Genomic DNA, 44297 nt, shown 5'->3' on the forward strand with positions numbered 1-44297 from the left:
GGGGACCCTGTGGGAGAGTAGGACGCCGCCGAACAATCATTGTGGGAAAGCCCCGCACCAAGCCCTTCGGGGTTGGTGCGGGGCTTTTCTGCGTTCCGGGGACGGACGGGGTCTCCTGTAGGGTCAGGGGGCATCGTTCTATTTTTTCTACAGTCACAGTGGAGGCCCCCGGGTGGAGGTCCAGGAGACTCGGGTTCAGACTGACCGAATTTTCACCATTCCGAACGTCCTGAGCATGGCTCGCCTGGTCGGCGTGCCCGTGTTCCTGTGGCTGATCCTGGCGAAGCACGACGGGTGGGCCCTGGCCGTCCTCATGCTCAGCGGGATCAGTGACTACCTCGACGGGAAACTCGCACGCCGCTGGAATCAGATCAGCAGCCTCGGCCGGCTGCTGGATCCGGCCGCGGACCGCTTGTACATCCTGTCGACGCTCTTCGGGCTGACCTATCGCGAGATTCTGCCCCTGTGGCTCACCGGAGCGCTGATCGCGCGCGAACTGATGCTGCTGGTCATGGTGTGGATCCTGCGCCGACACGGCTATCCGCCGCCGCAGGTCAACTTCCTCGGCAAGGCCGCCACCTTCAACCTGATGTACGCGTTCCCCTTGCTGCTGCTCAGTGACGGCACGGGTTGGTTGGCCTGGACGGGCGCAGTTTTCGGATGGGCGTTCGCGGGATGGGGTACAACCCTCTACTGGTGGGCAGGAATCCTTTACGTGGTCCAAGTCCGTCGTCTGGTGAAGGCGGACGCCACGGCCGATTGAGCTCGCCAGGCGCCGGATGACGCGGAAGGCTTGCGGAGTCACCGCCCGAGACGTGGGTGAGGTCGGTCCGACCGTCGTCTCTCAAGGAGGACTCTTCCGACATGAAGGCCGTCGTGATGGCCGGTGGCGAAGGCACACGCCTTCGCCCCATGACCTCGAGCATGCCCAAGCCGCTCCTGCCGGTGGTGAACCGGCCGATCATGGAGCACGTGCTCAGGCTGCTCAAGCGGCATGGGCTCAGCGAGACCGTGGTCACCGTGCAGTTCCTGGCGTCACTCGTCAAGAACTACTTCGGGGATGGCGAAGAGCTCGGAATGGAGCTCACCTATGCCAACGAGGAGAAGCCACTCGGCACCGCCGGCAGCGTGAAGAATGCCGAGGAGGCCTTGAAGGACGACACGTTCCTTGTCATCTCCGGCGATGCGCTCACCGACTTCGACCTCACCGATCTGATCCGCTTCCACAAGGAGAAGGGCGGCCTCGTCACCGTCTGCCTGACCCGGGTGCCGAATCCGCTGGAATTCGGCATCACCATCGTGGACGAGGAAGGAAAGGTCGAGCGCTTCCTTGAGAAGCCGACCTGGGGGCAGGTCTTCTCGGACACCATCAACACCGGCATCTACGTGATGGAGCCGGAGATCTTCGACTACGTCGACGCGGACGTCTCGGTGGACTGGTCCGGAGACGTCTTCCCGCAGCTGATGAAGGAAGGCCGGCCGATCTACGGCTACGTCGCCGAGGGCTACTGGGAGGACGTCGGCACGCACGAGAGCTACGTCAAGGCGCAGGCCGACGTGCTCGAGGGCAAGGTCCAGGTCGAGATGGACGGCTTCGAGATCTCCCCCGGGGTATGGATCGCCGAAGGAGCCGAGGTCAGCCCCGACGCGGTGCTGCGCGGGCCGCTGTACATCGGGGACTACGCCAAGGTCGAGGCCGGGGTGGAGATCCGCGAGCACACCGTCATCGGGTCGAACGTGGTCGTCAAGAGCGGGGCCTTCCTGCACCGGGCCGTCGTCCACGACAACGTGTACATCGGTCCCCACAGCAATCTCCGCGGCTGCGTCATCGGCAAGAACACCGACATCATGCGGGCCGCCCGGATCGAGGACGGCGCCGTCATCGGTGACGAGTGCCTCGTCGGTGAGGAATCGATCGTCCAGGGGAACGTGCGGGTCTACCCCTTCAAGACCATCGAGGCCGGCGCCTTCGTCAACACTTCGGTGATCTGGGAGTCCCGCGGACAGGCACACCTGTTCGGGGCCCGCGGGGTCTCCGGCATCCTCAACGTGGAGATCACCCCCGAGCTGGTGGTCCGGCTCGCCGGCGCCTATGCGACGACCCTGAAGAAGGGGGCGATCGTCACCACGGCCCGCGACCACTCCCGAGGCGCCAGAGCGCTCAAGCGGGCCGTGATCTCCGCGCTCCAGGCCAGCGCCATCGACGTACGGGACCTGGAGAACGTACCGCTGCCCGTGGCGCGGCAACAGACGGCGCGGGGCAGTGCCGGCGGCATCATGCTGCGGACCTCGCCCGGAGTGCCGGACTCCGTGGACATCATGTTCCTGGACGAGCGGGGCGCCGACCTCTCGCAGGCGGGGCAGCGCAAGCTGGACCGCGTGTACGCGCGCCAGGAATACCGGCGGGCGTTCCCCGGCGAAATCGGCGACCTGCAGTTCCCCTCCAGCGTCTTCGACTCCTACACGGGCTCGCTGCTGCGGAGGGTGGACATCACCGGGATCGGCGACGCCGGGCTCAAGGTGGTCGTGGACGCCTCCAACGGCAGCGCGGGTCTTGTACTGCCCAGCCTGCTGGGCCGGCTCGGCGTGGACGCGCTGACGATCAATCCCGGGCTCGACGAGTCCCGGCCGACGGAGACCACCGAGTCCCGGCGGGCCGGGCTGGTGCGGCTCGGGGAGATCGTGGCCTCGGCCCGGGCCGCCTTCGGCGTGCGCTTCGACCCGGTGGGGGAGCGGATCTCCCTGGTCGACGAGCGCGGGCGGATCATCGAGGACGACCGGGCGCTGCTGGTGATGCTCGACCTGGTGGCCGCGGAGAAGCGGAGCGGCAAGGTCGCGCTGCCGGTCACCACGACGCGGGTCGCCGAGCAGGTGGCGGCGTACCACGGCACGCAGGTGGAGTGGACGACGACCTCGCCCGACGATCTGACGCGGGTGGGCCGGGCGGAGAACACCATCTTCGGTGGAGACGGCCGGGGCGGGTTCATCGTTCCCGAGTTCAGCAGCGTCTTCGACGGGTCGGCGGCCTTCGTGCAGCTGCTCGGGCTGGTGGCGCGGACGCAGCTCACGCTGAGCCAGATCGACGCCCGGATTCCGCGGGCGCACGTGCTCAAGCGGGACGTGCCGACGCCGTGGGCGGTGAAGGGGCTCGTGATGCGCCGGGTCGTGGAGGCGGCCGGCGACCGGACGGTGGACACCACCGACGGGGTGCGGGTCGTGGAGGCCGACGGGCGGTGGGCGCTGGTCCTGCCCGATCCGGCGGAAGCGGTCACCCACCTGTGGGCCGAAGGTCCCGACGACGCCTCGGCGCAGGCCCTCCTCGACGAGTGGGCGGGCGTGGTGGACGGCGCCGGGCACTGAGTGCCGGGCACTGATCCACGCAGGACCCAAGTCCCGGTGGGCCGGGCGCGGGGCGGTCCCCCGCCCGGCCCGCCGGACGGGTGCATTCGGTGTGTACGGCGCCGACATGCGACGATGTGCGGCATGTCGCAGCCGCCCCACAACCGGAGTTCGGCGTCTCCTGCGCCCGCGCGCCCGGACGCCTCCATGTCGCTGTTGACGCACGTGATGGACCACAGTCTCGACGAGGGCTACGCGGAGGCCGCGGCCCGGCGCGAGGCGGAGGGCACGGCGGGACTGCCGCGCACCCTCAAGGCCAAACTGGGGCTCGCCGCCGGGCTCGTGCTCGCCGCGATGGTCGTCACGCTCGGCGCCGCCGAGGCGCGGATAGCCGCTCCGGTGCTGGCCAAGGAGCGTCAGGAGCTGATCGACCGGGTGGAGCGGGCCGACGAGCACGCGGACGGTCTGGAACGGGACATCGAGCGTCTGCGGACGGACGTCGCCGACCGCCAGCGGGCCGCGCTCAAGCAGCCGGGCGGGGGCCAGGGTGATCTCGTGGCGTTGCTGGCCGGTGCCACGGAGGTCCGGGGGCCCGGGATCAAGCTGGTGGTGGACGACGCGAAGGGCGCTTCGGACGGCGGCGGTGGTGGTCCGCGCGAGAGCGCGGGTTTCTCGGACACCGGCCGGCTCCGCGACCGCGACATGCAGAAGATCGTCAACGGGCTGTGGCAGTCCGGGGCGGAGGCCATCTCGATCAACGGGCAGCGGCTGACGGCGCTGTCGGCGATCCGGGCCGCGGGTGACGCGATACTGGTCGACAACAGGCCGCTGGTGCCGCCGTACGAGGTGCTGGCGGTGGGGGACAAGAAGCGGCTCGGCACGGCCTTCCAGGACTCGGCGGACGGCCAGTACCTGCACGTTCTGCAGGAGAGCTACGGGATCCGCTACACCCTGTCCGCCGCGGACGAGGTGCGGCTGCCGGCCGCGCCGAGTCTGACCGTACGTACAGCTACAGCAGCAGAGCAGCAGAAGGGTGCATCGTGATCGCGGTACTGGGCCTCGTGGCCGGAGTGGTGGTCGGACTTCTGGTCCGGCCCGAAGTGCCGGCCGTGGTGGAGCCTTATCTGCCGATCGCCGTGGTGGCGGCGCTGGACGCGGTGTTCGGGGGCTTGCGCGCGATGCTGGACGGCATCTTCGTGGACAAGGTCTTCGTGGTGTCGTTCCTGTCGAACGTGGTCGTGGCCGCGCTGATCGTCTTCCTCGGCGACAAGCTGGGCGTGGGCTCGCAGCTGTCCACGGGCGTGGTCGTGGTCCTCGGCATCCGTATCTTCTCCAACGCCGCGGCCATCCGCCGGCACGTGTTCCGGGCGTGAGGCCGATGAGTACGAGCGATACCCCGCCCGAGCGTCCCGAGCGTTCCGAGGGGCCGGAAGGCTCCGGGGCGGCCGTTCCCCCGGTTCCGCCCGGTCCCGCGGTGCCCGCCGAGCCGCCGGCCGAGGTGCCGGCCGCGCCCGAGCAGACGGGCCGGCAGCGGCTCGCGGCCGGGCTGTGGCCGCCGCGGGTGAGCCGGGCCCAATTGATCGTCGCGGTGCTGCTGTTCGTCCTGGGCTTGGGTCTGGCCATCCAGGTCCGGTCGAACAGCGATTCCAGCGCGCTGCGCGGGGCCCGTCAGGAGGACCTCGTACGGATCCTCGACGAGCTCGACGGGCGGACCAAGCGCCTGGAGGACGAGAAGCAGCGGCTGGAGGATCAGCGCAAGGAGCTGGAGAGCAGCTCCAACCAGGCCGAGGAGGCCCGCAAGCAGACCGTGGAGAAGGAGCGCCAACTCGGCATCCTGGCCGGTACGGTGGCAGCGCAGGGCCCGGGCATCACGCTGAAGATCACCGATCCCAAGGGCCAGGTGCGGTCCGACCAGCTGCTGGACACGCTTCAGGAGCTGCGGGCGGCCGGGGCCGAGGCGATCCAGATCAACGGCGTGCGCATCGTGGCGGGCTCGTACTTCTCTGACGAGAGCGGCGGGGTCGGGATCGACGGTAAGAAGATCACACAGCCTTACGAGTTCAGGGTGATCGGCAAGGCCCAGGACCTGGAGCCTGCGCTCAACATCCCCGGCGGTGTCGTCCAGACGTTGGAGAAGGAACAGGCCAACGTCGTCGTCACACGGTCGGCGAAGATCGTTGTGGATGCCTTGCGGGCTGCGAAGCAGCCTGACTACGCTCGGTCGTCATCGTGAGGAAGCGGAGCGGAGAGTGGAGCGGCTCACGCGGGCGGATGCCTGCGGGGGGTCGGCGCACAGAAGTCGCGGTGCGTGGTGGAAACTGTCTGGTGGTTACGGACGTTGTGAGAATGTCCGGGTCGGCAGGTGTGTGCATTCGGAGTTCGTCCTGCCCCACGGGCGGGTCTGTTTCGGTCAAGGGGAATCGCCCGTGAAGTTGTTTGAGAAGTTGTTCGGCAAGAAGAACCGTGAGGAGAGCGGTGCGGCACGTCACCGCGCCGGGCACGGTGACGTGGAAGGGCAGGGCGACCGGCCGCTCTTCCGGGACGAGGTCGCGGGCGCGGGCGACAATTCGGGCGCGTACGGCGCGTCGTCTGTTGACCCTGCTGGTACCGGACGCATAGGTTTCGGTGAACCATCAACCTCAAGTACGGGTGGAGGGTTTGCCCCCGACCCGTATGCCACCAATGCCTCCGCGGGGCAGCCGCGGCGCGAGGAGCCGTCCATGTCGGCCGAGCAGATTTGCAGCAGGTGCGGACACCGCAGCGATGCGGCCAGCCGGTTCTGCTCCAACTGCGGAGCGCCGCTGCGGGCGGGTCTGACGCCGGAGCGTGCCTCGGAGACCACGTCCACCATCTCGATCTCGGGCCTCGAGGCCTACGAGGCCGAGGTGTCGGGACAACAGCACGTGTCGTCCTCGCTGTCCCCCGAGGCCCAGGCCGCGGTGGAGGCTCTGCCCCCGGGTTCCGCTCTGCTCATCGTGCGGCGCGGCCCCAACTCCGGCAGCCGCTTCCTGCTGGACGGCGAGCTGACCACGGCGGGCCGGCACCCGCAGAGCGACATCTTCCTGGACGACGTCACCGTCTCCCGGCGCCATGTCGAGTTCCGCAGGAGCCAGGACGGCGGCTTCACCGTCTCCGACGTCGGCAGCCTCAACGGCACGTATGTGAACCGTGAACCGATCGACTCCGTCGCCCTGCACAACGGCGACGAGGTGCAGATCGGCAAGTACCGGCTGGTCTTCTACGCGAGCCTGCGGGGCGTCTGACCCTCCCCCCGGACACCGTCCGGGGGGACCCCAGAGGGAAGGTCCCATGCTGCGCACCCCTACCGGCGGTGTCCCCCCAAGAGGCGCCGCCGGCTCGGCCGGGCGGCTGGTGAGCATCGGCACGGTGCTCACCACGCTGCGTGACGAGTTCCCCGAAGTCACGATCTCGAAGATCCGTTTCCTGGAGGCGGAGGGGCTCGTCGAGCCCAGGCGCACCCCTTCCGGATACCGCAAGTTCAGCACCGAGGACGTGGAGCGGCTGGCCCGCATCCTGCGTCTGCAGCGCGATCACTACCTCCCTCTGAAGGTCATCCGCGAGCAGCTCGACGCGCTCGCCCGCGGTGAGCAGATCCGTATCCCGGCGCCCACCGCGCACGGGGATGCCGTGGATCCCGCGAGCCCCGCGGCCGTCTACGGCGAGGTGGGCCGGGAGCGGCCCACCGTGGCCCGGGTGGGCCGTGCCGAGCTGCTCGCGGCCGCCGAGGTGGACGAGGTCCAGCTGGTCGAGTGGGAGTCGTACGGGCTGCTCGCCGAGGCGCCCGGCGGCGGATTCGACGCCGAGGCCGTCACCGTGGCCCGGCTGGTGGCCGATCTGGGGCGGTTCGGGCTGGAACCGCGGCACCTGCGCGCGATGAAGGCCGCCGCGGACCGGGAGGCGGGCCTGGTGGAGCAGGTCTTGGCACCGCTGCGCCGGCACCGCAACCCGCAGACCAGGGCACATGCCGAGGCGACCATGAAAGAGCTCGCAGGGCTCTCCGTACGGCTCCACGAGGCGTTCGTGCAGACGGCCCTCGGGGTGCGCCTACCGTGATGGAAGGGGCCCCGACTACCCAAACCGGCCGGTCAGGTCCTAGGGTTACTGTGTGAATGAGCTCGACGTTGTGGGTGTCCGGGTGGAAATGCCCTCCAACCAACCGATCGTGCTCCTGCGTGAAGTGGGAGGCGACCGGTACCTCCCCATCTGGATCGGTCCAGGGGAGGCGACCGCCATTGCCTTCGCGCAGCAGGGAATGGCCCCTGCCCGGCCGCTGACGCACGACCTGTTCAAGGACGTGCTGGAGGCGGTCGGCGAGGAGCTCACCGAGGTCCGGATCACGGATCTGCGGGAGGGCGTCTTCTACGCGGAGCTCGTCTTCGCCAGCGGGGTCGAGGTGAGCGCGCGGCCTTCCGATGCCATAGCGCTGGCCCTGCGGACGGGGACGCCGATCTACGGCAGTGACGGCGTGCTCGACGACGCCGGGATTGCCATTCCCGACGAGCAGGAGGACGAAGTGGAGAAGTTCCGCGAGTTCCTCGACCAGATCTCGCCCGAGGACTTCGGCACCGGCCCGCAGCAGTGAGCTGTCGGCCGCGTCGTCCACGGGGAACTTTCAGCCCATTCGAGTAGCCTTTCCCCGCAATCGGATACGGGAAACCACTCTCAGGGTGATTATCACTCGGCGTGCCGAGTGTGGCGATCGTTGACGCACCCCTGGTGACTGCCTACCTTCAAGGTGGCAGGTCAAGGACGGAGGGTCGGCGTGAGGATCACGGGCGACGGTACGACCGGGGGCATCCCCGTACGGAGTGACGGTGGACCGTACCCGCTGCACGGCAGCGCGGTCGGTTCCGCGCGCCGTCAGCCGGAGTCGACGCCGGTCGGACCGGTGGGCGGCGACCCGGCGCCCGAGCAGATCGGCTACCGCGGGCCGACGGCGTGTGCCGCGGCCGGCATCACCTACCGGCAGCTCGACTACTGGGCGCGGACGGGGTTGGTGGAGCCGAGCGTGCGCCCCGCCTACGGTTCGGGCACGCAGCGGCTCTACAGCTTCCGCGACGTCGTGGTCCTCAAGATCGTCAAGCGCTTCCTGGACACCGGGGTGGCGCTCCAGAACATCCGTACGGCCGTCCAGCACCTGCGGGACCGCGGGTTCTCGGACCTGGAGCGGATGACGCTGATGAGCGACGGCGCCACCGTGTACGAGTGCACCTCGCCGGACCAGGTCGTCAGCCTGCTCCAGGGCGGGCAGGGCGTCTTCGGCATCGCCGTGGGCGTGGTCTGGCGCGATGTCGAGAGCGCGCTGTCGCAGCTGCACGGGGAGCGCGTGGACACCGGCGAGACCCTGGTCGGGCACAACCCGGCCGACGAGCTCGCCGCCCGCCGGAACCGGGCCGTCTGACCCGAAGGCCGAAGATCACCCCGTTGTCAGTGGCGTAGGGCAGCATCGGGGTGTGAGAGCCGCGCCGACCATCCTGCATCTGGACATGGACGCCTTCTACGCCTCCGTCGAGCAGGCGTCGAAGCCGAGCCTGCTCGGCAAGGCCGTCATCGTCGGCGGGCTCGGGCCCCGGGGGGTTGTCGCCACCGCCTCGTACGAGGCCAGGCGCTTCGGGGTGCATTCGGCGATGCCGATGGCGCAGGCGCGGCGGCTCTGCCCGAACGGGGCGTGCCTGATTCCGCGCTTCAGCCTCTACCGCGACGTCAGCGACATCGTGATGGCCCTGCTGCGGGAGCTGTCGCCGCTGGTGGAGCCGCTCAGCCTGGACGAGGCCTTCGTGGACCTGGAGGCGGGCGGGACCGCCTTCGACTCGGAGGCGGCCCGGGCGACCGGGGAGCGGCTGCGTGCGGACATCAGGGCCGCCACGGGGCTCAGCGGCTCCGTGGGGCTGGCCGGGTCGAAGATGCTGGCCAAGGTGGCCTCCGAGGAGGCCAAGCCGGCCGGTCTGCTGCTGATCGAGCCGGGCACCGAGCGGGAGCTGCTCGCGCCCATGTCGGTGCGGACCCTGCCCGGGGTGGGGCCGGCCACCGGCGAGCACCTGCGCCGTGCCGGGATCACCACGGTGGGGGAGCTGGCGGAGGCCGGCGAGGACGAGCTGGTGCGGATGCTGGGGCGCTCGCACGGCGTGGGGCTGTACCGGATGGCGCTGGGGCTGGACGACCGGCCGGTGGTCGCGGAGCGGGACGCGAAGTCGGTGTCGGTGGAGGACACCTTCGACGTGGACCTGCACGACCGGGTGCGGATCCGGGGCGAGGTGCAGCGGCTGGCCGACCGGTGCGTCCAGCGGTTGCGGGGGTCCGGGCATTCGGGGCGCACGATCGTGCTGAAGGTGCGGCGGTACGACTTCTCCACCCTGACGCGGTCGGAAACCCTGCGGGGGCCGACGGACGACCCGGCGGTGGTGCGGGAGGCGGCCGCGCGGCTGCTGGAGGGTGTGGACACCACGGGCGGGGTGCGGCTGCTGGGGGTCGGGGTGACCGGGCTGGCGGACTACACGCAGGAGGATCTGTTCGCCCAGTCGCTGGCCGCCGGGACGCTCGCCGCCGAGGCGGACGGGGAGGGCGGGGACGGCGGAGGGCACGGCTCGGAGGGTGCGGAGCCGGGCGGTCCGCCGGGGGAGGGCGGCGCCGCCGCGGTGGGCGTGCAGGCTCCGACGGCTCCGGACCAGGCGCCCGGGCCGGAAGGCCAGCCCGGGGCGCCCGGCGGAGCGGAGCCCGCGCCCGAGCGGCGGTGGCCGCCGGGGAGCGACGTACGGCATGCGCTGTACGGGCCCGGGTGGGTGCAGGGCAGCGGGGTCGGGAGGGTGACCGTACGGTTCGAGCAGCCCGGATCGCCGCCCGGCCGGGTGCGGACCTTCCGGGTGGACGACCCCGATCTGGAGCCGTCCGATCCGCTGCCGTTGGTGGGGGACGCGGAGCCGGACGGGCAGACGGCTTAGGTGCTGTCGTCGCCCGCGAGGTGGCCGAAGTCGCGCTGGAAGTCCGTTGGGAGGGTCACGTCCAGGCCGTAGTGGTGGTAGAGCTGCAGCTCCTGTTCGGGGGAGAGGTGGCGCCCGACGCCGAAGTCGGGGGCGTCCCTGATCAGGGAGCGGTCGAAGGGCACCCGAAGGGTGTCGTCCACCAGCTCGCTGGGCTCCAGCGGCACGAAGGCGTCCCGGCTGAACAGGCCCGTGCGGACGGCGGCCCATTCGGGGACGCCCGTGGCATCGTCGAGGTAGACCTCGTCGACGGTGCCGATCTTGGTGCCGTTGCGGTCGAACGCCTTGCGGCCGATCAGGCTGCGCGGATCGATGTCGGTCTGCACGGTCCCTCCAAATGGTCGCAACTCCTCCGTAAGCACTACAGAAGTGCATATCGGGAAAGCAGGCCACTCGGGGGAGTGCCCAGATCCTCGCTGGTAGGCTGGGTGACGGCTGTCGACCCTGTGCGGGAGAGTCCTCCGAGTGAGCGTGACGGAGGCGCCGAAGGAGCAAATCCTCCCCGGAATCTCTCAGGCATACGTACCGCACGGACGAGGCCACTCTGGAAAGCAGGGGCGGGTACCGGGCGCACAGTGCCGGTTCCCCTCCTCACCGACGGTGAAAGCCGGATCTCGCGGGCGACCCCCTGTGAGGCCCGGTGAAACTCTCAGGTTGAGATGACAGAGGGGGAGGCCGTCCGGGTGCCCGCGCCGTGGTGCCCCTCGCAGGTCATACGACCAGGAGGCCTCCGTCATGACCGCCAACCGCATTCCGCTCTCCCAGCTGGAGCGAGGCATCCCCTTCGAGCAGCGCCACATCGGCCCGGATGCCGAGGCGCAGGCGAAGATGCTCGCCCAGGTGGGCTACGGCTCCCTGGACGAACTCACCGCCGCCGCGGTGCCGGATGTCATCAAGACCGCCGAAGCGCTGAACCTGCCCGAGGCGCGGACCGAGGCCGAGGTGCTCGCCGAGCTGCGCTCGCTCGCCGACCGCAACCAGGTCCTCTCCTCGATGATCGGCCTCGGCTACTACGGGACCTTCACCCCGCCGGTGATCCTCCGCAACGTCATGGAGAACCCGGCCTGGTACACGGCGTACACGCCGTACCAGCCGGAGATCTCGCAGGGCCGCCTCGAGGCGCTGCTGAACTTCCAGACCGTCGTCGCGGACCTCACCGGGCTGCCGACCTCCGGTGCCTCGCTGCTCGACGAGGGCACGGCGGCCGCCGAGGCCATGTCGCTCGCCCGCCGCGTGGGCAAGGTCAAGGGCGGCGTCTTCCTGATCGACGCCGACGCGCTGCCGCAGACCATCGCCGTGATCGAGACCCGCGCCGAGCCGACCGGTGTCGAGGTCGTCGTCGCCGATCTGAGCGAGGGCATCCCGGCCGAGATCGCCGAGCGCGGTGTCTTCGGCGTCCTGCTCCAGTACCCGGGCGCCTCCGGTGCCGTACGGGAGATCAAGCCGCTCATCGACCAGGCGCACGAGCTCGGTGCCATCGTCACCGTCTCGGCCGACCTGCTCGCCCTGACCCTGCTGACCTCCCCGGGTGAGCTGGGCGCGGACATCGCCGTGGGCACCACGCAGCGCTTCGGCGTTCCGATGGGCTTCGGCGGACCGCACGCCGGCTACATGGCCGTCCAGGCCAAGCACGCCCGCTCGCTGCCGGGCCGCCTCGTCGGCGTCTCCGTGGACGCGGACGGCAACAAGGCCTACCGCCTGGCGCTGCAGACCCGTGAGCAGCACATCCGCCGTGAGAAGGCCACCAGCAACATCTGTACCGCGCAGGTGCTGCTGGCCGTCATGGCCGCCATGTACGCCGTCTACCACGGCCCGGACGGCCTGCGGACGATCGCCCGCCGGACCCACCGCTACGCGGCCCTGCTCGCCGCGGGTCTCCAGGCCGACGGTGTGGAGATCGTGCACGGCGCGTACTTCGACACGATCACGGCCCGCGTGCCGGGCCGCGCGGCCGAGGTCGTCGCCGCCGCCCGCGAGGGCGGGGTCAACCTCTACCAGGCCGACGCCGACCACGTCTCCGTCTCCTGCGACGAGACCACCCTGCGCGCCGACATCGAGGCCGTCTGGGCCGCCTTCGGCGTCTCCGCGGACATCGAGGCGCTCGACGAGACCGCGGCCGACACCCTTCCCGAGGGCCTGCTGCGCTCGGACGCGTACCTGACCCACCCGGTCTTCCACCAGCACCGCTCCGAGACCGCGATGCTGCGCTACCTGCGCAAGCTCTCGGACAAGGACTACGCGCTGGACCGCGGCATGATCCCGCTGGGCTCCTGCACCATGAAGCTCAACGCCACCACCGAGATGGAGCCGGTCACCTGGCCCGAATTCGGCCAGCTGCACCCCTTCGCCCCGGTGGAGCAGGCCGAGGGCTACCTCACGCTCATCAACGAGCTGGAGGAACGTCTCTGCGAGGTCACCGGCTACGACAAGGTCTCCATCCAGCCGAACGCGGGCTCCCAGGGTGAGCTCGCCGGCCTGCTGGCCGTCCGTGCCTACCACCGCGCGAACGGCGACGAGCAGCGCACCATCTGCCTCATCCCGTCCTCCGCGCACGGCACCAACGCCGCCAGCGCCGTGATGGCCGGCATGAAGGTGGTCGTCGTCAAGACCGCAGACGACGGCGAGGTGGACGCGGCCGACCTGCGCGCCAAGATCGAGCAGTACCGCGACGAGCTCGCCGTGCTGATGATCACCTACCCCTCCACGCACGGGGTGTTCGAGGAGCACGTCGCCGACATCTGCGCCCAGGTGCACGAGGCCGGCGGCCAGGTCTACGTGGACGGCGCCAACCTCAACGCCCTGGTGGGCCTGGCCAAGCCGGGTCACTTCGGCGGCGACGTCTCGCACCTGAACCTGCACAAGACCTTCTGCATCCCGCACGGCGGCGGCGGCCCGGGCGTCGGCCCGGTCGGTGTCCGGGCGCACCTGGCCCCGTACCTGCCGAACCACCCGCTCCAGCCGACGGCGGGCCCGGAGACGGGCGTCGGCCCGATCTCGGCCGCTCCGTGGGGCTCGGCGGGCATCCTGCCGATCTCCTGGTCGTACGTGCGCCTGATGGGCGGCGAGGGCCTCAAGCGCGCCACCCAGGTCGCGGTGCTCGGCGCCAACTACATCGCCAAGCGCCTGGAGCCGCACTACCCGGTGCTCTACACCGGCCCGGGCAACCTGGTCGCGCACGAGTGCATCATCGACCTGCGTCCGCTGTCGAAGTCGACGGGCGTGAGCGTCGACGACATCGCCAAGCGCCTGATCGACTACGGGTTCCACGCGCCGACCATGTCCTTCCCGGTCGCCGGCACCCTGATGATCGAGCCGACGGAGTCCGAGGACCTCGCCGAGATCGACCGCTTCTGCGACGCGATGATCGCCATCCGCGGCGAGATCGAGCGGGTCGCGGCCGGCGACTGGCCGGTGGACGACAACCCGCTGGCCAACTCCCCGCACACCGCTGCGGCGCTGGGCGGCGAGTGGAACCACCCGTACACCCGCGACGAGGCCGTCTTCCCGGGCGGGGTCACGGCCGCCGAGAAGTACTGGCCGCCGGTGCGCCGCATCGACGGTGCCTTCGGCGACCGCAACCTGGTGTGCTCCTGCCCGCCGCTGGACGAGTACGACAACTGACCGGTGACGAAGGGGCCGGTCCGGGAGAACCTCCCGGACCGGCCCCTTCGTCGTTCCCGCCTCGTCCTAGGCCGCCGCGAGCGGGCGGTGCGGTGCGATGATCTGGCCGTCGGGCAGCAGCTCACCGGTGTCCTCGAAGAGCAGGACGCCATTGCACAGCAGGCTCCAGCCCTGTTCCGGGTGGTTGGCCACGGGGTGCGCGGCCTCCCGGTCGGCGGAGTCGGCTGACGGGCAGGCTGGCTGGTGCTGGCACATGGATGCGTTCTTTCGCTGCGGTGTGGTCTGCGTGCTACGGCTGGATACGTGATTCATGGCCGTCCCCCTGGGTCATCCCCGCACCCGCGGGGAGCTTGTCATCAGTCTTCCCCCACGACAGCCGCTTCGCAGGCATTTCCCGCCGGCTGTCCTCATAGATTGATGACGCATCACCCGTGCGGGCGGTTCAGGCCAACTCCCCTGTCATTTCGGATGGTTCACCACTGGTCCGAGCGGACTAGGCCGAATGGGTAATCCGGTCGACCGGCAGGTCAGGCGGCCGGCGCGGCGAGCGAGGGCGGGACCGGCGCCGCCGCGGGGGTCAGCCGGTGGGTCAGCACGGGCAGCAGCTCGGAAACCGGATGCGGCCGGTACGCGGCGATGCCGGGCGGGGCCGGGGCCAGGGGCACCAGCAGGTCCTCGCCTGCGGGCAGGCCGGCGGAGGCGTCGGCGCCGACCGCCCCGTGCAGCCACAGGGTCAGCATGTACAGCTCCGGTACGGACAGCAGCCGGGGCTGGTAGCTCGTGCCGAGTGATTCCGCCTGGCGCAGGGCGCGTTCGGTGGCGGCGACGTAGGGGCCCTCGAAGAAGTGGGAGAAGGCCCAGCCGTCGGGTGTCAGCCGGGTGTCGGCGGCCGCGACGTAGCGGTCGCCGCTGCGGATCAGGAACCGCCAGCCCGTCAGCCGCGTACGGGGCGGCCTGCCGCCGGCCGCCAGGCTCGACATGTGCAGCCGGTCGAGGACGTGCACCGGCAGCGGGAGTTCGGCGGTCATCGGCCCCTGCAGCGCGCGCAGGGCGGGGGTGTGCGCCTCATGGACGGCGGTGGGGGAGCCGAGGGCCGCGAGGACGCAGCGGAGGGCGGGCGCGGGAGCCGGAGGGACATGCAGCGGCATGGTGGGTCGCCTCTCACTTGGGAGACCGGTGGAACGGGGGCAGGTGCGGACGGCGCTGTCGCATTCTGGGGCCAGAGGGGGGCTGAGGGGCAATGGCCGCGCGCCAACTCTCTGCCTCGTTTGCGGAGTTTATACGACATGTGTTCACGCAGTGTTTCGGCTAGCTGTCCCGCCTATTGCCGACAAGGCGCTTACCGGACCCGCTGACATGGCATTCATGCCGGATGGGCGCGAACATGTCGCGCTGACCTCGGAGGTTACCGGAAGGGGGCTCGGCTGGAAAGCATCGGTTATTCGGAAGAGGCAAAGTCGAGGAGGAATGTGCGCGAAGGGAGTTGCCAGGTGAATGTGCCGAAGCTCCCTTCGGCCAAACCGGCGCGCGCTCCTCGCCACTCACGCCCCCTTCGGCGTTACGGATCACGTTGCCGGGGCATCATCGACCGTAACGCGCGCCTGGGTGTCCCGGGCCAGGCCCACTCGAGGAGGGACGCTTCGATGGGGGAGAAGGTCGTGGCGGGCGGATTCGACCTGTCCGATCGGCAGCGGTATCGAAGGAAGCTTCACGAGTGCCTGGAGGGGCTGGAGCGACTTCTGGCGGAGAAGAGGTTCGATCGCCCGAAGAACATGATGGGGCTGGAGATCGAGTTGAATCTCGCGGGTGCCGACGGTTTGCCGAGAATGGTGAATGCGCAGGTGCTGGAGCGGATTGCGAGCCCGGATTTCCAGACCGAACTCGGTATGTTCAACCTGGAGGTGAACGTCCTTCCCCACCGGCTCGGCGGCCGGGTATTCGACCAGCTCGCCGAGGAACTCAGTGCGGGCCTCGGCTACGCCCACCGGCAAGCCGCGGAGATCGACGCGGGCGTGGTGATGATCGGCATTCTGCCGACCATCTCCCGCGAGGACCTGGTCACCGCCAACCTGTCGGCGGTCGACCGCTACTCGCTGCTCAACGAGCAGATCCTGATGATGCGCGGGGAGGACTTCACGCTCGACATCGACGGGGTCGAGCGGCTCGTGTGGACCTCCGGGTCGATCGTGCCGGAGGCCGCCTGTACGTCCGTACAGCTGCACCTCCAGGTGACCCCGGCGCGGTTCGCGGACGTGTGGAACGCGGCGCAGGCGGTGACGGCCGCGCAGATAGCCGTCGGCGCCAACTCGCCCTTCCTGTTCGGGCGCGAGCTGTGGCGGGAGTCGCGGCCGCCGCTGTTCACGCAGGCCACCGACACCCGGCCGCCCGAGCTCCAGGCCCAGGGCGTGCGGCCGCGCACCTGGTTCGGGGAGCGCTGGGTGGATTCGGCGTACGAGCTCTTCGCGGAGAACGTCCGCTACTTCCCCTCCTTGCTGCCGATCTGCGACGAGGAGGAGCCGCTGCGGGTCCTCGCCGAGGGCGGGGTGCCGGGGCTCCAGGAGCTGGTGCTGCACAACGGCACCGTCTACCGGTGGAACCGGCCGGTGTACGGGGTCGCCGACGGGGTGCCGCACCTGCGGGTGGAGAACCGGGTGCTGCCGGCCGGGCCCACGGTCGCCGACGTCGTCGCCAACGCCGCCTTCTACTACGGGCTCGTACGCACCCTCGCCGACGAGCCGCGTCCGGTGTGGACCCGGCTGCCGTTCGCCGAGGCGGAGGCCAACTTCGACGCGGCCTGCCGGTACGGGATCGACGCGCGGCTGCGGTGGCCGCGCCGGGGCCGGGGCGGCGGGCTGGCCAGCGTGCCCGCCGTACGGCTCGTCCTCGACGAGCTGCTGCCGATGGCGGCGGCCGGCCTGGACGCCTGGGGCATCGAGCCCGCGGACCGGGACCGCTACCTCGGCATCATCGAGGAGCGCTGCCGGCGGCGGGTGAACGGGTCGACCTGGCAGGTGGACACCTACCACCGGGCCCTGGCGTCCGGGCTGGCCAGGGACGAGGCGCTGGCCGCGACCACCCGGCGCTACAGCGAGCTGATGCACAAGGGCGACCCCGTGCACACCTGGCCGGTGGGCCTGGGGGAGGAGGTGGTGATCCCGGCCCAGCGCGGGACCTGAGCCGCCGCCGGTCCGTCAACCCGCCGCGATGATCCCCCCGGCCCGCCGAGGAGGCAGTATGGGGAGGTCGGAAACGGAATTTCGCCGTGCGAGGGCGCAGCGGGATGGCGGGACGGGAGTCGGGCGTGCGCGCGGAGCCGGAGCCGGTGGTCGTGGAGCTGGGTGAGGACGGACTGCGTCCCGGAAGGGCGGTCCTGCGCACCGAGACGCTGCTCGTCCTGGCGCTGTCGCTGGGTGCGAGCGGGGTCTCGGCGCTGATCAGCTTCATCGGCTCGCTCACCAAGCCGGGCGGGCTCAAGGACCAGGCCGCCACGCTCAACGGCTCCTACGCCCCCGGCCGGCCCTGGCTGGACCTGGCCTGGCAGCTGTTCGGCATCGGCACCGCGCTGGTCCCCGTCCTGCTGGTGGCGCACCTGCTGACCCGCGAGGGTGCGCCGGGGCTCCGCGTGCTGGGCTTCGACCGCACCCGGCCGGTGTGGGACCTCGGGCGCGGGGCCCTCGTGGCCGCCGGGATCGGGAGCGCGGGGCTGGCCTTCTACCTGGGCGCCCGGGCCACCGGGTTCAACCTCACGGTGGTGCCGGAGGCGCTGCCCGACGTGTGGTGGAAGTTCCCCGTACTGATCCTCTCCGCGGTGCAGAACTCCGTGGTGGAGGAGGTCATCGTGCTGGCCTACCTGCTGCGCAGGCTCGACCAGCTGGGCTGGTCGCCGATGGCCGCGCTGCTGGCCGGCTCCCTGCTGCGCGGCTCGTACCACCTCTACCAGGGCATCGGCGGCTTCATCGGCAACGTGGTGATGGGCGTCGTCTTCGTGCTGGCCTACCGCCGCTGGGGACGGGTGGGGCCGCTCGTCGTCGCGCACGCGCTGCTCGACATCGTGGCCTTCGGCGGGTACGCGCTGCTCGCGGGCAAGGTGGGCTGGCTGCCGACGCCGTGACGGGAGGGCGGGCGGGCCCCGCCGCGGCGCCGGCGGCCCGGCCGTCGGGGGTCACGGGGAGGTGAGCAGCTCCCCGTCGAGGACGGTGACCGCGTGTCCCGTCAGCAGGGTGCGCTCGCCGGCCAGGGTCACCCGTACGAGCCCCTTGCGGGCGCCGCCCTGGAGGCCGGTCAGCTCGGTGCGGCCCAGGCGCTGCGCCCAGAACGGGGCCAGGGCGGTGTGGGCGCTGCCGGTGACCGGGTCCTCGTCGATCCCGAAGGCGGGGAAGAAGCCGCGGGAGACGAAGTCGTAACCGAGCGAGGGATCCTCGGCGGGCGCGGTGACGATCACCCCGCGCCTGGCGAAGGCGCGCAGGGCGGCGTGGTCCGGCTCCAGCTCGCGGACGGTCCTCTCGTCGGCGAGCTCGACGAGGAGGTCGCCGATGTGGTCGGCGGTGTCGTGCACGGAGAGGATCGGGGCGCCGCCCAGCGCGTGGTCGACGGCGGTCGGCGCCGGGACCGGGGTGAGGGACGACGTCGGGAAGTCCATGGTGATCGTGCCGTCCCCGGTGGCCTCGGCCGTGAGGATGCCGCACCGCGCGGTGAAACGGATCCGGCCCGTGGCCAGGCCTTCGGCGGCGAGTACGTGCGCGGTGGCGAGCGTGGCGTGGCCGCACATGTCGACCTCGGCGACCGGGGTGAACCAGCGCAGCGCCCAGTCGGCGTCCCCGCCGGGCGGCAGGGGGTGCGCGAAGGCGGTCTCGGAGAGGTTCACCTCGGAGGCGACCTGTTGGAGCCAGGCGTCCGGGGGGAACCCCGTGTCGAGGAGCAGGACTCCGGCGGGGTTCCCGTGGAAGGGGCGGTCGGTGAAGGCGTCGACGATTCGGATGCGCATGGGCCGACCGTAGGACGGTTCACCGATTCCGGACAAAGGCCAATCCGGTGTGATTGGCGTTGTTCCGCCGCGCCGGCGGTCAGGTCCGGGAGAGGGCGACTGTCGCCGACAGTTTCCGATATATCGTTGACGCATCGCGATCGATCACCGATAGTGGAGACATCGGAGAACCGATGAAGCAAGGACGACGTGACGAAAGGAGCGCGACCATGCGTTCACACGGACATGAGCACGGACACGAGCACGGGCGGGGGCACGGCCACTGCGGGCCCGATCGTCGGGAGGAGTTCGCGGGGCGGCGCGCCGCCTTCGGCCCCTTCGGACCCGGCTTCGGCGGCGGCCCCTTCGGTGGGCGCGGCGGCCGCGGCGGACCGCGCGGGCGGGCCCGGCGGGGTGACGTGCGCGCCTCGATCCTGGCGCTGCTCGCCGACCGGCCGATGCACGGCTACGAGATGATCCAGGAGATCGGCGAGCGCAGCGGCGGGGCCTGGAAGCCCAGCCCCGGCTCGGTCTACCCGACCCTCCAGCTGCTGGAGGACGAGGGCCTGATCACGAACGAGAGCGAGGGCGGCAAGAAGCTGTTCACGCTCACCGACGCGGGCCGCACCGAGGCCGAGTCGGGCCCGGACGCCCCTTGGGCCGATGCGGGCCGGGGTTTCGACTTCGAGGCGATGCACGAGATCCGGACGGCCGGCGTCGGCCTGATGGAGGCCTTCGGGCAGGTGTTCAAGACCGGCTCGCCCGAGCAGCGCGAGAAGGCCCTCGCGGTCATCAACGACGCCCGCAAGAAGCTCTACCTGATCCTGGCCGACGAGCACTGAGTGCCCCGGCCGCGACCCCGGCAACGGGCGGCGCGCCCCGCGAATCCTTCGCGGGGCGCGCTGCCGTACGTACGGAGGTCTCCGGGGCGGGCGTCAGACGACCAGGCCGGCCAGCTTGCGGAGGGATTCGTTCAGCGCGGCGGTGGCCGAGTCCTTGAGCTTGCCCGCCATCAGGGAGACGGCGGCTCCGGTGAACTCGCCGTCGATGCGGACGGTGGTCGCCCCGCCGTCCGGGACCAGGGTGTACCGGGTCAGGACGGCCACGCCCATCGGTCCCTTGCCGGTGATGGCGAAGACGCGCTCGTCCTCCAGCTCCGAGACGGTCCAGACGACCTCGGCCGGGAAGCCCATCATCTTCATGTTCTCGGCGAAGGTGGAGCCGACCGCGAGGGTCTCCGGGCCGCCCTTCGGGAAATTGGTGTGGGTCATGCTCCACTGGCCGTACGCGTCCCAGTCCGTCAGCTGGGACCAGACCTTCGCGGCGGACGCCTCGATGCGTGATTCCGCGGTGACTTCGGCCATGCGACCACCCCTTCTCGTCGGGTACGTGCGGCGGAACGTAGCCCCGGCGGGCGGAACATTCAATACTGACGACCAGTCAGATATCGCGGGAGGGTGCCCCGCCGTGTCGGGTGCGTCTCAACAGGTGTCATGCCCGTGACGGTACTGACCGGCCCTGCCATGATGGCCCGATGCAAGCGTCAGGGAAAAACGCCGGACTGGGCCTCGCCCTGGTCTCGGCGTTCGCGTTCGGTGGTTCCGGAGTGGCGGCGAAGCCGCTGATCGAGGCGGGTCTGGACCCCCTCCAGATGGTCTGGCTCAGGGTGGCCGGGGCAGCGCTCGTGCTGTCCCCGCTGGCCTGGCGCCACCGCGATCTGCTGTGGCGCAAGCCCGCGCTGCTCGCGGGATTCGGGCTGATCGCCGTCGCGGGCGTGCAGGCCTTCTACTTCGCCTCCCTGTCCCGGATCCCCGTCGGCGTGGCCCTCCTGCTGGAGTACCTCGGGCCGGCGCTGCTGCTGGGCTGGATCCGCTTCGTGCAGCGCAAGCCCGTGACGAGGGGGGCCGCGGCCGGCGCCGCCGTGGCCGTCGTCGGCCTGGCCTGTGTGGTCGAGATCTGGGCCGGACTGAGCCTGGACCTGCTGGGCGTGCTGTTCGGTCTCGCCGCGGCCTGCTGCCAGGCCTTCTACTTCGTCTTCGCCGACCAGGGCGCCGACGGGGACGACGTGCCCGACCCGCTCGGGGTGATCGCGTACGGCATGATCGTCGGCGCCCTGGTGATGACGGTGATCGCCCGGCCGTGGGAGATCGACTGGCAGGTGCTGGGCGGTCAGGCCTCCGTGGGCGGCACGATGATGCCCGCGCCGGTGCTGCTCGGCTGGGTGGTGCTGGTCGCGACCGTCTTCGCCTACCTGACCGGCGTGGTCTCGGTGCGCAAGCTGTCCCCGCAGGTCGCGGGCGTGGTGGCCTGCCTGGAGGCGGTCGTCGCCACCGTGCTGGCCTGGATCCTGCTCGGCGAGCACCTCTCGACCTGGCAGATCGTCGGCGGCGGCCTGGTGCTGGGCGGCGCCTTCATCGCGCAGTCCTCCCGGCCGACCCCGCCGGCCGCCGCCGATCCGGCCGTGCTGGACCGCGCGACCACCTCCGCATAGGGTGGCGATCATGCCGTCGACCGTGCTTCCGCCTCCCGCCGCCTAGCGCGGGCGGCCCTTCACGTATCCACCCGGCCCGGGGAGCACCCGGGCGGGTGTGCGCTGCCCGCGAAGCGATGACCTGCCTCTTTCATCCTTCACGCATGCGCGGAGACTTTCGTGTCGAACCTTTCGCCCGCCACCGGGCGCAGTCTGCTGTACCTCGTCGTCGCCGGAGCCGCCTGGGGCACCGCCGGAGCGGCCGCCTCCCTGCTCTTCCTCGCCAGTGACCTCGGTCCGCTCGCCCTGTCGTTCTGGCGGTGCGCGGGCGGGCTCGTGGTGCTGCTGGGGGTGCTCGCCGTACGCCGGCCCCGCCCCGGGCAGGGCCGGGTACGGCCTTCGGCCCGGTCGCTGATCGCGACCGGGCTGCTGTTCACGCTCTTCCAGTCCGCGTACTTCGCCGCCGTGCGGGAGACCGGTCTCGCCGTCGGGACCGTGGTCACCCTCGGAGCCGGTCCCGTGCTCATCGCGCTCGGGGCGCGGTACCGGATGGGCGAGCGGCTCGGGCGCGGCGGCGTGGCCGCCGTCGCGGGGGCGCTGGCCGGACTGGCCGTACTGGTCCTGGGCAGCGGGGGCGGTGAGGTGCGCCCGCTCGGTGTCGGCTGGGCGCTGCTGTCGGCCGCCGGGTACGCGGCGATGACGCTGCGGGCCCGCCGGCTCGGACGGCTCGGGGCGGGCGGGGACCCCCTCGTCACCACCGCCTGGTCGGTCGGGGTGGGCACGCTGTGCCTGCTGCCGCTCGCCGCCGTGGAGGGGCTGTTGCCGCACACCGCCGAGATCGGGCGGGTGCTCTGGCTGCTGGTGTACGTCGCGACCGTGCCGACGGCGCTGGCGTACGCGCTCTACTTCACCGGGGCCGCGGCCGTGCGGGCCGCGACCGTATCGGTGATCATGCTGATCGAGCCGGTGAGCGCGGCGGCGATCGCCGTCCTGGTGCTCGGCGAGCGGCTGACCGGCGCGGTGGTGCTGGGCACCGTACTGCTGCTCACGGCGGTGGGCGCGCTGATCGTGGAGGAGGTGCGGCGGCCTGCGGACCGTCCGGCCGGTGATCCGGCCGGACGGTCCGCCGCCGTGGCGCCTCGTCCTCAGAGCGCGGCGAGGTAGTCCGGGGCGGCGATGCCGGGGGCCAGGTCCGCGGAGGGTACGGGGGTTCCGTACGCCGGCGCGACCGGGACCACGCCCGCCCAGTAGGGCAGGTCCATGTCCTCGGCCTCGTCGTTCGGCCCGCCCGTACGGATCTTCGCGGACACCTCGGTCAGGTCCAGGCGGATCACCGCGGTGGCCGCGAGTTCCTTGGCGCTGGCGGGCCGGGAGTCCGCGGAGCGGCCCGGGACGACGTGGTCGACGAGGGCGTCGAGCGCCGTCCGGCACTCCTCCTCGTCGGTGACCTGGTAGGCGGTGCCGTGGACGACCACCGAGCGGTAGTTGAGCGAGTGGTGGAAGGCCGAGCGGGCCAGCACCAGGCCGTCGACGTGGGTCACGGTCACGCAGACCGGCAGGCCCGGGTCGGCCTTGCCGGCCGCGAGGAGGGGGCGGGAGCCGGTGGAGCCGTGGATGTAGAGGGACTCGCCGACCCGTCCGAAGAGCGTCGGCAGGACCACCGGCGCGCCGTCGCGGACGAAACCGAGGTGGCAGACGTAGGCCTGGTCGAGTATCGAGTGCACCGTCTCGCGGTCGTAGCGCGCCCGCTCGCGGGAACGGCTGGGAACCGTGCGGTCGGTGGGCTCGTAGGCGGCGGCGGTGGCGGTCATGGTGCGAACTCCATTGCACTAGTGCATAATGTGGTTTGTGCTAGGAGACTACAGGATCACGGGTCGGCGCGCATCGGACATCGCGGCCAGCGTCGAAGCGGGCGTGGGGACGGGCGAGCTCGCGCCGGGGGCGCTGCTGCCGCCGATGCGGGAGCTCGCGGGCGAGCTGGGGGTGAACCCCAACACCGTGGCGGCCGCGTACCGGACGCTGCGCGAGCGCGGGGTCATCGAGACCGACGGGCGGCGCGGCAGCCGGGTACGGGCCAGGCCGGCGAGCGCGCCGCGCGAAGCGATGCGGACGGCCGTGCCCGTGGGCGTACGGGACATCACCGCGGGCAACCCGGACGTGTCGCTGCTGCCTTCGCTCGACGGGGCGCTGGCGGCCGCGGCGCGGCGGTACGCGGCGGCGCCGACGCTGTACGGGGAGGACCCGGTGCTCCCCGACCTGGCGCGGCTGGCGCGGGCCGACCTGGACGCCGACGGGGTGCCGCCCGGGCCCCTCGCGGTGACCTCGGGCGCGCTGGACGCGATCGAACGGGTCCTCGCCGCCCACCTGAAGCCCGGGGACGCCGTCGCGGTCGAGGATCCGGGGTGGAGCAGCGTGCTGGACCTGGTGCCGGCGCTCGGGCTGCGGATCCTGCCGGTGGCGGTGGACGACGACGGTCCGCGCCCCGAGGCGGTGGCGGGGGCCCTGGCGGCCGGGGCGGGGGCGCTGCTGGTCACCGCCCGGGCACAGAACCCCACCGGGGCGGCGGTCGGTGCGGAGCGGGCGGCGGAGCTGCGGGCGCTGCTGGCGGACCGGCCCGGGGTCCTGGTCATCGACGACGACCACGGGCACGGGATCGTGGACCTGCCCCTGCACCCCCTGGGCGGCGTGACCCGGCACTGGGCGCTGATCCGCTCCGCGGCCAAGGCGTACGGGCCGGACCTGCGGCTGGCGGTGCTCACCGGTGATCCGGTGACGCTGGACCGGGTGCGCGGGCGGCAGCGGCTGGGCCCGGGGTGGGTGAGCCGGCTGCTCCAGTACGCGGTGGTGGAGCTGTGGAGCTCGGGGGCGGTGGACACGGCCGCGGTGGCCCGCTCGTACGGGGGACGGCGCGACGGGCTGGTCGCGGCCCTGCGGGAGCGGGGGGTACTGGCCCACGGGCGGAGCGGGCTGAACGTATGGGTGCCGGTGGACGACGAGACCGGGGCCGTGACGCGGCTGCTGGCCGCCGGGTGGGCGGTGACCGGCGGGGCGCGGTTCCGGGTGGAGTCGCAGCCGGGGATCCGGCTGACCGTTTCCGGGCTGGGGATGGGAGAGGTGGCGGGGCTGGCCGACGCGGTCGCCGCGGCGGTGCGGCCGGGGCCGGCGGGGGTGCGGTACGTCTGACGGCGGGCCCCCGCCCCGCTGTCAGGCGGGGCGCCGGGCCGTGGGGCGGGTTTGGGTGAGGGCGGCGCCGGCCAGGACGATCGCGGCGCCGACCGGGGTGTTCCAGTGGAGCTGTTCGCCGAGGACCAGGACGCCCGCCGTGGTGGCGATGACGGGGATGAAGTACGTGACCATCTGGGCGGTGGTCGGGCCGATCTCCGACACCAGGCCGTACTGCATCTGCAGGGCCATGCCGGTGCCGAGGGCGCCCAGGGCGATCACCGACAGGGTCGGCCAGAGGGGGAAGGCGGTGGGGGTGGACGTGAACACCGCGCTGACCAGGGCGAGCTGGAGCGTGGAGACCAGCAGCTGGCCGCCCGTCAGGGCCACCGGGGAGCCCGGGGTGCCGGCCAGGGTGCGGCGGACGTAGATCCAGCCGATCGGGTAGCAGAGCGAGGCCAGCAGGGCGAACGCGGTGCCCTTGGCGTCGACCCCCGAGAAGCCCTGCCAGGCGCCGAGGACCGTGAGGACGCCCAGGAAGCCCAGGCCCAGGCCCGCGAAGCGGCGGCGCGTGGGGCGGTCCTCGGACAGGGCGACCAGGGAGAGCGCCATGCCCCACAGCGGTGAAGTGGCGTTGCAGATGCCGGCCAGGCTGGAGGGGATGCTCAGTTCCGCGTACGCGAAGAGCGAGAACGGGGCGGTGTTGAGCAGGAGCGCCGCAACGGTGAGGTGGCCCCAGGTGCGCAGCCCGCGGGGCAGCGGCTCGCGGCGGACCAGCAGGACGGAGAGCAGGGCGAGCGCGCCGAACAGGACTCGGCCCAGCGCCACCTGGAACGGTGCGTACGCCTCCGTGCCCACCTTGATCAGCAGGAAGCTGAAGCCCCAGATGACCGAGAGGATCGCGAAGCGGACGCGCCAGTCCAGGAGCACGCCCCGGCGGGCGGTCTTCGTGGAGTGCGGCGTGGGGGCCGGGAGGGTGGGGCGGGCGGTGGTCGGTGCGCTCATGGTCTTTACTGTGCTCGTGTCAACCTCGTAGAACAAGCGAGACTTCCTGAGGGTGACGGCGTAGCATCGCTTACATGTTGAACCTGGAGCGCCTGCGCACCCTCGACGCCCTCGCCCGCCACGGTTCGGTCAGCGGCGCGGCCGACGGACTCCACGTCACCACCTCCGCCGTGTCCCAGCAGATGGCCAAGCTGGAGCGGGAGGTCGGCCAGCCGCTGCTCGCCAAGAACGGGCGCGGGGTCCGGCTCACCGACGCCGGGCGGCTGCTCGCCGATCACGCGGCCCGGATCATCTCCCAGGTGGAGCTCGCCCAGGCCGATGTGGAGGCCCAGCGCGGCTGCGCCGTGGGTGAGCTGCGCATCGGCGCCTTCCCGACGGCCATGCGCGGGCTGCTGCCCCAGGCCCTGTCGACCCTGCGCGCCGGACATCCGGAACTGCGCGCCAGGGTGCGCGAGGAGGAGCCCGAGGAGTCCATGGCCGCGGTGGTGCGCGGGGACCTCGACATGGCCCTGGCCATCGACTGGCACAACAAGCGGATGCCGGTGCCCGCCGAGCTCACCCGTACGCACCTGCTCGACGACTCGGTCGACATCGCGGTCCCGGCCGGACACCGGCTGGCCGGCCGGACCACCGAGGTCTCCCTCGCCGAGTTCGCCGACGACGACTGGATCTCCTGGAACGAGGGCCAGTTCTGCCACGAGTGGCTCGTCTACACCCTCCGCGGGACCGGGATCGAGCCGCGCATCACCCACATCGCCGAGGAGCACCACACCCAGCTGGCCTTCGTGGAGGCCGGGCTCGGGGTGTGCGTGGCGCCGAAGCTGGGCCGCGGCCCGGTGCCGGCCGGGGTCCGGCTGCTGCCGGTCTGCGACACCGTACGCCGCCACGTGTACGCCGTATGGCGGGCGGACGCCGACCGCCGGCCCTCCATCCGCGCGGCCGTCGAGGCGCTGCGGCAGGCCGCCGCCGGACAGCCCTAGAGCTTGGACAGCCTTAGAGCTTGGACAGCCCTAGAGCTTGCGGAAGTCCCACGAGACGATCGACTCGGGGGTGAGGCGGATCCAGGCGTGCCGCCCGTCGTGCGGCATCTCCTCGATGCCGAAGTTCTTGACCGGGAAGATCCGCTCCGCCTCGGCCAGCTCCGGGCAGGGCTCGCCGGTGCGCGGGGCCTCGCCGACGAAGACGGCGGTGCCGGACAGCTCCACGCCGCGCAGTTCGTCGTAGGACTCGCCGGAGTCGACGACCACCGAGATCCGCGGGTCCTTGCGCAGGTCGGACCAGCGCCGGCTGCGCGTGATCGAGTACAGCCACAGCGAGGTGCCGTCCCAGGCGAACCACAGGGCGCCCACGTGCGGGCGGCCGTCGGGGGAGACCGTGGCCACCCGGCAAGTCCGCTGCTCGCGCAGGAAGGCGTCCAGTTCCGCGTCGGTCATCATGATCCGGCGGCCCCGGCGCTGTCCGTTCCCCGTCCGTGCTTCGTTCATCCGTCCCGCACCCCTTCACATCTGACTGTGTGTCAGGAATCATGCGGGCTCTTCCGTCGTCACGCCAGGGGGAGCCATGCAGGATCTCGATCCCGCCACCACCGCGCTGCTCACCGTCGAGTGCCAGAACGGCGTCGTCGGCGAGGAGAGCGCCCTGCCCGAGCTCGCGAAGGAGGCCCGGGACTCCGGGATGCTGGACCGGGTGGCGGCGCTGGTGGACGCCGCGCGCGGGGCCGGCGTACAGGTGCTGCACGCGGTCGCCGAGCGGCGGCCCGACGGGCTCGGGGCGAACCTCAACGCGCGGCTGTTCCGGGCCGCCGGGAGACTGCCCGTGCGCCAGCTGACCGGGAGCAGGGCGGTGGAGGTCGCGGCCCCCGTCACCGTGGCCGAGCAGGACCTCGTCGTCCGGCGGCTGCACGGGCTCTCCCCGATGGCCGGCACCGATCTGGACGCGCTGCTGCGCAATCTCGGCATCCGTACCCTCGTCGTCACCGGGGTCTCCTCGAACATCGCCATCCCGAACACCGTCTTCGATGCCGTGAACCTCGGTTACGAGGTGGTGGTCCCGGCCGATGCCATCGCCGGGGTGCCCGCCTCCTGCACCGCCGAGGTGATCCGCAACTCCCTCGCGCTGGTCGCGAGCATCACCACGGCCGAAGCGCTCCTTATGCAGTGGGATCCCGCGACCTGACCCCCGTAACCTGGGCGGATGTTGTCCGAAGTGATCGCGACCCGCTACGTCACGCCCCTGCGTGAGGGCGGCTCGCTCCCGGGAATCGTCGAGGCCGACGACCTCGGTACCTACGTCATGAAATTCACCGGAGCCGGCCAGGGCCGCAAGACCCTGGTCGCCGAAGTCATCTGCGGGCGCCTGGCCCAGCGGCTGGGCCTGCGGGTCCCGCGGCTGGTGCAGATGCAGCTCGACCCCGTCATCGGGCTCGGCGAGCCCGACCAGGAGGTCCAGGAGCTGCTCAAGGCCAGCGGCGGGCTGAACCTGGGCATGGACTACCTGCCCGGCTCGATCGGCTTCGACCCGCTCGCCTACCAGGTGGACCCGGTCGAGGCGGGGCGCGTGGTCTGGTTCGACGCCCTGATCAACAACGTCGACCGGTCCTGGCGCAACCCGAACATGCTGGTCTGGCACGGGGACCTCTGGCTCATCGACCACGGCGCCACGATGATCTGGCACCACAACTGGCCCACCGCCGAGGCCGCCGCGGCCAAGCCGTACAACGCGTCCGACCACGTCCTGGCCCCCGTGGGTCCGGACGTCGCGGGCGCGGCGGCCGCGCTCGCGCCGCTGGTGACCGAGGAGCTCCTCACCGAGGTCGCGGCCGACGTACCCGACGAGTGGCTGGTCGACGAGCCCGGCTTCGACTCCACCGACGCGCTGCGGCGCGCCTATGTGGAGGCGCTGCTGCCGCGCGCGGCCACGATCCACGAGAGGATCACCATGGAGGCCGAGGTCAAGCAGCGGTCCGGTCCGCCGGGCTGGCTCGCCGAGCGCCTCGCCCCCCTGCCCCACAAGAAGAAGAGCGACAACGAGTGACCAAGCGGGACGTGTTCGAGTACGCGCTGGTGCGTGTGGTGCCCCGGATGGAGCGCGGCGAGTGTTTCAACGCCGGCGTGATCGTCTACTGCCGGGCCCATGCGTACGTGGCGGCGCGCACCCATCTCGACGAGGCGAAGCTGCTCGCACTGGATCCCGGGGCCGATGTGGCCGGGGTGCGGGCGGCGCTGCGCGGGGTCGAGGGCGTGTGCGCGGGCGGCGAGTCCGCCGGTCAGGCGGCGGGGGACGATGCGGGGCGGCGGTTCCGGTGGCTGATCGCTCCGCGGAGCACGGTGGTGCAGCCGGGGCCGGTGCACACCGGCCTGACGGCCGATCCCGCGGCGGAGCTGGAGCGGCTGCTGGAGCTGTTGGTCCGCTGACCGGGGTCCCGCCGGTGGTCGGGTGCGGCGCCTCCCCCAGACTCCGTCCGGGGGGACCCCCGGGGGGCTCCGCCCCCGAGGCCCCGCGCCTCAAACGCCGGCGGGGCTGAACATGCCCGCCGGCGCCGCGAACAGGGCCGGGGTCCGGGTGGCGTTGACACCGGGTGCCAGGGATCCTAGCGTCTCCTCAGCTGAAGCTACTAAGCGGTTGCTCACCTCTGGGCGGCCGCCTCTCAAGGGCGAGGAGATCCAGCATGTCCACCACCGAGCAGCGCGTCGCGATCGTGACCGGGGCGGCCCGGGGCATCGGCGCGGCCACCGCCGTACGCCTGGCCGCCGAGGGCCGCGCCGTCGCCGTACTCGACCTCGACGAGGCGGCCTGCAAGGACACCGTGGAGGCGATCACGGCGGCCGGCGGCAAGGCCCTGGCGGTCGGCTGCGACGTCTCCGACGGCGCGCAGGTGGAGGCCGCCGTCGCGCGCGTCGCGACCGAGCTCGGCGCCCCGACCATCCTGGTCAACAACGCGGGCGTGCTGCGCGACAACCTGCTCTTCAAGATGAGCGAGACCGACTGGGACACGGTCATGAACGTCCACCTGCGCGGCGCCTTCCTGATGTCGAAGGCCTGTCAGAAGTACATGGTGGACGCCAAGTTCGGCCGCATCGTGAACCTCTCCAGCAGCTCGGCGCTCGGCAACCGCGGCCAGGTCAACTACTCCGCCGCCAAGGCCGGCCTGCAGGGCTTCACCAAGACCCTGGCCATCGAGCTCGGCAAGTTCGGCGTCACCGCCAACGCCGTCGCCCCCGGCTTCATCGTCACCGAGATGACCGCCCAGACCGCCGCCCGCGTCGGCATGGGCTTCGAGGACTTCCAGGCGGCCGCCGCCACCCAGATCCCCGTCCACCGCGTCGGCCGCCCGGACGACATCGCCAACGCCATCGCCTTCTTCACGGGCGACGCCGCCGGCTTCGTCTCCGGCCAGGTCATGTACGTGGCCGGCGGCCCGCTCAACTGACGCGTTCACGAAAGGCAGGGCGTACGGCCATGACGGACAGCAAGGAAAGCGGCATCGACAGCGGCATCGACAGTGGCAGGGTCGCGCTGATCACCGGGGCGAGCCGGGGCATCGGCTACGGCATCGCCGAGGCGCTGGTCGCGCGCGGCGACCGGCTCTGCATCACCGGGCGCAACGAGGAGGCCCTCAAGGAGGCCGTCGAGCGGCTCGGCTCGGACCGGGTGATCGGGGTCGCCGGCAAGGCGCACGACGAGGAGCACCAGGCCGTCGCCGTCGAGCGCACGATGGAGGCCTTCGGCCGCGTCGACTTCCTGATCAACAACGCCGGCACCAATCCGGTCTTCGGCCCGATCGCGGACCTGGACCTCGGGGTCGCGCGCAAGGTCTTCGAGACCAATGTGATCTCGGCGCTCGGCTTCGCCCAGCGGACCTGGCACGCCTGGCAGAAGGAGAACGGCGGGGCGATCGTGAACATCGCCTCGATCGCCGGCGTCTCCGCCTCGCCCTTCATCGGCGCGTACGGGATGAGCAAGGCCGCCATGGTCAACCTCACCCTCCAGCTCGCCCACGAGATGGCCCCCGGGGTCCGGGTCAACGCGATCGCCCCCGCGGTGGTCAAGACGAAGTTCGCGCAGGCGCTCTACGAGGGCCGGGAGCAGGAGGCCGCGGCCGCCTATCCGCTCGGCCGGCTGGGGGTCCCGGAGGACATCGGAGGGGCCGCCGCGTTCCTCACATCTGCACAAGCGGAATGGATCACGGGGCAAACCCTGATCGTTGACGGGGGAATGTTCCTCAATGCCGGGGTGCACTGACCGATAACCGGACAGATTTGCCCTCGGAAGGGTGGCAAATGCGTACCTAATGTGCACGGAACCGGTCAAGTGCCCCACGAAACCTACCCCTTGGATTCGTGGGGCACTGCGGTAGGGTCTGCCGCACCCCTGGCTGATCGAGGAGCGTGCACGTGTTCAACCGGACCAGATGCCTGCAGATCACTGCGGCCCTTGCGTCCATATCCCTGCTCGCCGGTTGCGGCCTGCTTTCGGACGACAGTGCCGGTGACGCGAAGCCGATCATCGTGGGCACGACCAGTGCCCCCAGCACCCTCGATCCCGCCGCGGCGTGGGACGGCTCCTGGGAGCTGTACCGGAACGTCTACCAGACGCTCCTCGCCTTCCCCACGGGCTCCACCAAGCCCCAGCCGGACGCCGCCCAGAGCTGCGAGTTCACCGACGCGGCGAGCCAGGCGTACCGGTGCACCCTGCGCAAGGGCCTGAAGTTCTCCAACGGGGAGCCGCTCGACGCCAAGGCGGTCAAGCACTCCCTGGACCGGATCAAGACCATCGGCTCCAAGGTCGGCCCCAAGGACCTCTTCGGCAGCCTGGAGAAGATCGAGACGCCGGACCCGCTGACGGTCGTCTTCCACCTGAAGACCTCGGACGCCACCTTCCCGTACGTCCTCGGCTCGCCGGCCGCCTCACTGGTCGCGCCCAAGGAGTACCCGGCCGACAAGGTGCGCGAGGACGGCAAGGTCACCGGCTCCGGCCCGTTCGTGCTCGACTCGTACAAGGAGGGCTCCGAGGCCGTCCTCGGCCGCAACGAGAGCTACACGGGCTTCGCCAACCGCCGCAACAACGCGGTCACCATCCGCTACTTCACCGACTCCCAGAAGATGGTCTCCGCGCTCAAGGCCAAGGAGATCGACGCCACCTACCGAGGCCTGTCGGCCGCGGAGATCCGGGACCTGCAGAGCCCCGAGGCGCACGCGCTCGGCGTCCAGGTCGTCGAGAACGTCGGCGCCGAGATCCGCTACCTGGTCTTCAACCCGAAGGACCCGCAGGTCAACAAGCTCCCGGTCCGCCAGGCCATCGCGCAGCTCGTCGACCGCGGGGCGCTCGTCTCCAAGGTCTACCAGGGCACCGCCGAGCCGCTGTACTCGATGGTCCCGAAGGGGGTCGTCAGCCACAAGACGCCCTTCTACGACAAGTACGGCCACGCGGACGTCAACAAGGCCAGGAAGATCCTCAAGGACGCCGGGATCACCCAGCCGGTCGAGCTGACCTTCTGGTACACCACCGACCGGTACGGCTCCTCCACCGCCGACGAGTTCACCGAGCTCAAGCGGCAGCTGGACGAGAGCCTGCTCTTCAAGATCACCCTGCGCAGCCAGCCCTGGAAGGCCTTCCAGGAGGGCTACAAGAGCCAGGAGTACCCGGTCTTCGGCCGCGGCTGGTTCCCCGACTTCCCGGACCCGGACAACTTCATCGCGCCGTTCGTCGGCAAGGAGAACGCGGTCGGCACCCCGTACGAGCCCGCCGACATCCTGAACGTGCTGCTGCCCAAGTCCCGCCGGGACAGCGACCGCACGGCCGGTGCGAAGGAGTTCGAGCAGGCGCAGCAGATCTTCGCCGAGGACGTCCGGCTGCTGCCGCTGTGGCAGGGCAAGCTGTACGTCGCGGCCGGCGAGGACATCGCCGGCGCCGAGCGGGCGCTCGACCCGCAGACCGCGATGCAGATGTGGGAGCTGTACCGCAAGACCAGCTGGTAGCGGCCGCAGCGTTGTCAGTGGTCACCGGTAGGTTCTGGAGCAGTTGAACCGAACTTGTACCGGAGGTTGTCGCCGTGACCCAGATGCTGCCCGAGTCCTGGCTCCCCGTCCTCGGCGGGGAGCTGGACCAGCCCTACTTCAGGGAACTCACCGAGTTCGTCGAGAAGGAGCGGGCGAACGGGCCGGTCTACCCGCCCCGCGACCAGGTCTTCGCGGCCCTGGAGGCCACCCCCTTCGACCAGGTGAAGGTGCTGGTCCTCGGCCAGGACCCCTACCACGGTGCCGGACAGGGCCACGGTCTGTGCTTCTCCGTGCAGCCCGGGGTCAAGACCCCGCCCTCGCTGCGCAACATCTACAAGGAGATGAAGGAGGAGCTGGGCCTGCCGATCCCGGACAACGGCTACCTGATGCCGTGGGCCCGGCAGGGCGTCCTGCTCCTCAACGCGGTGCTCACCGTCCGCGAGGCCGAGCCCAACTCGCACAAGGGCAAGGGCTGGGAGAAGTTCACCGACGCGGTGATCCGCGCGGTGTCCGAGCGGCCCGACCCGGCCGTCTTCGTGCTCTGGGGGGCCTACGCCCAGAAGAAGATCCCGCTCATCGACGAGGAGCGGCACGTGATCGTCAAGGGCGCCCACCCCTCGCCGCTCTCGGCCAAGAAGTTCTTCGGCTCCCGGCCCTTCACGCAGATCAACGAGGCCATCGCCGCCCAGGGCCATGAGCCGATCGACTGGCGGATCCCGGACCTCGGCTGACGAAGCCCCGCGCCTCGGCGCCAATGCCGGTGCCTCCGGCTAGCTTCTTGATGATCAGACCGGAGCAGGTCTGGCAGGAGCAAGCCGGAGGCCGCCGTGACGGAGCAGCAGGAGGCGTCGGAGGACGCCGTCATGACCAGGATCGGCCAGGCGGTCATCCTGCTGCACGCCGGTGACCGCGAGGAGGCCCGCAACCGGCTCGGCGAGATCTGGTCGGAGATCGGCGAGGAGGGCGATTCCCTGCACCGGTGCACCCTGGCCCACTACATGGCCGACGCCCAGGACGACCCCGCCGACGAACTGGCCTGGGACCTGAGGGCGCTGACCGCCGCGGAGGCGCTCGAGGACGGACCCGGACCCGGGCCGGCGATGCTGGTGTTCTACCCGTCCCTGCACCTGAGCCTGGCCGCCGACTACGTCAAACTCCAGCGGCCGGAGGCGGCCCGGATCCATCTGGCCCGGGCCCGCGCGGCCACCGGCGCGCTGTCCGACGACGGGTACGGCAACGGCGTACGGGCGGCCATCGCCGGGCTGGAGCGGCGCCTGGCCGTGGAACCGGGCGGGGGGCCCCGGCCGTTCCCGGAGCAGTCCCCGTGAGCCCGCGGACGCGCGGGCGCCCGTAGACCGGCGAGTCCGTGGGCCCGTAGGGCGGGCGGCCGGTCAGTTCCCCTGGACGCCCGCGCAGATGCGGGCCTCCGGGCTGTCCGGGTGCCATCGGCCGTGCCGGCGGCCCAGCGCGCACACATCGGCCGGCCGCACCGGCAGCTCCTTCATCAGCGCGCGCCCGGCCTTCGCGTCGGGCCGGGGATGCTCCGGGCGGCCGCCCGGACGGCCGGGGGCCGCCTCGGCGGACTTCCGGGGCTCCGGGATGTCCGGAACCGGCGGCGCCGCCTCCATGGGCCCGCCGGAGGCCTCCTGCGCGGCGCGCTCGGCGGCGCCGCGCGCCGGGGCCGCGGCCGGGACGCCGGCCGCGGGCTGCGCGGGCCGTTCCGGTACCGACTCCAGCGCCTCCAGCGCGGGCGCCCGGACGACGACCGGGGCGGCTCCCGGCCCGCCGCGCGGCTCGTGGTGCGGCGGCACCCCCGCAGCGGGGACCGCCGCCGGCCCGCCGGCGCCGGGGTTCACATTCACACAGCCGGAGACGGCCGAGACGGCACAGGCGACTCCGAGCAGCAGCGTTGTCGTGGTTCGGGTTGGATGCACCCGCGCAACTCTGCTGGGCGAGGACCGCGTTGTGAAAACCCTGGGCCCATATTCACCCCGCACGGGTGACGGGCCACCCCCTATTCGCCGGTGGCACCGTCGATGTGCTCGCGCAGGAGGTCCGCGTGGCCGTTGTGCCGCGCGTACTCCTCGATCATGTGCGTGTAGACCCAGCGCAGGCTGAAGACCTCGCCGCGGTGGTGGCTCTCGGCCTCCGACACCAGCTCCAGCGACCGGCCCGCGGCGGCCTGCCGGGCCAGCTCGACCTCTGTCTGCCACACCTGCTCGGCCTGGGCCCAGGTGTCCTTGTCGCCGAAGTGGAAGTCGCCGTCCACGTCCTCGCGCGTGGAGTACAGCTCGGGGAGCTCCTCGCCCAGCATGATCTCCCGGAACCAGTACCGCTCCACCTCGGCCATGTGCCGTACGAGGCCCAGCAGGCTCAGTTCGGAGGGCGCGAGCGGGGTGCGGCGCAGCTGCTCGTCCTGGAGTCCCTCACACTTCCAGGCGAGGGTGGCGCGGTGGTAGTCGAGCCAGCCGTCGAGCATTTCGCGCTCGTCGGCGGTGGTGGAGGGCTCGTAGCGATGTGATCCGGAGCTGGTGGTCATTGGGTCATCCTCGGCGAACCGGGGCCCCGCCACCAGGGATTAAGCTGCGAGCATCCCCGCAACGAACGAACCAGGAGGCTCCCGGTGAAAGTCGGCTGCATCGGACTCGGCGACATCGCGCAGAAGGCGTACCTGCCCGTCCTGACCACCCGCCCGGGAGTCGAGCTGCACCTGCAGACGCGTACGCCCGCCACGCTGGAGCGGATCGGCGCCTTCCACCACATCCCGGCCGCGCGCCGGCACACCGATCTCGACGCGCTGCTCGACCAGGGCCTCGACGCGGCCTTCGTGCACGCCCCGACCGCCGTGCACCCCGAGATCGTCACGCGGCTGCTGGAAGCCGGCGTGCCGACGTACGTGGACAAGCCGCTGGCCTACGAGTTCAGCGACTCGCTGCGGCTGGTGGAACTGGCCGAGGAGCGCGGGGTCTCCCTCGCCGTCGGCTTCAACCGGCGCCACGCGCCCGGCTACGTGCAGTGCGCCGACCACCCGCGCGACCTGATCATCATGCAGAAGAACCGGGTCGGGCTCCCCGAGGACCCGCGCACGATGGTCCTGGACGACTTCATCCACGTCGTCGACACCCTGCGCTTCCTTCTGCCCGGCGAGACCGACCACATCGACGTCCGGGCCGTGGTGCGCGACGGGCTGATGCACCAGGTGGTGCTCCAGCTGTCCGGCGCCGGTTTCACCGCGCTCGGCATCATGAACCGGCTGTCCGGTTCCACCGAGGAGATCCTGGAGGTGGCCGGGCAGGACACCAAACGGCAGGTCGTCAACCTCGCCGAGATCATCGACCACAAGGGCCAGCCGACCGTGCGGCGCCGCGGGGACTGGGTGTCGGTCGCCCGCCAGCGCGGCATCGAGCAGGTCGTGGACCACTTCCTGGAGGCCGTCTCGGCGGGCAAGACGCTCAGCGCGCGGGACGCGCTGCTCACCCACGAGTTGTGCGAGCGGGTGGTGGGCTCGGCTCTGGAGCAGGCTTCCTGAGCGTGCGGACGCCCTGCGCCGCGCAGTAGGCGGCCAGCGCCGCGAGGGCCGCGGCCACCGGCCAGTCGCCGAACCGGACGTAGAGGGTCGTGCCGCGGGCGAGCGGGACCTCGTACACCGCCGCCGTGCTCGCGGAGGTGGGCAGGGCGGGCCCGATCCGCTGCCCGGAGGGGCCGTGCACCGCGCTGATGCCGGTGAGGGTGGCGTGCACCACCGGGCGGCCGGTCTCGGCCGCGCGCAGCGCCGCCAGCGAGGCGTGCTGGGCCGGGGCCCAGCTGCCCTGGAAGGTGGAGGTCGCCGACTGGGCGACGATGAGGTCGGCGCCGTCGCGGGTCAGGTGCCGGCTCATGTCGGGGAAGGCCGACTCGAAGCAGACCAGCGGGCCGAGCCGGATCCCGGGCCTGCCGTCCTGGCGGGCGGGCAGGTTCATGACCACCGGGGCGTCGCCGGGCACGCGGTCCTCGCCGGCCGCCTTGCCGACGGAGGTGGCCCAGCCGAGCAGGGCCCGCGCCGGTACGTACTCGCCGAACGGGACCAGCCGCATCTTGTCGTACCGGTCGCCGGTGGGGCCCCGGTCGCCCACGAGCACCGCGCTCTTGCGGATCCCGGGGCCCTCCGAGCTCCGCGCGTCCACATTGACCAGCAGCGGAGCCCCGACCTCCGCGGACAGCGAAGCCAGCCGGCGGGCCAGGTCCGGGCGGGCCGCCAGGTCCTCGCCGACACTGCTCTCGCCCCACACCACCAGGTCGACCCGCTGCCCGGCCAGGGCCCGCGTGAGCCGCTCCCCGGTCGCGAACCGCCGCTCCGGGCCGGCCGTGCCGTCGGCGCCCTCCGCCACCACGCCCGGCTGGACGACGGCCACGCGCAGGCCGCCCGACACCTCGGGGCGCGGCACCCACAGCCACACCACCCCGGTCAGCACCGCGCACCCCGTCATCCCGGCCAGGGCCGGGACCCGCGCCCGGGGAACGGTGATCAGCAGCACCACGGCGCAGTTCACCGCCACCACCAGCAGGCTCACCAGCCACACCCCGCCCACCGAGGCCAGCCGCAGCGCGGGCGGCACCTGCCACTGGCTCGCCCCCAGCAGCCCCCACGGCCCGCCCAGCCCCTGCCAGGAGCGGACCAGCTCCGACAGCAGCCACCCCGCCGGTACGAGGACCAGCGCGGCGCCCGCCCGGCCGGCGGCCGGGAGCCCGCCGAGCAACTCGCGTACCACCAGCGCCCAGGGGATCCACAGCAGGCCCAGCAGCGCGGCCACGGGGACCAGGAACACGTGCAGGCTGGGCAGCAGCCAGTGGTGGACGGCCACGATGAAGCCCGCGCCGCCGAGCCAGCCCTCCAGCGCCGCCCGCCGCCCGGTGGGGGCCGACCTCAGCAGCAGCATCCAGGGCACGAGGGCGACGTACGCGAACCACCAGAGCGCGGGGGCGGGGAAGGCGAGCGCGGGCAGGGCGCCGGCGGCGACCGCGGCCGGCGCACGCCACCGCTGGGACCGTCCGCTCCGGGTCGAGACCATGGCGCCTCCGCTTCCAGTGTGGCAGTGCCGGACGGCCCGGGCCCGGCCGTGCGGGCGGGCAGGCCCGGGCCGTCCCTAGGCGGACATGTGTCGCCACTTCTCGTGCACGGTGACGCGGGTGAGCCGCCAGCCGTCGCGGGTCCGGGCCAGCGCGAAGGTGTAGCGCCCGGCCGCGACGAAGTTGGGCGCGGTGACCGTCCCGTCGAACTCCGGCCCCGCCAGCCTCATCGGATTGAGGAAGTCCGCCCGCACCTCCGCGCTGTCGCCCGGCGAACCGCCCTGGTCCTCCAGCCGGATCAGCCGGTTGACGACGAGGTGCTGACGCACCGGGAAGAGCTGCATGGTCTCCGCGAGCCAGTCGGCCACCTCCCCGGCGGGGCCCTCGATCCCGCCCGCGGAGCTGTAGTCGGCCCGCCCGGCCGCGGTGAACAGGGCGCGGTACGCCGCCCAGTCGCCGTCGTCGACGGCCACCGCGTACCCCGAGACCACCTCGTCGATCGCCAGCCGGTCCATTACCGTCGCGAGGTCCACACGCTGCGTCATCGGGACAGTGTGGGGCTGCGCGGGCACCAGGCCAAGGGGCGTGCGCCGACCGGATCTTCCCGCTGCCGGTCAGTGACCGGAATGCACCTCCCGCTGCCGGACCACGACGAGGAACGCGTCGCTGTCCAGGTCCATCACCACCTCGGCCGGCACACCCTCGCGCAGGCGCTGCGCGGCGTACTCCTCGGCGGGCCAGCTTCCCCTCGGACTTCCGGCCGGAAAACGCTCCAACACCACTCGACGCATGGGACACCCCCTGCTACTTGCCTTCAGGTCTCTCCACGCACAACGACGCGCAGGCCGCCCGGGAACGTTCCCGAACGGCCTGCGGTTCACGCGAAGCGGTGAGTGGCGGCGCTCCTACGAGCCGGACGCGCCGGCGTCCGCCTCCAGCACGTCCGTGCCGAGCAGCACGAACAGGGCGATGCCGAGCACGATGCGGTAGATCACGAAGGGCATGAAGCTCTTGGTGGAGATGAACTTCATGAACCAGGCGATGACCGCGTAGCCGACGAAGAAGGCGATGACCGTCGCGAAGATCGTCGGCCCCCAGGAGATGTGGCCGGGGGTCTCGACCACGTCCTTGATCTCGAACGCGCCCGAGGCCAGCACCGCCGGGATGGCGAGCAGGAAGGAGTAGCGGGCCGCCGCCTCGCGCGTGAAGCCGAGCAGCAGGCCGCCGGAGATCGTCGCGCCGGACCGGGAGACGCCCGGGATCAGCGCCATGGCCTGGCAGAGACCGAAGATCAGGCCGTCCTTGACGCCCAGTTCCTTCAGCGTCTTGCGCTCGCGGACCGCGCGATGGCGACCGCCTTCCTCGTCGCGTGCGGCCAGCCGGTCGGCCACGCCGAGCACGATGCCCATCACGACGAGGGTGGTGGCGGTCAGCCACAGGTTGCGGGCCGGGCCCACGATCGCGTCCTTGAACACCAGGCCGAGGACACCGATCGGGATCGAGCCGACGATGACCAGCCAGCCCATCTTGGCGTCCTGGTCGGAGCGCAGCGCCTTGGTGAACAGCGAGCGGAACCAGGTGGAGACGATCCGTGCGATGTCCTTGCGGAAGTAGATCAGCACGGCCGCCTCGGTGCCGATCTGGGTGATGGCGGTGAAGGCCGCTCCCGGGTCGTGCCAGCCGGCGAACACCGCGGTCAGCCGCAGGTGGGCGCTGGAGGAGATCGGGAGGAACTCCGTAAGCCCCTGGACGAGACCGAGGATTAGGGATTCGAACCAGCTCATGTCGGGGTGCGCTCGTCCTTGTGATCGTCGGGCAGTTCGGGTCCGATGCTAGGGCCCGTGCGAAGCGCCGGTGACCACTGGGGGGTGCTGGGGGGTCCCTTCGTACGCTGCCTCGTGGATCCGGGGCGGCGCCAGCCGGTGCCGCTTGCGCCACGCGACGGCTCCGGCGGCCGTCACGGAGACGACGATGAAGCCGAACGAGACCAGGAACGCGGGCGATCCGGGGGAGGAGGCGTTGGCCCCCGCGATCACGTACGCCGCGGTGTTCGGGACGACGCCGAGGGCCGTCGCGGAGAGGAAGGGCACCCAGCCGCAGCGGGACACGGAGGCGCAGTAGTTGGCCACCGCGAAGGGCACCCCGGGGAAGAGCCGGACGGCGATCATCGAGCGGAAGCCGTGCCGGCTGAGCTGGCCGTCGGCCGCCTGGAGCCAGCGGCCGCGCAGGTGGGGGCGCAAGGCCTCCTGGCCCATGATCCGCCCGAGGCCGAAGGCGATCCCGGCGCCGAGCACGGTGCCGCCGACCGCCGCGGCCAGGCCGAACTGGCTGCCGAAGACCGCTCCCGCGGCCAGATTGAGCAGCGGGCGCGGCACGAAGGCCGCCGCGCAGACGCCGTAGGCGGCGGCGAAGAGCAGGACCGCCACGCCGACCGGGAGGCCCGGGGGCCAGCCCTCCGACAGGATCCGCTGGGGCTCGTAGAGCAGCACGCACACGCCCGCCGCCACGAGCAGCACGACGAGCAGCGACAGCCGCGTCCACGGCGCCAGGAGGAGGGACATCCCGGGAGACTAGCCGACGTATGCGGCAGGCCGCCGTAATCTGGGCCTCATGCTGTCGAACGACGGGCGACCCCGGGGGGTTCCCTCCAGCGCCCTCGCGGACACCCTGCTGGAGCGGCTGACCGGGACCTACGCCGGAGCCGCGGACCCCGTACGGGCCGCGGCCATGACCGCGTACATGAAGGACGTCGCCCCCTTCCTCGGCATCCCCACCCCGCTGCGCCGCGAACTGTCCAAGGCGGTGACCAAGGACACCCCCGCGCCGACGGAGACCGACTGCGCCGCGCTCGCGCTGCGCTGCCGGCGGCTCCCGGAGCGCGAGTACCAGTACTTCGCCGTGGACTACCTGCGCCGCCACGTCCGGCGCTGCTCCTCCGGCTTCCTGCCCGTGGTGCGCCACCTGATCGTCACCGTTCCCTGGTGGGACACCGTCGACCTGCTGGCCGCGCACACGGTCGGCCCGCTGGTCGCCGCCGACCCGGCGCTCGCGGTCGTGATGGACGAGTGGATCGAGGACGAGGACCGCTGGCTCGCCCGCACCGCCCTCCTGCACCAGCTCCGCTACAAGGGCGCCACCGACGCCGGCCGGCTCTTCGCCTACTGCCGCCGCCAGGCCGGCCATCCCGACTTCTTCCTGCGCAAGGCCATCGGCTGGTCCCTGCGCGAGTACGCCAAGACGGACCCCGACGCGGTGCGCGCCTTCGTCGAGGCCGAACGCGCCGCCCTGTCCCTGCTGTCCGTGCGCGAGGCCCTCAAGAACCTCTGAGCGCGCGGAAATTCATTCGACGTCCCGCGGGCGCTCCGGCAGGATCTGGGGCATGTCCCGGTACGCCTTCTCCGTCGCACCGTCCGCAGTCGCGGACGCGCCGAAGGCTGCCGTCGTCCTCGCAGAGGAATTCCCCTTCGCCGCATTCGACGGCGCACGAAGCTGACCCTTCCCGGATCGTCCGGCGGACCCCGCAGGGGGAGGGTCGGTTCGGTTCAGGGGTCCCGTCCAGGCTTCGAGCAACGGGAAGAACACCATGGCCAAGACGGCCTTCGTGCGGACCAAGCCGCACCTCAACATCGGCACCATGGGTCACGTCGACCACGGCAAGACCACCCTCACCGCCGCCATCACCAAGGTCCTCGCCGAGCGCGGGGGCGCCTCCTTCGTGCCCTTCGACCGGATCGACCGGGCCCCCGAGGAGGCGCGGCGCGGGATCACCATCAACCTCACGCACGTCGAGTACGAGACCGACACCCGCCACTACGCCCACGTCGACATGCCGGGGCACGCCGACTACATCAAGAACATGGTCACCGGGGCCGCGCAGCTCGACGGGGCGATCCTCGTCGTCTCCGCGCTCGACGGGGTCATGCCGCAAACCGCCGAGCACGTGCTCCTCGCCCGGCAGGTCGGCGTCGACCACATCGTCGTCGCCCTGAACAAGGCCGACGCCGGGGACCCCGAGCTGACCGACCTGGTCGAGCTGGAGGTCCGCGAGCTGCTCACCGCGCACGGCTACGGCGGTGACGGCGCGCCGGTCGTACGGGTCTCCGGGCTCGGGGCGCTGGAGGGCGACCCGCGGTGGACCGGGGCGATCGAGGCGCTGCTGGACGCGGTGGACACGTACGTGCCGATGCCGGTGCGCTACACCGACGCGCCGTTCCTGCTGCCGGTGGAGAACGTGCTGACCATCACCGGGCGCGGGACCGTCGTGACCGGCGCCGTCGAGCGCGGCGGCGTACGGCTCGGCGACCGCGTGAGCGTGCTCGGCGGCGACGGCGAGCCGGTCGAGACCGTCGTCACCGGGCTTGAGACCTTCGGCAAGCCGATGGAGTCCGCCGAGGCCGGGGACAACGTCGCGCTGCTGCTGCGCGGGGTGCCGCGCGACGGGGTGCGCCGCGGGCACGTGGTGGCCGCTCCCGGCAGCGTGACGCCGAAGCGGCGCTTCACGGCGCAGGTGTACGTCCTGTCGGCGCGCGAGGGCGGGCGCACGACGCCCGTGGCGTCCGGGTACCGGCCGCAGTTCTACATCCGCACCGCCGACGTGGTGGGGGACGTGGACCTGGGGGAGGCCGGCGTGGCCCGGCCGGGGGAGACGGTCACGATGACCGTCGAGCTCGGACGGGACGTCCCGCTGGAGTCCGGGCTCGGCTTCGCCATCCGCGAGGGCGGGCGGACGGTCGGCGCGGGGACGGTGACGGCCGTCCTGGGCTGACCGGGCCGACGGCCGGTCCCGGCCCTCCGTGGTGACGGCGGTCCTGCTGCGGCAGACTGCCGTCACCAACGGCGTACGAAGAGGGGCGGGCGGAGATGGGCGGCGACACGGCACTGGTGCTCGGCGGCGGAGGACTCACCGGCGTCGGCTGGGAGTCCGGGATCCTCTACGGGCTCGCCCGGGCCGGCGTGGACCTCACGACCGCGGACCTCGTCGTCGGCACCTCGGCCGGTTCCGTGGTCGGCGCCCAGCTCACCTCCGGACTCCTCACCCCGCAGGAGCTGTACGAGCGCCAGCTCGGTGACCCCGGCGGGGAACGCGCGGGCAGGCTCGGCGCCGGGCTCGTCGCCCGGTACGCGGTCGCGATGGTGCGGTCGCGGGACGCCCTCGCCTACCGCAGGCGGGTGGGCGCGCTCGCGCTGGCCGCGGACACCGGAGAGGAGGCGGAGCGGCGCAAGGTGCTGGAGGCCCGGCTCGTCTCGCGCGAGTGGCCCGAGCGCCGGTTCGTGGTCACCGCGGTCGACGCGGTCAGCGGTGAGCCGGCCGACTTCGACCGGGAGAGCGGCGCCGGGCTGGTCGACGCGGTCTCGGCGAGCTGCGCGGTGCCGGGGGTGTGGCCGCCCGTGACGGTCGGCGGGCGCCGGTTCATAGACGGCGGGGTCCGTTCGGCGACCAACGCGGACCTCGCCGCCGGATACGGGCGGGTGGTGATCCTGGCGCCGATCGCCCTCGGATCCGGGCTGATCCCCTCGCCCGCCGCCCAGGCGGCCCGGCTGCGGGCGCAGGGCGCGAAGGTACTGCTGATCACCCCGTCCGCGCAGGCCCGCAAGGCCTTCGGGCGCAACGTACTGGACCCGGCGCGGCGGGACCCGGCGGCCCGTGCGGGGCTCGCGCAGGCCGCCGAGCACGCGGCCGAGGCGGCCGCCGTCTGGGCGGCCTGACAATGGTGTGGTGAGCGACGAACAGATCCCGGTGATCCGGGACGTGGGCCAGGGCACCGCCAAACTGATGCCGGACGTGGACCGGGAGCGGGCCTGGCTGCTGACCGTCGACGGGGCGCCGCAGTCGTACGTGGACCTCGACGATCCCGAGCACCTGGAGTTCGAGTACGTACGCCGCCTCGCGCACGTCCTGGACCACGCGGCGGAGCCGGAGCTTGCGCTGGACCTCCTGCACCTGGGCGGGGGCGCGCTGACGCTGCCGCGGTACGCGGCGGCGACCCGGCCGGGATCCCGGCAGACGGTGGTGGAGTTCGACGCGGGGCTGGTGGAGCTGGTCGCGGAGCACCTGCCGCTGCCGGAGGGGGCCGGCGTCACGGTGCATGCCGCCGATGCGCGGGCCTGGCTGGAGGCGGCGCCGACGGGGAGCGCGGACGTGGTCGTGGCCGATGTGTTCGGCGGATCGCGGGTGCCGGCGCAGCTGACCTCGGTGGAGTACGCGCGGGAGGCGGCGCGCGTGCTGAGGCCCGGCGGGCTGTACGCGGCGAATCTGGCCGACGGGGCGCCGTTCGACTTCCTGCGGGGGCAGTTGGCGAACTTCGGGGCGGTGTTCGGGGAGCTCGCGCTGATCGCGGAGCCGGCGGTGCTGCGGGGGCGGCGGTTCGGCAACGCCGTGCTGCTGGCTTCGGACGGCGGGCTGCCGGTGGCTGCGCTGGCTCGGCGGTGTGCGGGTGACGCGTTTCCGGCGCGGGTGGAATCGGGGGATTCGCTGGCTCGGTTCGTGCGGGGGGCGCTGCCCGTGGGGGATGCGGATGCGGTGGCTTCTCCTGTGCCGCCGGAGGGTGCGTTCAGCCTGGGGTGAGGGGGCGGGTGCGGCGCCGCGTCCTGGGGCTCCGCCCCAGACCCCGCGCCTCAAACGCCGGCGAGGCTGGATTTGGCCGCTCTCAGCCCGCAAGTGCGCGTGGCGCAACCCTGCGCCCAGGCGGGCTGGA

At 71.9% G+C, this 44297-nt stretch carries 46 protein-coding genes and 1 riboswitch; of the genes, 31 read left to right on the forward strand and 15 right to left on the reverse strand.

From position 1 onward, the window contains the following. Positions 1 to 172 precede the first annotated feature (172 nt). The 10 genes from ACFWBN_RS33045 to ACFWBN_RS33090 all read left to right on the forward strand — a co-directional run bounded on the left by ACFWBN_RS33045 (position 173) and on the right by ACFWBN_RS33090 (position 10298). Positions 173 to 763 carry a CDP-alcohol phosphatidyltransferase family protein gene (locus ACFWBN_RS33045; RefSeq protein WP_385183183.1) on the forward strand — a complete coding sequence of 197 codons (591 nt, stop codon included), beginning with the start codon at positions 173 to 175 and terminating at the stop codon, positions 761 to 763. 101 nt (positions 764 to 864) lie between these two features. Continuing rightward, on the forward strand, positions 865 to 3360 hold the full coding sequence (locus tag ACFWBN_RS33050; RefSeq protein ID WP_385183186.1) for a sugar phosphate nucleotidyltransferase: 2496 nt from the start codon (positions 865 to 867) through the stop codon (positions 3358 to 3360). A gap of 114 nt (positions 3361 to 3474) precedes the next feature. Further along, positions 3475 to 4383 carry a DUF881 domain-containing protein gene (locus tag ACFWBN_RS33055; protein ID WP_385183189.1) on the forward strand — a complete coding sequence of 303 codons (909 nt, stop codon included), beginning with the start codon at positions 3475 to 3477 and terminating at the stop codon, positions 4381 to 4383. After that, on the forward strand, positions 4380 to 4712 hold the full coding sequence (locus tag ACFWBN_RS33060; RefSeq protein ID WP_030158423.1) for a small basic family protein: 333 nt from the start codon (positions 4380 to 4382) through the stop codon (positions 4710 to 4712). The genes ACFWBN_RS33055 and ACFWBN_RS33060 overlap by 4 nt, the downstream gene beginning before the upstream one ends. A 5-nt stretch (positions 4713 to 4717) precedes the next feature. Beyond that, positions 4718 to 5572, forward strand: coding sequence for a DUF881 domain-containing protein (locus ACFWBN_RS33065; protein ID WP_385183192.1), 855 nt, complete (start codon positions 4718 to 4720; stop codon positions 5570 to 5572). 85 nt (positions 5573 to 5657) lie between these two features. After that, entirely contained in the window at positions 5658 to 6602 is a 945-nt protein-coding gene (locus ACFWBN_RS33070) for an FHA domain-containing protein (RefSeq protein WP_385183302.1), read from the forward strand. A 46-nt stretch (positions 6603 to 6648) separates the two neighbouring features. Further along, positions 6649 to 7413, forward strand: a complete 765-nt coding sequence (locus ACFWBN_RS33075; protein WP_385183195.1) for a MerR family transcriptional regulator — start codon at positions 6649 to 6651, stop codon at positions 7411 to 7413. Positions 7414 to 7465: 52 nt separating this feature from the next. Further along, positions 7466 to 7942: a bifunctional nuclease family protein gene (locus ACFWBN_RS33080; protein WP_042812692.1), complete on the forward strand. Its 477-nt coding sequence runs from the start codon at positions 7466 to 7468 to the stop codon at positions 7940 to 7942. Between the two features lie 180 nt (positions 7943 to 8122). Then, positions 8123 to 8761 (forward strand): MerR family transcriptional regulator, encoded by a 639-nt coding sequence (locus ACFWBN_RS33085; protein WP_385183199.1) that lies wholly within the window; start codon positions 8123 to 8125, stop codon positions 8759 to 8761. Between the two features lie 52 nt (positions 8762 to 8813). Next, positions 8814 to 10298: a DNA polymerase IV gene (locus tag ACFWBN_RS33090; protein ID WP_385183202.1), complete on the forward strand. Its 1485-nt coding sequence runs from the start codon at positions 8814 to 8816 to the stop codon at positions 10296 to 10298. Here the strand turns inward: ACFWBN_RS33090 and ACFWBN_RS33095 are convergent. Then, positions 10295 to 10663 carry a PRC-barrel domain-containing protein gene (locus ACFWBN_RS33095; protein ID WP_385183205.1) on the reverse strand — a complete coding sequence of 123 codons (369 nt, stop codon included), beginning with the start codon at positions 10661 to 10663 and terminating at the stop codon, positions 10295 to 10297. The two genes, ACFWBN_RS33090 and ACFWBN_RS33095, sit on opposite strands and share 4 nt — an antisense overlap. A 113-nt stretch (positions 10664 to 10776) precedes the next feature. Then, positions 10777 to 10875, forward strand: a riboswitch (glycine riboswitch). A gap of 197 nt (positions 10876 to 11072) precedes the next feature. Here ACFWBN_RS33095 and gcvP point away from each other — a divergent pair. Then, positions 11073 to 13958 carry an aminomethyl-transferring glycine dehydrogenase gene (gene gcvP / locus ACFWBN_RS33100; RefSeq protein WP_385183208.1) on the forward strand — a complete coding sequence of 962 codons (2886 nt, stop codon included), beginning with the start codon at positions 11073 to 11075 and terminating at the stop codon, positions 13956 to 13958. A 66-nt stretch (positions 13959 to 14024) separates the two neighbouring features. On the opposite strand, the gene ACFWBN_RS33105 is transcribed toward gcvP, so the two are convergent. Together ACFWBN_RS33105 and ACFWBN_RS33110 are read right to left on the reverse strand one after the other, a co-directional pair. Next, the gene (locus tag ACFWBN_RS33105) at positions 14025 to 14213 is read right to left on the reverse strand and encodes a DUF5999 family protein (protein ID WP_285440842.1); all 189 of its coding nucleotides are present in this window, start codon (positions 14211 to 14213) and stop codon (positions 14025 to 14027) included. 272 nt (positions 14214 to 14485) lie between these two features. Then, the gene (locus ACFWBN_RS33110; RefSeq protein WP_385183211.1) at positions 14486 to 15106 is read right to left on the reverse strand and encodes a hypothetical protein; all 621 of its coding nucleotides are present in this window, start codon (positions 15104 to 15106) and stop codon (positions 14486 to 14488) included. Between the two features lie 495 nt (positions 15107 to 15601). On the opposite strand from ACFWBN_RS33110, the gene ACFWBN_RS33115 reads away from it, so the two are divergent. Together ACFWBN_RS33115 and ACFWBN_RS33120 are read left to right on the forward strand one after the other, a co-directional pair. Further along, the gene (locus ACFWBN_RS33115) at positions 15602 to 17134 is read left to right on the forward strand and encodes a glutamate-cysteine ligase family protein (protein WP_385183214.1); all 1533 of its coding nucleotides are present in this window, start codon (positions 15602 to 15604) and stop codon (positions 17132 to 17134) included. A gap of 125 nt (positions 17135 to 17259) precedes the next feature. After that, positions 17260 to 18069: a CPBP family intramembrane glutamic endopeptidase gene (locus ACFWBN_RS33120; RefSeq protein WP_385183217.1), complete on the forward strand. Its 810-nt coding sequence runs from the start codon at positions 17260 to 17262 to the stop codon at positions 18067 to 18069. Positions 18070 to 18120: 51 nt separating this feature from the next. Here the strand turns inward: ACFWBN_RS33120 and ACFWBN_RS33125 are convergent, their stop codons facing one another. Further along, positions 18121 to 18942 carry a PhzF family phenazine biosynthesis protein gene (locus ACFWBN_RS33125; RefSeq protein ID WP_385183220.1) on the reverse strand — a complete coding sequence of 274 codons (822 nt, stop codon included), beginning with the start codon at positions 18940 to 18942 and terminating at the stop codon, positions 18121 to 18123. Positions 18943 to 19151: 209 nt separating this feature from the next. Between ACFWBN_RS33125 and ACFWBN_RS33130 the strand changes: the two genes are divergently transcribed. Next, a complete protein-coding gene (locus ACFWBN_RS33130) occupies positions 19152 to 19763 on the forward strand; it encodes a PadR family transcriptional regulator (protein WP_385183223.1) in 612 nt (203 codons plus the stop codon). Between the two features lie 93 nt (positions 19764 to 19856). Here the strand turns inward: ACFWBN_RS33130 and ACFWBN_RS33135 are convergent, their stop codons facing one another. Beyond that, on the reverse strand, positions 19857 to 20285 hold the full coding sequence (locus tag ACFWBN_RS33135) for an SRPBCC family protein (protein WP_385183226.1): 429 nt from the start codon (positions 20283 to 20285) through the stop codon (positions 19857 to 19859). Between the two features lie 170 nt (positions 20286 to 20455). On the opposite strand from ACFWBN_RS33135, the gene ACFWBN_RS33140 reads away from it, so the two are divergent. Together ACFWBN_RS33140 and ACFWBN_RS33145 are read left to right on the forward strand one after the other, a co-directional pair. Further along, positions 20456 to 21412: a DMT family transporter gene (locus ACFWBN_RS33140; RefSeq protein ID WP_385183229.1), complete on the forward strand. Its 957-nt coding sequence runs from the start codon at positions 20456 to 20458 to the stop codon at positions 21410 to 21412. A gap of 159 nt (positions 21413 to 21571) precedes the next feature. Beyond that, positions 21572 to 22555, forward strand: coding sequence for a DMT family transporter (locus ACFWBN_RS33145; protein WP_385183232.1), 984 nt, complete (start codon positions 21572 to 21574; stop codon positions 22553 to 22555). Here ACFWBN_RS33145 and ACFWBN_RS33150 read toward each other — a convergent pair. Next, positions 22537 to 23202, reverse strand: a complete 666-nt coding sequence (locus ACFWBN_RS33150) for a pyridoxamine 5'-phosphate oxidase family protein (protein ID WP_385183234.1) — start codon at positions 23200 to 23202, stop codon at positions 22537 to 22539. The genes ACFWBN_RS33145 and ACFWBN_RS33150 overlap by 19 nt on opposite strands. Before the next feature lie 37 nt (positions 23203 to 23239). Here ACFWBN_RS33150 and ACFWBN_RS33155 point away from each other — a divergent pair, with 37 nt between their 5' ends. Beyond that, positions 23240 to 24574 carry an aminotransferase class I/II-fold pyridoxal phosphate-dependent enzyme gene (locus ACFWBN_RS33155; RefSeq protein ID WP_385183237.1) on the forward strand — a complete coding sequence of 445 codons (1335 nt, stop codon included), beginning with the start codon at positions 23240 to 23242 and terminating at the stop codon, positions 24572 to 24574. 21 nt (positions 24575 to 24595) lie between these two features. Here ACFWBN_RS33155 and ACFWBN_RS33160 read toward each other — a convergent pair whose 3' ends face one another. Then, complete coding sequence (locus ACFWBN_RS33160) at positions 24596 to 25558, reverse strand: DMT family transporter (RefSeq protein WP_385183240.1); 963 nt, start codon at positions 25556 to 25558, stop codon at positions 24596 to 24598. A 74-nt stretch (positions 25559 to 25632) separates the two neighbouring features. Here ACFWBN_RS33160 and ACFWBN_RS33165 point away from each other — a divergent pair, with 74 nt between their 5' ends. Next, positions 25633 to 26538 carry a LysR substrate-binding domain-containing protein gene (locus ACFWBN_RS33165; RefSeq protein ID WP_385183243.1) on the forward strand — a complete coding sequence of 302 codons (906 nt, stop codon included), beginning with the start codon at positions 25633 to 25635 and terminating at the stop codon, positions 26536 to 26538. 30 nt (positions 26539 to 26568) lie between these two features. Here the strand turns inward: ACFWBN_RS33165 and ACFWBN_RS33170 are convergent, their stop codons facing one another. Further along, entirely contained in the window at positions 26569 to 27042 is a 474-nt protein-coding gene (locus ACFWBN_RS33170; RefSeq protein WP_385183245.1) for a pyridoxamine 5'-phosphate oxidase family protein, read from the reverse strand. Between the two features lie 76 nt (positions 27043 to 27118). Here ACFWBN_RS33170 and ACFWBN_RS33175 point away from each other — a divergent pair, with 76 nt between their 5' ends. The 8 genes from ACFWBN_RS33175 (at position 27119) to ACFWBN_RS33210 (ending at position 33884) form a co-directional block, all read left to right on the forward strand. Beyond that, positions 27119 to 27733, forward strand: coding sequence for a cysteine hydrolase (locus ACFWBN_RS33175; protein ID WP_385183248.1), 615 nt, complete (start codon positions 27119 to 27121; stop codon positions 27731 to 27733). Between the two features lie 18 nt (positions 27734 to 27751). Further along, a complete protein-coding gene (locus tag ACFWBN_RS33180) occupies positions 27752 to 28591 on the forward strand; it encodes a HipA family kinase (protein WP_385183251.1) in 840 nt (279 codons plus the stop codon). Next, positions 28588 to 28971, forward strand: a complete 384-nt coding sequence (locus tag ACFWBN_RS33185; protein ID WP_385183254.1) for a DUF3037 domain-containing protein — start codon at positions 28588 to 28590, stop codon at positions 28969 to 28971. The genes ACFWBN_RS33180 and ACFWBN_RS33185 overlap by 4 nt, the downstream gene beginning before the upstream one ends. 254 nt (positions 28972 to 29225) lie before the next feature. Beyond that, positions 29226 to 29987 (forward strand): 3-oxoacyl-ACP reductase FabG, encoded by a 762-nt coding sequence (gene fabG / locus ACFWBN_RS33190; protein WP_385183257.1) that lies wholly within the window; start codon positions 29226 to 29228, stop codon positions 29985 to 29987. Between the two features lie 29 nt (positions 29988 to 30016). Further along, positions 30017 to 30799, forward strand: a complete 783-nt coding sequence (locus ACFWBN_RS33195; RefSeq protein WP_385183260.1) for an SDR family oxidoreductase — start codon at positions 30017 to 30019, stop codon at positions 30797 to 30799. A gap of 152 nt (positions 30800 to 30951) precedes the next feature. Further along, positions 30952 to 32535, forward strand: a complete 1584-nt coding sequence (locus ACFWBN_RS33200; protein WP_385183263.1) for an ABC transporter substrate-binding protein — start codon at positions 30952 to 30954, stop codon at positions 32533 to 32535. 83 nt (positions 32536 to 32618) lie between these two features. Then, positions 32619 to 33287 carry a uracil-DNA glycosylase gene (locus ACFWBN_RS33205; RefSeq protein WP_385183305.1) on the forward strand — a complete coding sequence of 223 codons (669 nt, stop codon included), beginning with the start codon at positions 32619 to 32621 and terminating at the stop codon, positions 33285 to 33287. A gap of 96 nt (positions 33288 to 33383) precedes the next feature. After that, positions 33384 to 33884 carry a hypothetical protein gene (locus ACFWBN_RS33210; RefSeq protein ID WP_385183266.1) on the forward strand — a complete coding sequence of 167 codons (501 nt, stop codon included), beginning with the start codon at positions 33384 to 33386 and terminating at the stop codon, positions 33882 to 33884. Positions 33885 to 33947: 63 nt separating this feature from the next. On the opposite strand, the gene ACFWBN_RS33215 is transcribed toward ACFWBN_RS33210, so the two are convergent. Further along, a complete protein-coding gene (locus ACFWBN_RS33215; protein WP_385183269.1) occupies positions 33948 to 34490 on the reverse strand; it encodes a hypothetical protein in 543 nt (180 codons plus the stop codon). Positions 34491 to 34570: 80 nt separating this feature from the next. Continuing rightward, positions 34571 to 35095 (reverse strand): DinB family protein, encoded by a 525-nt coding sequence (locus ACFWBN_RS33220; protein ID WP_385183272.1) that lies wholly within the window; start codon positions 35093 to 35095, stop codon positions 34571 to 34573. Positions 35096 to 35179: 84 nt separating this feature from the next. Between ACFWBN_RS33220 and ACFWBN_RS33225 the strand changes: the two genes are divergently transcribed. Further along, positions 35180 to 36085, forward strand: a complete 906-nt coding sequence (locus ACFWBN_RS33225; protein WP_385183275.1) for a Gfo/Idh/MocA family protein — start codon at positions 35180 to 35182, stop codon at positions 36083 to 36085. Here ACFWBN_RS33225 and lnt read toward each other — a convergent pair. The 5 genes from lnt to ACFWBN_RS33250 form a co-directional block, all read right to left on the reverse strand. Continuing rightward, positions 36030 to 37604: an apolipoprotein N-acyltransferase gene (lnt, locus tag ACFWBN_RS33230; RefSeq protein WP_385183278.1), complete on the reverse strand. Its 1575-nt coding sequence runs from the start codon at positions 37602 to 37604 to the stop codon at positions 36030 to 36032. The two genes, ACFWBN_RS33225 and lnt, sit on opposite strands and share 56 nt — an antisense overlap. Before the next feature lie 75 nt (positions 37605 to 37679). Then, complete coding sequence (locus tag ACFWBN_RS33235) at positions 37680 to 38147, reverse strand: nuclear transport factor 2 family protein (protein ID WP_385183281.1); 468 nt, start codon at positions 38145 to 38147, stop codon at positions 37680 to 37682. Positions 38148 to 38216: 69 nt separating this feature from the next. Next, positions 38217 to 38393 (reverse strand): hypothetical protein, encoded by a 177-nt coding sequence (locus tag ACFWBN_RS33240; RefSeq protein WP_385183284.1) that lies wholly within the window; start codon positions 38391 to 38393, stop codon positions 38217 to 38219. Positions 38394 to 38507: 114 nt separating this feature from the next. Then, positions 38508 to 39386: an undecaprenyl-diphosphate phosphatase gene (locus ACFWBN_RS33245; RefSeq protein ID WP_385183287.1), complete on the reverse strand. Its 879-nt coding sequence runs from the start codon at positions 39384 to 39386 to the stop codon at positions 38508 to 38510. 48 nt (positions 39387 to 39434) lie between these two features. After that, entirely contained in the window at positions 39435 to 40163 is a 729-nt protein-coding gene (locus ACFWBN_RS33250) for a TVP38/TMEM64 family protein (RefSeq protein ID WP_385183290.1), read from the reverse strand. A gap of 49 nt (positions 40164 to 40212) precedes the next feature. Here ACFWBN_RS33250 and ACFWBN_RS33255 point away from each other — a divergent pair, with 49 nt between their 5' ends. The 4 genes from ACFWBN_RS33255 to ACFWBN_RS33270 all read left to right on the forward strand — a co-directional run bounded on the left by ACFWBN_RS33255 (position 40213) and on the right by ACFWBN_RS33270 (position 44167). Beyond that, a complete protein-coding gene (locus tag ACFWBN_RS33255; RefSeq protein ID WP_385183293.1) occupies positions 40213 to 40929 on the forward strand; it encodes a DNA alkylation repair protein in 717 nt (238 codons plus the stop codon). Positions 40930 to 41185: 256 nt separating this feature from the next. Continuing rightward, positions 41186 to 42367 carry an elongation factor Tu gene (gene tuf / locus ACFWBN_RS33260; protein WP_385183297.1) on the forward strand — a complete coding sequence of 394 codons (1182 nt, stop codon included), beginning with the start codon at positions 41186 to 41188 and terminating at the stop codon, positions 42365 to 42367. Positions 42368 to 42462: 95 nt separating this feature from the next. Then, positions 42463 to 43308 carry a patatin-like phospholipase family protein gene (locus ACFWBN_RS33265; protein WP_385183299.1) on the forward strand — a complete coding sequence of 282 codons (846 nt, stop codon included), beginning with the start codon at positions 42463 to 42465 and terminating at the stop codon, positions 43306 to 43308. Positions 43309 to 43375: 67 nt separating this feature from the next. Further along, positions 43376 to 44167: a spermidine synthase gene (locus ACFWBN_RS33270; protein WP_385183308.1), complete on the forward strand. Its 792-nt coding sequence runs from the start codon at positions 43376 to 43378 to the stop codon at positions 44165 to 44167. Positions 44168 to 44297 lie beyond the last annotated feature (130 nt).

Source organism: Streptomyces sp. NPDC059989, assembly GCF_042736975.1.
Lineage (GTDB): Bacteria > Actinomycetota > Actinomycetes > Streptomycetales > Streptomycetaceae > Streptomyces.

What these genes read in the sequence shown, in the direction of transcription:
- ACFWBN_RS33165 (WP_385183243.1), top strand. Translation starts at nt 25,633, where the DNA reads ATGTTGAACCTGGAGCGCCTGCGCACCCTCGACGCCCTCGCCCGCCAC.
- ACFWBN_RS33195 (WP_385183260.1), top strand. Translation starts at nt 30,017, where the DNA reads ATGACGGACAGCAAGGAAAGCGGCATCGACAGCGGCATCGACAGTGGC.
- ACFWBN_RS33270 (WP_385183308.1), top strand. Translation starts at nt 43,376, where the DNA reads ATGCCGGACGTGGACCGGGAGCGGGCCTGGCTGCTGACCGTCGACGGG.
- ACFWBN_RS33220 (WP_385183272.1), bottom strand. Translation starts at nt 35,095, where the DNA reads ATGACCACCAGCTCCGGATCACATCGCTACGAGCCCTCCACCACCGCC.
- ACFWBN_RS33240 (WP_385183284.1), bottom strand. Translation starts at nt 38,393, where the DNA reads ATGCGTCGAGTGGTGTTGGAGCGTTTTCCGGCCGGAAGTCCGAGGGGA.
- ACFWBN_RS33245 (WP_385183287.1), bottom strand. Translation starts at nt 39,386, where the DNA reads ATGAGCTGGTTCGAATCCCTAATCCTCGGTCTCGTCCAGGGGCTTACG.
- ACFWBN_RS33105 (WP_285440842.1), bottom strand. Translation starts at nt 14,213, where the DNA reads ATGTGCCAGCACCAGCCAGCCTGCCCGTCAGCCGACTCCGCCGACCGG.
- ACFWBN_RS33150 (WP_385183234.1), bottom strand. Translation starts at nt 23,202, where the DNA reads ATGACCGCCACCGCCGCCGCCTACGAGCCCACCGACCGCACGGTTCCC.
- gcvP (WP_385183208.1), top strand. Translation starts at nt 11,073, where the DNA reads ATGACCGCCAACCGCATTCCGCTCTCCCAGCTGGAGCGAGGCATCCCC.
- ACFWBN_RS33255 (WP_385183293.1), top strand. Translation starts at nt 40,213, where the DNA reads ATGCTGTCGAACGACGGGCGACCCCGGGGGGTTCCCTCCAGCGCCCTC.
- ACFWBN_RS33175 (WP_385183248.1), top strand. Translation starts at nt 27,119, where the DNA reads ATGCAGGATCTCGATCCCGCCACCACCGCGCTGCTCACCGTCGAGTGC.
- ACFWBN_RS33265 (WP_385183299.1), top strand. Translation starts at nt 42,463, where the DNA reads ATGGGCGGCGACACGGCACTGGTGCTCGGCGGCGGAGGACTCACCGGC.
- ACFWBN_RS33180 (WP_385183251.1), top strand. Translation starts at nt 27,752, where the DNA reads ATGTTGTCCGAAGTGATCGCGACCCGCTACGTCACGCCCCTGCGTGAG.
- ACFWBN_RS33110 (WP_385183211.1), bottom strand. Translation starts at nt 15,106, where the DNA reads ATGCCGCTGCATGTCCCTCCGGCTCCCGCGCCCGCCCTCCGCTGCGTC.
- lnt (WP_385183278.1), bottom strand. Translation starts at nt 37,604, where the DNA reads ATGGTCTCGACCCGGAGCGGACGGTCCCAGCGGTGGCGTGCGCCGGCC.
- ACFWBN_RS33140 (WP_385183229.1), top strand. Translation starts at nt 20,456, where the DNA reads ATGCAAGCGTCAGGGAAAAACGCCGGACTGGGCCTCGCCCTGGTCTCG.
- ACFWBN_RS33135 (WP_385183226.1), bottom strand. Translation starts at nt 20,285, where the DNA reads ATGGCCGAAGTCACCGCGGAATCACGCATCGAGGCGTCCGCCGCGAAG.
- ACFWBN_RS33205 (WP_385183305.1), top strand. Translation starts at nt 32,619, where the DNA reads ATGCTGCCCGAGTCCTGGCTCCCCGTCCTCGGCGGGGAGCTGGACCAG.
- ACFWBN_RS33115 (WP_385183214.1), top strand. Translation starts at nt 15,602, where the DNA reads ATGGGGGAGAAGGTCGTGGCGGGCGGATTCGACCTGTCCGATCGGCAG.
- ACFWBN_RS33065 (WP_385183192.1), top strand. Translation starts at nt 4,718, where the DNA reads ATGAGTACGAGCGATACCCCGCCCGAGCGTCCCGAGCGTTCCGAGGGG.
- ACFWBN_RS33160 (WP_385183240.1), bottom strand. Translation starts at nt 25,558, where the DNA reads ATGAGCGCACCGACCACCGCCCGCCCCACCCTCCCGGCCCCCACGCCG.
- ACFWBN_RS33050 (WP_385183186.1), top strand. Translation starts at nt 865, where the DNA reads ATGAAGGCCGTCGTGATGGCCGGTGGCGAAGGCACACGCCTTCGCCCC.
- tuf (WP_385183297.1), top strand. Translation starts at nt 41,186, where the DNA reads ATGGCCAAGACGGCCTTCGTGCGGACCAAGCCGCACCTCAACATCGGC.
- ACFWBN_RS33235 (WP_385183281.1), bottom strand. Translation starts at nt 38,147, where the DNA reads ATGACGCAGCGTGTGGACCTCGCGACGGTAATGGACCGGCTGGCGATC.
- ACFWBN_RS33250 (WP_385183290.1), bottom strand. Translation starts at nt 40,163, where the DNA reads ATGTCCCTCCTCCTGGCGCCGTGGACGCGGCTGTCGCTGCTCGTCGTG.
- ACFWBN_RS33075 (WP_385183195.1), top strand. Translation starts at nt 6,649, where the DNA reads ATGCTGCGCACCCCTACCGGCGGTGTCCCCCCAAGAGGCGCCGCCGGC.
- ACFWBN_RS33130 (WP_385183223.1), top strand. Translation starts at nt 19,152, where the DNA reads ATGCGTTCACACGGACATGAGCACGGACACGAGCACGGGCGGGGGCAC.
- ACFWBN_RS33170 (WP_385183245.1), bottom strand. Translation starts at nt 27,042, where the DNA reads ATGAACGAAGCACGGACGGGGAACGGACAGCGCCGGGGCCGCCGGATC.
- ACFWBN_RS33055 (WP_385183189.1), top strand. Translation starts at nt 3,475, where the DNA reads ATGTGCGGCATGTCGCAGCCGCCCCACAACCGGAGTTCGGCGTCTCCT.
- fabG (WP_385183257.1), top strand. Translation starts at nt 29,226, where the DNA reads ATGTCCACCACCGAGCAGCGCGTCGCGATCGTGACCGGGGCGGCCCGG.
- ACFWBN_RS33125 (WP_385183220.1), bottom strand. Translation starts at nt 18,942, where the DNA reads ATGCGCATCCGAATCGTCGACGCCTTCACCGACCGCCCCTTCCACGGG.